At 46.3% G+C, this 57671-nt stretch carries 47 protein-coding genes (2 of these 47 running past the window's edge); 24 read left to right on the top strand and 23 right to left on the bottom strand.

Translation table 11 applies throughout. The features are described 5' to 3' along the window. On the bottom strand, positions 1-784 hold the beginning of the coding sequence (locus NFI80_RS10525; protein WP_235163108.1) for an alpha-amylase family protein. 1319 nt of this gene lie to the left of the window's left edge; only the first 784 of its 2103 coding nucleotides appear in the window; its start codon is at positions 782-784; its stop codon lies off the left edge, out of view. 149 nt (positions 785-933) lie between these two features. On the opposite strand from NFI80_RS10525, the gene NFI80_RS10520 reads away from it, so the two are divergent. Further along, a complete protein-coding gene (locus NFI80_RS10520) occupies positions 934-2067 on the top strand; it encodes a BamA/TamA family outer membrane protein (protein ID WP_233796036.1) in 1134 nt (377 codons plus the stop codon). A gap of 13 nt (positions 2068-2080) precedes the next feature. Here the strand turns inward: NFI80_RS10520 and NFI80_RS10515 are convergent, their stop codons facing one another. The 4 genes from NFI80_RS10515 to NFI80_RS10500 all read right to left on the bottom strand — a co-directional run bounded on the left by NFI80_RS10515 (position 2081) and on the right by NFI80_RS10500 (position 7143). Further along, positions 2081-3217 carry an MFS transporter gene (locus NFI80_RS10515; RefSeq protein WP_026630378.1) on the bottom strand — a complete coding sequence of 379 codons (1137 nt, stop codon included), beginning with the start codon at positions 3215-3217 and terminating at the stop codon, positions 2081-2083. Positions 3218-3390: 173 nt separating this feature from the next. After that, positions 3391-5106 carry a GMC oxidoreductase gene (locus tag NFI80_RS10510; RefSeq protein WP_235163109.1) on the bottom strand — a complete coding sequence of 572 codons (1716 nt, stop codon included), beginning with the start codon at positions 5104-5106 and terminating at the stop codon, positions 3391-3393. Positions 5107-5146: 40 nt separating this feature from the next. After that, on the bottom strand, positions 5147-5677 hold the full coding sequence (locus NFI80_RS10505) for a gluconate 2-dehydrogenase subunit 3 family protein (protein WP_026630376.1): 531 nt from the start codon (positions 5675-5677) through the stop codon (positions 5147-5149). Positions 5678-6192: 515 nt separating this feature from the next. Next, positions 6193-7143, bottom strand: coding sequence for a 3-keto-disaccharide hydrolase (locus tag NFI80_RS10500; protein ID WP_235163110.1), 951 nt, complete (start codon positions 7141-7143; stop codon positions 6193-6195). A gap of 160 nt (positions 7144-7303) precedes the next feature. Between NFI80_RS10500 and NFI80_RS10495 the strand changes: the two genes are divergently transcribed. Next, positions 7304-8551 carry a sensor histidine kinase gene (locus NFI80_RS10495; protein WP_235161396.1) on the top strand — a complete coding sequence of 416 codons (1248 nt, stop codon included), beginning with the start codon at positions 7304-7306 and terminating at the stop codon, positions 8549-8551. Between the two features lie 26 nt (positions 8552-8577). Here NFI80_RS10495 and NFI80_RS10490 read toward each other — a convergent pair whose 3' ends face one another. The 3 genes from NFI80_RS10490 to NFI80_RS10480 form a co-directional block, all read right to left on the bottom strand. After that, positions 8578-9426 carry a hypothetical protein gene (locus tag NFI80_RS10490; protein WP_235163111.1) on the bottom strand — a complete coding sequence of 283 codons (849 nt, stop codon included), beginning with the start codon at positions 9424-9426 and terminating at the stop codon, positions 8578-8580. Between the two features lie 42 nt (positions 9427-9468). Beyond that, positions 9469-12120 carry a DUF7133 domain-containing protein gene (locus NFI80_RS10485; RefSeq protein WP_235163112.1) on the bottom strand — a complete coding sequence of 884 codons (2652 nt, stop codon included), beginning with the start codon at positions 12118-12120 and terminating at the stop codon, positions 9469-9471. A gap of 121 nt (positions 12121-12241) precedes the next feature. After that, positions 12242-13135 (bottom strand): LysR substrate-binding domain-containing protein, encoded by an 894-nt coding sequence (locus NFI80_RS10480; RefSeq protein WP_235163113.1) that lies wholly within the window; start codon positions 13133-13135, stop codon positions 12242-12244. A gap of 155 nt (positions 13136-13290) precedes the next feature. Here NFI80_RS10480 and NFI80_RS10475 point away from each other — a divergent pair, with 155 nt between their 5' ends. Continuing rightward, on the top strand, positions 13291-13692 hold the full coding sequence (locus NFI80_RS10475; protein WP_235163114.1) for a DUF1801 domain-containing protein: 402 nt from the start codon (positions 13291-13293) through the stop codon (positions 13690-13692). Positions 13693-13766: 74 nt separating this feature from the next. Here the strand turns inward: NFI80_RS10475 and NFI80_RS10470 are convergent, their stop codons facing one another. Continuing rightward, on the bottom strand, positions 13767-14141 hold the full coding sequence (locus tag NFI80_RS10470) for a hypothetical protein (RefSeq protein WP_233796041.1): 375 nt from the start codon (positions 14139-14141) through the stop codon (positions 13767-13769). Positions 14142-14315: 174 nt separating this feature from the next. On the opposite strand from NFI80_RS10470, the gene NFI80_RS10465 reads away from it, so the two are divergent. Together NFI80_RS10465 and NFI80_RS10460 are read left to right on the top strand one after the other, a co-directional pair. Beyond that, positions 14316-15113, top strand: a complete 798-nt coding sequence (locus NFI80_RS10465; RefSeq protein ID WP_235161391.1) for a HipA family kinase — start codon at positions 14316-14318, stop codon at positions 15111-15113. Then, the gene (locus tag NFI80_RS10460) at positions 15091-15474 is read left to right on the top strand and encodes a DUF3037 domain-containing protein (protein WP_235163115.1); all 384 of its coding nucleotides are present in this window, start codon (positions 15091-15093) and stop codon (positions 15472-15474) included. The genes NFI80_RS10465 and NFI80_RS10460 overlap by 23 nt, the downstream gene beginning before the upstream one ends. Before the next feature lies 1 nt (position 15475). Here the strand turns inward: NFI80_RS10460 and NFI80_RS10455 are convergent, their stop codons facing one another. The 5 genes from NFI80_RS10455 to NFI80_RS10435 all read right to left on the bottom strand — a co-directional run bounded on the left by NFI80_RS10455 (position 15476) and on the right by NFI80_RS10435 (position 24588). Continuing rightward, positions 15476-16231: a LytR/AlgR family response regulator transcription factor gene (locus NFI80_RS10455; RefSeq protein WP_233796043.1), complete on the bottom strand. Its 756-nt coding sequence runs from the start codon at positions 16229-16231 to the stop codon at positions 15476-15478. 252 nt (positions 16232-16483) lie between these two features. Beyond that, the gene (locus NFI80_RS10450) at positions 16484-17281 is read right to left on the bottom strand and encodes an SDR family NAD(P)-dependent oxidoreductase (protein ID WP_235163116.1); all 798 of its coding nucleotides are present in this window, start codon (positions 17279-17281) and stop codon (positions 16484-16486) included. Between the two features lie 30 nt (positions 17282-17311). After that, positions 17312-19243 carry a 1,4-alpha-glucan branching protein GlgB gene (glgB, locus tag NFI80_RS10445; RefSeq protein WP_235163117.1) on the bottom strand — a complete coding sequence of 644 codons (1932 nt, stop codon included), beginning with the start codon at positions 19241-19243 and terminating at the stop codon, positions 17312-17314. 10 nt (positions 19244-19253) lie between these two features. Next, complete coding sequence (gene treS / locus NFI80_RS10440; RefSeq protein ID WP_374759640.1) at positions 19254-22607, bottom strand: maltose alpha-D-glucosyltransferase; 3354 nt, start codon at positions 22605-22607, stop codon at positions 19254-19256. Next, positions 22600-24588 (bottom strand): alpha-1,4-glucan--maltose-1-phosphate maltosyltransferase, encoded by a 1989-nt coding sequence (locus NFI80_RS10435; RefSeq protein ID WP_235163118.1) that lies wholly within the window; start codon positions 24586-24588, stop codon positions 22600-22602. The genes treS and NFI80_RS10435 overlap by 8 nt, the downstream gene beginning before the upstream one ends. A gap of 294 nt (positions 24589-24882) precedes the next feature. On the opposite strand from NFI80_RS10435, the gene NFI80_RS10430 reads away from it, so the two are divergent. The 4 genes from NFI80_RS10430 to NFI80_RS10415 all read left to right on the top strand — a co-directional run bounded on the left by NFI80_RS10430 (position 24883) and on the right by NFI80_RS10415 (position 30701). Next, complete coding sequence (locus NFI80_RS10430) at positions 24883-25260, top strand: response regulator (protein WP_233796047.1); 378 nt, start codon at positions 24883-24885, stop codon at positions 25258-25260. Between the two features lie 74 nt (positions 25261-25334). Next, the gene (gene treY / locus NFI80_RS10425; RefSeq protein ID WP_235161387.1) at positions 25335-29546 is read left to right on the top strand and encodes a malto-oligosyltrehalose synthase; all 4212 of its coding nucleotides are present in this window, start codon (positions 25335-25337) and stop codon (positions 29544-29546) included. 68 nt (positions 29547-29614) lie between these two features. Further along, a complete protein-coding gene (locus NFI80_RS10420) occupies positions 29615-30088 on the top strand; it encodes a hypothetical protein (RefSeq protein WP_235161386.1) in 474 nt (157 codons plus the stop codon). Positions 30089-30116: 28 nt separating this feature from the next. Beyond that, positions 30117-30701: a DUF4202 domain-containing protein gene (locus NFI80_RS10415; protein WP_235161385.1), complete on the top strand. Its 585-nt coding sequence runs from the start codon at positions 30117-30119 to the stop codon at positions 30699-30701. 13 nt (positions 30702-30714) lie between these two features. Here the strand turns inward: NFI80_RS10415 and NFI80_RS10410 are convergent, their stop codons facing one another. Then, positions 30715-32568, bottom strand: a complete 1854-nt coding sequence (locus NFI80_RS10410) for a YfbK domain-containing protein (protein ID WP_235161384.1) — start codon at positions 32566-32568, stop codon at positions 30715-30717. A gap of 136 nt (positions 32569-32704) precedes the next feature. On the opposite strand from NFI80_RS10410, the gene NFI80_RS10405 reads away from it, so the two are divergent. The 4 genes from NFI80_RS10405 (at position 32705) to NFI80_RS10390 (ending at position 36333) form a co-directional block, all read left to right on the top strand. Beyond that, complete coding sequence (locus NFI80_RS10405; protein ID WP_235161383.1) at positions 32705-33295, top strand: RNA polymerase sigma factor; 591 nt, start codon at positions 32705-32707, stop codon at positions 33293-33295. Beyond that, complete coding sequence (locus tag NFI80_RS10400; RefSeq protein WP_235161382.1) at positions 33282-34292, top strand: energy transducer TonB; 1011 nt, start codon at positions 33282-33284, stop codon at positions 34290-34292. Before NFI80_RS10405 ends, NFI80_RS10400 begins: the two co-directional genes overlap by 14 nt. 420 nt (positions 34293-34712) lie before the next feature. Beyond that, positions 34713-35102 carry a response regulator transcription factor gene (locus NFI80_RS10395; protein ID WP_026630356.1) on the top strand — a complete coding sequence of 130 codons (390 nt, stop codon included), beginning with the start codon at positions 34713-34715 and terminating at the stop codon, positions 35100-35102. 13 nt (positions 35103-35115) lie between these two features. After that, positions 35116-36333, top strand: coding sequence for a sugar transferase (locus tag NFI80_RS10390; RefSeq protein ID WP_235176576.1), 1218 nt, complete (start codon positions 35116-35118; stop codon positions 36331-36333). A 45-nt stretch (positions 36334-36378) separates the two neighbouring features. On the opposite strand, the gene NFI80_RS10385 is transcribed toward NFI80_RS10390, so the two are convergent. Continuing rightward, positions 36379-36786 carry an acyltransferase gene (locus NFI80_RS10385; RefSeq protein WP_275978149.1) on the bottom strand — a complete coding sequence of 136 codons (408 nt, stop codon included), beginning with the start codon at positions 36784-36786 and terminating at the stop codon, positions 36379-36381. A gap of 319 nt (positions 36787-37105) precedes the next feature. Here NFI80_RS10385 and NFI80_RS10380 point away from each other — a divergent pair, with 319 nt between their 5' ends. The 5 genes from NFI80_RS10380 (at position 37106) to NFI80_RS10360 (ending at position 43976) form a co-directional block, all read left to right on the top strand. Further along, the gene (locus NFI80_RS10380) at positions 37106-37774 is read left to right on the top strand and encodes a TolC family protein (protein WP_235161380.1); all 669 of its coding nucleotides are present in this window, start codon (positions 37106-37108) and stop codon (positions 37772-37774) included. Beyond that, positions 37771-39951 carry a lipopolysaccharide biosynthesis protein gene (locus NFI80_RS10375; RefSeq protein WP_235161379.1) on the top strand — a complete coding sequence of 727 codons (2181 nt, stop codon included), beginning with the start codon at positions 37771-37773 and terminating at the stop codon, positions 39949-39951. Before NFI80_RS10380 ends, NFI80_RS10375 begins: the two co-directional genes overlap by 4 nt. Then, on the top strand, positions 39948-41129 hold the full coding sequence (locus NFI80_RS10370) for a glycosyltransferase (protein WP_235163119.1): 1182 nt from the start codon (positions 39948-39950) through the stop codon (positions 41127-41129). Before NFI80_RS10375 ends, NFI80_RS10370 begins: the two co-directional genes overlap by 4 nt. A gap of 142 nt (positions 41130-41271) precedes the next feature. After that, a complete protein-coding gene (locus NFI80_RS10365; RefSeq protein WP_235163120.1) occupies positions 41272-42771 on the top strand; it encodes an O-antigen ligase family protein in 1500 nt (499 codons plus the stop codon). A gap of 29 nt (positions 42772-42800) precedes the next feature. Beyond that, positions 42801-43976 (top strand): glycosyltransferase, encoded by a 1176-nt coding sequence (locus NFI80_RS10360; RefSeq protein ID WP_235163121.1) that lies wholly within the window; start codon positions 42801-42803, stop codon positions 43974-43976. Here NFI80_RS10360 and NFI80_RS10355 read toward each other — a convergent pair. Both NFI80_RS10355 and NFI80_RS10350 read right to left on the bottom strand, forming a co-directional pair. Continuing rightward, the gene (locus tag NFI80_RS10355) at positions 43971-46577 is read right to left on the bottom strand and encodes an ATP-binding protein (RefSeq protein WP_235163122.1); all 2607 of its coding nucleotides are present in this window, start codon (positions 46575-46577) and stop codon (positions 43971-43973) included. The genes NFI80_RS10360 and NFI80_RS10355 overlap by 6 nt on opposite strands. Before the next feature lie 35 nt (positions 46578-46612). Continuing rightward, positions 46613-47389, bottom strand: coding sequence for a glycosyltransferase (locus tag NFI80_RS10350; RefSeq protein ID WP_233796061.1), 777 nt, complete (start codon positions 47387-47389; stop codon positions 46613-46615). Positions 47390-47549: 160 nt separating this feature from the next. On the opposite strand from NFI80_RS10350, the gene NFI80_RS10345 reads away from it, so the two are divergent. Together NFI80_RS10345 and NFI80_RS10340 are read left to right on the top strand one after the other, a co-directional pair. Next, positions 47550-48890, top strand: a complete 1341-nt coding sequence (locus NFI80_RS10345; RefSeq protein ID WP_235161373.1) for a lipopolysaccharide biosynthesis protein — start codon at positions 47550-47552, stop codon at positions 48888-48890. Positions 48891-48908: 18 nt separating this feature from the next. After that, positions 48909-49772, top strand: coding sequence for a glycosyltransferase family 2 protein (locus NFI80_RS10340; protein WP_233796063.1), 864 nt, complete (start codon positions 48909-48911; stop codon positions 49770-49772). A 5-nt stretch (positions 49773-49777) separates the two neighbouring features. Here the strand turns inward: NFI80_RS10340 and NFI80_RS10335 are convergent, their stop codons facing one another. Then, positions 49778-50584, bottom strand: a complete 807-nt coding sequence (locus tag NFI80_RS10335) for a glycosyltransferase family 2 protein (RefSeq protein ID WP_233796064.1) — start codon at positions 50582-50584, stop codon at positions 49778-49780. A 177-nt stretch (positions 50585-50761) separates the two neighbouring features. Here NFI80_RS10335 and NFI80_RS10330 point away from each other — a divergent pair, with 177 nt between their 5' ends. The 4 genes from NFI80_RS10330 (at position 50762) to NFI80_RS10315 (ending at position 55211) form a co-directional block, all read left to right on the top strand. After that, the gene (locus NFI80_RS10330) at positions 50762-51718 is read left to right on the top strand and encodes a hypothetical protein (RefSeq protein ID WP_235163123.1); all 957 of its coding nucleotides are present in this window, start codon (positions 50762-50764) and stop codon (positions 51716-51718) included. Continuing rightward, on the top strand, positions 51718-53070 hold the full coding sequence (locus tag NFI80_RS10325; RefSeq protein ID WP_235163124.1) for a flippase: 1353 nt from the start codon (positions 51718-51720) through the stop codon (positions 53068-53070). Before NFI80_RS10330 ends, NFI80_RS10325 begins: the two co-directional genes overlap by 1 nt. A gap of 27 nt (positions 53071-53097) precedes the next feature. Further along, complete coding sequence (locus NFI80_RS10320; RefSeq protein WP_235163125.1) at positions 53098-53913, top strand: alpha-1,2-fucosyltransferase; 816 nt, start codon at positions 53098-53100, stop codon at positions 53911-53913. 92 nt (positions 53914-54005) lie between these two features. Then, a complete protein-coding gene (locus tag NFI80_RS10315) occupies positions 54006-55211 on the top strand; it encodes a glycosyltransferase (protein ID WP_235163126.1) in 1206 nt (401 codons plus the stop codon). Here NFI80_RS10315 and NFI80_RS10310 read toward each other — a convergent pair. The 4 genes in view from NFI80_RS10310 to NFI80_RS10295 are tightly spaced (at most 6 nt apart) and all read right to left on the bottom strand, a layout consistent with a single transcriptional unit that may run on beyond the window. Next, positions 55208-55780 carry a sensor histidine kinase gene (locus NFI80_RS10310; protein ID WP_235163127.1) on the bottom strand — a complete coding sequence of 191 codons (573 nt, stop codon included), beginning with the start codon at positions 55778-55780 and terminating at the stop codon, positions 55208-55210. The two genes, NFI80_RS10315 and NFI80_RS10310, sit on opposite strands and share 4 nt — an antisense overlap. A 3-nt stretch (positions 55781-55783) precedes the next feature. Next, positions 55784-56122, bottom strand: coding sequence for an STAS domain-containing protein (locus NFI80_RS10305; protein WP_026630339.1), 339 nt, complete (start codon positions 56120-56122; stop codon positions 55784-55786). Between the two features lie 6 nt (positions 56123-56128). Further along, the gene (locus NFI80_RS10300; protein ID WP_235161366.1) at positions 56129-57286 is read right to left on the bottom strand and encodes a SpoIIE family protein phosphatase; all 1158 of its coding nucleotides are present in this window, start codon (positions 57284-57286) and stop codon (positions 56129-56131) included. Next, positions 57283-57671, bottom strand: the 3' portion of a protein-coding gene (locus NFI80_RS10295) for a hypothetical protein (RefSeq protein ID WP_235163128.1). It continues 85 nt past the right edge of the window; only the last 389 of its 474 coding nucleotides appear in the window; its start codon lies beyond the right edge, outside the window; the stop codon is at positions 57283-57285. Before NFI80_RS10295 ends, NFI80_RS10300 begins: the two co-directional genes overlap by 4 nt.

The following is a 57671-nucleotide window of genomic DNA, read 5'->3' as shown; positions in this document are numbered from 1 at the left end:
CAACGAACTTATCCGAGTAAGTGCAAATGGCGATCTGCTCATTTTTGGATTTCACCAGCCTATGAAGCCTTTCCGACCAATCTTCCACTGTGTGTTTTTTAAACGCAAGATATTTCTGATAAAGTGAATCGGCTTTATTTTCTTCGGTAGGAAGTACTTTTCCGTTCGAGTAAGCGGCAAATGCTTTTTTATCAAACTCATTCTGATCGATGCCGTGGTATTTTCCTTCGTATGGATTGTTAACCTGGTAACCCGGCATATTTAGGAAAATACCGTCGATCGCGAACATGTCTATCACTTCCTCAATGATCTTAAAGGCCTTTTCCTGCACGTAGGGCGCATTAATGGAAACCACATACATGTCGGTGTTGATGATCCGCTCACCTTTTGGAGAAATGTAGCACCATTCGGGATGCGCTTTGTAAATGCTTTCGTGGACGCGGCTGAAATCAAAGCGGACGATGACCTTAATGTTGTTTTGATGACATTTTTTGATAACATCCCTCAGCACATATTCCTTCATAAAAGGATTGGTATAATGGAAGTCCAGCTTCGTGGGATAAAAAGCCATGATGCCGCCTGCATTGATCAGCAATGTGTTAGCAGAATAGGTTATCAAATCTGCAACGATAGAATCAGCATTTATCGTGGCGGCTTCGTAGGAAGGCAGGTTCATCTGGATCACCCTCAGATTGTTCCTTTTCCACCAAAGATCTTTTGTATTTTGTGCGTAAAGCGTATTGGTCAAAAAAAGAAATAAGATAAGCGCCGTTAATTTTTTCATCAGGAGTTTATGTCGTTTACAGGGAAAGCAATGATGTAATTGTGATCTACTAACGGTTTTCGATCGTTTTGGAAAATGGGTTCCCGGCATTTGGCGCAATTTTTATATCTCTTGTTATATAAAATCTTTCTCATCAAAAGTTACCGGAATTGGATAAGGTTAAAGTCGCGGCGCTGCTCATTATTCTTTATGTGGCGGCGGGCCATCGTGCTGAGGCACAGGAGGGCTGGTTTAAAAGATTTGTACAAAAAACCGTTTCTGATACAACCGCTCCCGGCGAATCCAGCTTTCGGATCTATCCTACATTGGGCTACTCGCCCGAAACCAGTTTTGAATTCGGATTGTCCTCCTTGCTGATCTTTCAGGCTAAAAAAGACACACTCAACCGGTTAAGTGAAGTGCAGGCTTTCACTTTTGTCACGTTGGAAGCACAATACGGCATCTGGCTTGATAATGCCATTTATGGAGACAAAGACAACTGGTTTTTCCTTGGCAGAACGCGTTTCCAGCGTTTCCCGCTGCTTTATTACGGCATAGGACCCGAAACGGTGGGTAAGGACCCGGCGCTGATCGACGCGAATTACATTCTTTTTAAACAAAGAGTGCTAAGAAAAATTAAGCCCAACTTCTTCGCCGGGCCTGAAATTGATTACCAGCAACTATACAACACAGATTTTGAACAACCTGATAATCACACCTATGACAAGCCGCTGGGCAGTGACGGGACGCGAAATATAGGGCTGGGCGGCGCCTTGGTTTACGACAATCGGCATAATGTGCTCAATGTCCGCAAAGGATTTTTCGGGGAAATATCATTTTTGAAATACAGCCCGGCACTGGGAAGTAACTTTAATTTTCAGGGCGTTAATTTGGATGTGCGTTCATCACACCCCGTGAGCGCGCGCAATGTGCTGGCTTGGCAGGTTTTGGGCAATTTTTATTCGGGTAATGTTCCGTTCAACCAGCTTGCGTTAATGGGCGGCGAAATGATCATGCGGGGTTACTACTATGGCCGTTACCGGGATAAAAATATGATTGCAGGCCAGGTGGAGCACCGTTGGCTGCCATTTGGGTTTAGCAAGCGTTTCGGTGCAGTGGCTTTTGCCGGCACTGCCGTTGTAGCACCGAAGCTCAATGCATTCACATTCAAACACGTGAGAGCCTCTGGTGGTGTAGGCTTGCGTTATTTGCTTTTTCCCAAAAAGGACATTTTCCTCCGGCTGGACGTTGGTTTTACCAAAGACGGGCCAGGATTTTATTTGTTTACGGGAGAAGCATTTTAATGTTATTTCAAAATCAATCCCTGTGCTTGTAAGTGAACGCTACAATGAACAGAAGCACGCCCACAAAGCCCAATGCAATGGATAGGGAGGTGAATTCGGCTATAAAACCGATCAATGCGGGACCAGCCAATTGTCCTGCGTAGCCTAATGTTGTCACAGCAGGAAGCGAAACGGACGGTGGTACATTGGGAAAACGACCCGCGGCTGTAAAGAAAATCGGGACGACATTAGCGGCACCCAGACCAACCAAAACAAAGCCGGCCAATGCAGCTGGCGCCCAGGGCACTGCTACTGCGAGCAGGAAGCCGGCTCCCGCCAGAAATGTTCCGTAAAACACAACCTTGGAAGGTCCGAGCTTGTGGATCAGGTTATCGCCGGTTAAGCGCATAATGGCCATGGCAACAGAAAATACGGCATAACCAACGCCGGAGAGTGAAGGGTCAAAGTCCCGGGAAAACTGTAAAAATACCGCGCTCCAGTCCAGCAACGAGCCTTCCGCCAGGAACAGGATAAAGCACATAAGTCCCAGCACAAGCACAGGGCCTTTTGGAAGAATAAAACTCGCTTTGTCGATTTTTGCTTCTTCGGAATGGGGGAGTAGATATTTGAACTGTGTGGCTGCGATAATAACCAGTAATGCGGATATGCTCACCGCCGCAACCGTGGGAGAAAGTCCGGCCTTGATAAGGAAACCGAGCCCGATGGAACCCAGCAAGCCACCTACGCTGAACATTCCGTGAAAAGATGACATAATGTGGCTTCCGTGTTTTTCCTGGACCAAAACGGCCTGCGCGTTCATAGCCACATCAACCGAGCCGATACCCGCTCCAAAGACAAATAATGCTGCCGCAAGTTCGTAAGGTGTGCTGGCCAGTAAGAGCAAGGGCAAGAATATAGCGATAATAAGCGCAGAGAGAAGAGAGATCCGGCGGCTACCATATTTATTGATTAAAATTCCGGTTATAGGCATTGTCAGAATCGCACCTGCTCCCAATGCTAACAGTACGACGCCCAAATCAGCCTCACTGAGCCCTAATGCAAGTTTAGCGAAAGGCACCATCGGGGCCCAGCTGGATAACCCGATGCCGCAGACCAGGAAAATGAGTAATACCGCTTTTCTTGCAGCGCTTATTTTTGCTTTTTCTTGCATAAAAGGACTAATACAAAGGATTATGATGCAATAATATGCAACATTAATGAGATAACTAAATTAAATGTTGCAAAAAACTGCAAAATGTTTGCGTTATAGCATTTGGGTTAAAAAAAAACTATCCGGCTTTGTTGAGCCCGGATAGTTTTTGATATGCTAATGTAAGTGACTTGTCAGATATTTTTCTTCTTCGACTCTTTCACAGCGAAATCAACCGCGCGGGCCGTTAATGCCATGTAAGTCAGCGATGGGTTCACACAGGAAGCCGAAGTCATGGCTGCGCCGTCGGTAACAAACACGTTTTTAACGGAATGCAATTGGTTGTTTCCATTCAAAACCGAAGTTTTAGGGTCACGGCCCATTCTGGCTGTTCCCATTTCGTGAATGGCCATGCCCAGATACGAACCGTTATCATGCGTCTTCACATTTTTCAGACCTGATTTTTCGAGCATTTCGGCTGCGTCATTCATCATGTCCACGCGCATTTTCTTCTCGTTTTCACGAAGTTCTGCATCGAATACGACCGCAGGCATGCCGAATTTATCCTTATTGTCTTTGTTCAGATACATGTAGTTTTCGTGGTAAGGCAATGTTTCGCCAAAACCGCCGAAGCCCATTGTCCAGTTGCCCGGAGTTGTCAGTTCTTCTTTGAAGTCAGCACCGAAAGCAAGTTCGGCCACATTGCGCTGCCATCCCTGACGGCCACCGCCACCCTGGTAACCAAATCCGCGCAGATAATCCCTTTTATCAGAACCAATGTTGCGGTAACGGGGAACGTAGATGCCATTGGCACGGCGTCCGAAATAATATTTATCCAAATCACCCTCCCAAACGCCACTGGCGCCTGTTCTGAAATGGTGATCCATCAAGTTATGTCCCAGCTCGCCCGAATCATTGCCCATTCCGTTCGGGAAACGGTCCGAGGTTGAGTTGAGCAACACAGCTGTTGAACCCAGCGCGCTGGCGCAAACGAAGATCAGTCCTGCGAAATACTCCTTTTCCTGCAATGTTACCGAATCCACTACTTTTACACCTGTGGCTTTACTCGATTTTGCGTCATAAGTAATTTCCCGCACCACCGAATCCGGGCGCAAGGTTAGCAAGCCGGTTTTTACTGCTGGCGGAAGCGTGCTGGACTGCGTACTAAAATAAGCGCCGTAAGGACAGCCCAGTGAGCATTTGTTACGATACTGGCATGGAGAACGGCCTCCTTCAAGCTGGATTTTGGTAGGCTGTGAAAGGTTCGCAACGCGGCCAATGGTCATTGTGCGGCCGGGAAATTGCTTTTCAAGTCTTTTTCTGACTTCTTTTTCAACGAAATACATGTCCATAGGCGGAATGAAATCGCTGTCCGGCAACTGAGGAAGCCCCAGTTTTTCGCCTGAAATCCCAACATGCTTTTCAACATAAGAGTACCAGGGCGCTATATCTTTATAACGGATCGGCCAGTCGACTGCGATGCCGTCCTTTAAATTTGCTTCAAAATCAATGTCGCTTAACCTGTACGACTGCCTTCCCCACATGATCGATTTCCCGCCAACAATGTTGGGACGGAACCAGTCGAACCTTTTCTTTTCCTCATAAGGCGAGTCCATATCATTCATCCAGTAATTTTCCGTCATTTCATTATACGGATAATCGCGGGAGAGGAATGGGTGCGTTTCTTTTTGCTTTACCGTCAACCGGCCGTTGTATTGCGTTTCCCAGGGCGCTTTCAGGGCGTTTTCGTAGCCGGTAACGTGTTCCAGGTTTTTGCCTTTTTCGAGCATCAGCACTTTCAGCCCTTTTTCTGTCAGCTCTTTTGCTGCCCAGCCACCGGATACGCCGGAACCGATCACGATTGCGTCGTAGGTAATTTCTTTTACTGCGTCAATATTTAAATTCGCCATTATAAGGGATATTATTAATGATTTGGTCAGGGATAGTCATTTATAGCGCCCAGCTTTTCTGGCCTTTTGGCATCGGCCAGCTGCCGTCAAAGCGTCCCGGGATCGGCAAATAATCCAGTGCCTGCGTTGCACCGATTTCCGAAGTGAAATAACCGGTTACGGTCAAACCTTTCATTTGTAGGAAAAATGGCTTATCCGAAACCGTTGTGCGTTTGATAATGTCATTTTTCTGCGTTGCATCCAGGGCCGAAAACCCTTTGCTGTACACTTCTTTGCTTTGCGCATCTATTTTATCCAGTCCGGAATAGAATTTCTTCTGATCCGCCATTTCGTAGCAGTCGCGCATGATCCTGGTGATAAACTTGTCTGCGCCCGCAGCCTTGGCCCCCGGCGTTCCGGTAGTTGGGATGATTGTATCTGCAACATCGGCCAAAAGTGCTTCCTGTTCGGCAGATATATCCAGTGAAGGGCCAAAGTTCAGTTTTTCACCCATGATACCTGCCATTAAAGGGGCGGAGAGTGTGCCTCCAAGCAGGAAGGTTATTTTTTGAACAGCTTCTCTACGGTTCATTAGTCAAGGATTTAAGTCGGGAATGGAATTAATTAAAATTAACCTTTAAATATAACAACCTGTCCAGAATTTTTGCCATTTAAGGCCAAAATTTTCCGTAAATTAACTCAGGTCCACCGATTAATCATCGCATTTGTCTTGGTCGCCTCCAACCTGCCATATTTGATCAATATTCTGAACCAAAGCTTAGGCATTCGTCAGATTCTTCGATCTGGCGGATAAGTTTAAAGGTTAAGTAATAGAGGAACGTTGAGTAAATAATGCGGATAACTTTCCTGATTTTCAGGAAAGTTATTTTTTTCTAAAGTAGACGGCAAGCCTGAACGGCATATTCAATGTATCAACCATGTTTTCAAACCTAGCTAATAATCGACTTGCCAGATGCCTTAAAATGCATCTGTTTTTTTAAGAGGTGACCCAAGGGTCATGACAGTGTGTGTATAGTGAAAGTGGCAGGGAATTTCCCTGCCACTTTTTTGTTTGATCCAATAAAAATCCGCTCTGAATGATTGAAATTATTTGGCGGGAGTAATCACAATATTTCTGTATTCCACCGGGCCATGATCGCCCTGGATGTAAAGTGGCCCTGGCTCGCCTTCGTTGCTGTCCAGCGCCCCACCTGTGATGCCGGGAATTTCCTGATTGGTGATCACGGTTTTGCCGTTGGTAACCAGTGTCAGCATGCGGCCAACCAGTGTAATGTCAAAAGACTGCCATTCGCCCGGATCTTTGGCCATCATTTCGCTTGGAACCAGGAAGCCGTAAACTGCGCCCAGCTGATCCAGAGATGGCTCCATGCCTTTGCTGTCGGTAACCTGCACCTCATAACGGCCTCTCAGATACACGCCGCTATTGCTTCCTTTTGGAATGCGGAATTCCACATGCAGTTTAAAATCATTGAATTTCTGATCTGTAATAAGGTTAGCGCCGGATTTCGGGCTGCGTAAAATGCCGTTTTCAGCGATCCACTGATTCTCACCTGCAGCATGCCATCCTTTTATCTCATTTCCGCCGGTCAGCTTGATCGGCGTGCCCCACACGGGTGCCGCTGTCCTGCGTAATGACGGTGCGCGAACGCCGGTGTAATTGTATTTTTTACCATCGGGTGTGCTTACACTTCCTGCGATCTTTTCTCCTGTCAGCGTTCCTTCGAGCTTCAAATTGCCATCGCCTTTTTCCCATTGAGGTGGGATTTCAAAGCTAAACTGGCCGTCCTTAAAGATGACTTCTGAAATAGGGCGGGCACTTCCCGAGACGCTTGTAAACTGGCCAATCAATGTATGGTTGCCTGAATGGCGCACTTCCAGCCATGATGGGGCCTTTTTGCCGTCCATATCTACGGTAATGTCCCAGCGGCCTTCGATAGGCGCGGGGGCAGGGGCTGAGGGGTTCGGATTTGCTTGGTTTGCGAAAGCGCCTGGCAATAATGCGAATGCAAAAAGACAGGTTTGTATTAATTTTTTCATGTTTTTGATAAAAAGTTAAGGGTGACAATTTAAATATAAAATTCGACAAAAGACTCCGCTAACGCACAGCCTGTGACCATCGCTGCCGCATGGATTAAAAACTTTGCAAAATAGCGGATATGTTGGCTAACTTTGAAAGGATACGAAATGTAAAATAAGGATGGATAATACCGAGGCGGCCCTGCTATCAGACATTGAAAATGTAAAAAATATCCCGATCGTATCTACCATGCTTGAAGTGATCTGTAAATCAACGGGAATGGGCTTTGCTGCCATCGCCAGGGTCACCGAGGACAGGTGGATTGCGTGCAGCGTACGGGATGAGATTTCTTTCGGATTGGTGCCGGGAGGGGAATTGAAGATAGAAACCACCATATGCAATGAGATCCGTGACAACCGACAGGCCGTTATCATCGACCATGTACAGATAAGTGAAATCTTTGCCGATCACCACACGCCAAAGATGTATGGTTTTCAAAGCTATATTTCCATCCCCATTATCCTTCGCAATGGTGACTTTTTCGGAACATTATGCGCCATTGATCCCAAACCTGCGTTGCTGAACAATGCTAAAACCGTTGGCATGTTCAATCTTTTTGCTGAACTGATCGCCTTTCATCTTGAAACGTTGCAGGTCGCGGAGCAGAGCAAAACGGCATTGAACGAGATGAACCATAAGCTGGTGGATTCTGTGATTGAAAACCGCCAGTTCAAGTATATTTCAAATCATAATTTGCAGGAACCGTTGCGGAAGATGCGTGTTTTCAGCAGCATGCTGGTGCAGGCAGGCGAAGCGGGCGATGTGGAGAAGATCAAGTTTCTTGCGGGTAAAATTGATGATTGTGCCCGGAAGTTTTCAGAGCTTGTGAAGGAGTTGTCTGAATTTTCGGAACTATATAGCGATACTGATTTTGAGCTGGTTGACCTAAGGAAATTGGTGGCCGAGGTGTGTGGGGAGCTGAGTAAGGAGCTGGATGAGAAGAATGTCAGGGTGCAAATCAACGAGTTGCCTGTCATCAATGCGAGTTTTTCACAGATGAAACAGCTTTTTTATAGCCTGATCACCAACTCTTTCCAACATTCGAAAAGAGACGGACAGCATGAGATTACGATCGGCTCGAAGGAAATCACGCAAAAAAATACGCCCCAGCTGCCGGTGCAGAATGATGCTGAATTGATCGAAATTATGATCCAGGACAACGGAGCTGGTTTTTCGAAACAACAATTGGAAAAAATCTTCGACATTTTCCCTAATCTGATCAACGAGGAACTTGAAAAAAGCGATGGCTCGGGGCTGGTTTACTGCCGCAAAATTGTCCGCAATCATGGCGGCAGCATTGCAGCAGAATCCGAGCCTGGCCAAGGCACCGCATTTTCCATCATCTTACCTATCCGTGCCCGCAGTTAAGCAATTAGGGCAATGTTCTCGCTTTGTTAATAGTTAAATTCCATCGTATAGGGAGTGAAAGCCGGGCTTTTGGATCCGACGCTGACTTTGCCTGGATAACCATTTGCAGCGTATTCATATTTGTAATCAATAGAATAAATCGGGCCATTGGCATCGCTTACGGTCTCTTTCACCACATTGTTCGGGTTCATTGCATGTGCAGCCAGCTGCCCGGTACGGTCCAGGCCAAGCTTAAAGAACGGGTTCGGATGATTATCAAATTCGTATTCGACATAGGTGCCGGGAGCAGTTTGTTCGGCATATTTGACCCAGCTTTTGGCGATATTATGCTGCCCGTTCCGGACGTAGAATATTGAAAAATCGTTGGCTGTGTTGGTCTTCTCGGTAAATTCCTGGCGCGTGATAAAACCTTCTTTATCAATTGCATAGGTTCTGTAAAAAATTTCCAGGAAGATCAGGTTCTCTTCCGTTACTTCCCGCAATGAATCATTATCAGGCTTATTGAAGCGGATCGAATACGCAGGTTTGAAAACATCGGAAACGGTTTGCGCTTCGCCGTTCCAAGCCGCGGAGACTACATCGTAAGACTCTGTAACCCCCGCGTTCCTTACGAAATTGCCGCTTTGATAATGCCCCGGAACATTAAAAAACAGGAACTTTTTTTGTTCGCGAAGCAAATCTCCCTCATAAATGTATTCCGCGGCCAGCTTGCCGTTATACAGCAGCTTTTTCAATTTTACATCTACGGGCGGCGAACCAAAAGGCGCCTGCTGCTTCGCCAGCACCGCAGGGTCCGGGTAGGGCGTGGGCTGGTTTTTATCGTCGTTACAGGATCCCAGTGCAAGCAAGAAAAGAAACGCCAGATGTTTTTTCATGAATGGAATGTTTAAGATTGAACCGGGCTGCAACGACTGCCGCTATTTCCGTTGCTGAGATAAAAATGTGATCAGCGAAGCAAATTCCTCGTAAGAAAGCTCATTAGCAAGCCCCGGAGGCATCATTGACGTCTCCATTTCTTTCCGCGAAATGATATCGGATGCCTTTATAACAGTTACCTGTCCGGTAATGTCACGGATCACGACCTTCTCCGCAGATTCTTCGGAAACGAATCCCATGTAAGTCTTGTCCCCTTTTGCATTGATCAACACCGAGGCAAATCCCTGAGAAATAGATGCATTGGGTTTCAAAATGGATTCGGCGATCTGTTCGCGGTTCATAATGGAGCCGATCTGGCCCATAAATGGTCCTTTCATGACTTCGCCTTTGCTGAGGCTGTGGCATGCAATGCATCCCTGCTTGGTGAAAAGCTGTTTTCCCAACGCAGGATTACCTTCGATTTTGGCAATCGCCAGCATGACGTCTTCAATGGAAGATTCGCCCACCTGCCCTTTTTTATTTCGGATTTTATTTAAATCGATTTTCACTTCTTCTTTGGCAGCAACCACTTCTTCACCGCCGAATTCGGTGATTCCCATGCGCAGTTTACCATTCAGGTCGGCAAAGCGCTGCTTTCCGTTTTCATCCGTTTTTTTCCATTCCTCCATCAAAAATCCTTTGATCGAATCCGACGATTCCCATGTAACGGCCTTATAGTAAGGGCCGTGCGTGTCTGGGCGGGTGCTCCACCACCAGGAGCCGTCATAAGGTGCCTCTTTCTTGTAAAGCCTTGCTAATGTGGACATTATCTGGTTTTTAGATGCATCGTCTTTCGCTTGTCCGTAAGCAGAAATCAGCCCTGATACTGCTTTGGGATCATGCATGTATCGCAGTGCCCATAGCGCGAGCGTGGCATTTTCTGTTCCGATGGCTTTCACGCATGCATCCACAGCATTGAGCGCAACAAGTGCTCTTACGGCAATGTGCGGGGCAATAATGGGTGAGTTTGGCGTTGCGTGCGGTCCTTCTGTTCCTTTGGCAGGCGATACGAATGATGCAGGCACCTTTACTTTGAGCAATGCGTCTGCCGTTTCAGGGCGGCCCAACCGGCCTAATCCTACCGTCGATACTAGCTGGACGCGTGGAGATCCGTCTTGCAAACCTTTCAGAAACGGCTCAACAGGGACATTGGAAACATTTTTCAGGCGATCGGCCAATGCGCGGAGCGCAAATTCCCTCACATCATTATCTTCGGTGAGCTTAACGAGGTTATCCTGGCCGGAAGTGCCTGCAACCTGGGCGTATGTAAAAATCCCGGCAACACGTGCGTAAAGCGGAAGTTTCTTGTTCGTGGCAATGGCTAAGGACGCTTTTCCGGCATCTTTTGCTTTCCGGGTAAGCAGCTCCTGCTGCGCAGCGAGGCGTTGCACAGCGCTTGCATTCGTCAGCAATGCAGCCAGGTCTTTTACAGAGGATTTTTTAAGGTCAGCAAAAGGCTTGTACTGCCAAGTTTTGGGCACCGCACGAACCACAAAACCTTTGCCCGGATTCCCTGAATAACCCGCGCCATCCCAGGCGGATAAGTAAACGCTTCCTGCCGCATCGATATCAATATCTGTAATCTGTGCAAGCTTGATGAACTCCTCTTCTTTCTGCGTGAACGTGGGCCCGTCGGGTGTCACCCTGTGAATGTAAAGCTGATTTCTGCCCCAGTCGGCCATCATAGGCACCTGATTGTATTTTGCGGGCCAGTTGGGATCATCCATAAACAAGGACCCCGTTCCCGAGCCACCGCCTACATCGACGAGTGCAGGAATAATCTCTTCTGTAAAATGCTTGAAGAGAACAGGATAGCCATATTCACCTGATTGTATCTGATGGCTGAACCGAATGTTCCAGCCGCCTCCGTCATTGGTGTTGTCTCTTGTGAAAATATTCATATAAGGGTCAATCGCCACATCGTAAATGTTACGCATGCCGTGAGTAAAAACCTCCATCTCAGTCCCGTCGGGTCTGACACGTACGATTCCGCCACCCAGTTGGGTCAGCTTTTTGCCCGACCTGTCGACGGCGTCATGAAAACCAAAATCACCTACAGCAATGTAAATCCAGCCATCGATCCCCATCCGGATCCCGTTTGTTGAATGATCCGTTCCGCGGCTTTGGAGGAATTTTGGTGAGCTTATGCTTTGGATCAAAGGCGAAGGGCCTCCGTCGGCCACGCCATCCCGGTTTTTATCTTCAAAAACGACCAGGTCCATCCCCGATGCCTTTTGAGTTTCTTTTGAAAAAGTGGTGTGCAAAACATACACGCGATCACCCATAGCAATGATCCCACGCGGATTGTCGACCTCTGCGAATGTGGTATTTTTATCAACTTTCCCATCATGATCCGTATCGACCAAGCGCACAATGCGTCCTTTTCCGGGCGTTTTCCCCAGTGATCCGATCATGTCAACGCCCACAAAAACTTCTCCGCTGGCTGCAACAGCAAGGCAGGCCGGACTTGGCGTAAGGTCTGACCCCGCAAAATGGGTAACATTCAGCTCGGCAGGCCAGGCAGCTGCATTGGGAAGAGAATCCGCTGTTACAGAGCGGGTTGAACTGTTAACGGATGCAGAACGGTCGATCGCTGCATTATTCCAGTACAGGATCAGGAAGGCAGTTACGAGACTCAGAGTAATCTTTAACATAATTGGATTTCAGAAAAACAATTCACCTTGTTTCAGATGAAAAAAATGGATACAAACTCAACTTAATAAATGGGATATTCGGAAATAACTACTCAAAAAAGCCTCAATTCATTTGGGACGTCTACTTCGCAACAAAGCGGGCGAATTTCATAAAAAGGTCGGGTAATGCCTCGTGCTGTCCGTGCAGGATCGTAAAATAGAAATAGCGCTCAATGTTCAGCCCTTCCACATCCACAATGCGGCATTCCTTGCTTTGCAGCTCTTTCAGCACGGCATGAACAGATAGTAACGCCATGGAATCCGAATGCAGCATATATAGTTTCATGCTTTCGCTGCTGCCCAGCTGCATTTCAATGTTCAGCTCGGCAATGCTGACGCCAATCGTCTTTAACGCATGGGCGATCACTTCCAATGTCCCCGAACCGGGTTCACGCATGAGCAACGGGATGGTTTTTAGCTTTTCGGGTGAAACGGTGCCGGTCATGGCCGTCGGATTTTTACTGGCGGCCACGAGAACAATTTCGTCCTTTAAAAACTCGATATACTTTATAGCAGCGTTTTTGGAAAAACCTTCAATCACGCCCAGGTCAATCTCTTTGTTTTGCAGGGCTTGCTCAATCTCTTCGGTATTTTTAATGGTGAGCGTTACCTGAATTTTGTGAAACTTCCTGTGAAAAGCCGCCAGGATAGGAGGAAGAATGTATTGCGCGGCCGTGGTGCTGGCGCCGAGCCGCAGCTTTCCGCCCTGGCGCTGTGCCAGGTTGTTGATCTCAAACTCAATGTTCCGGTAAATCTCAAAGATCTGTTCGCTATGGTGCAGGAGAATTTCACCGGCCTGGGTAAGCTTCACACGTGAGCCGTTACGCTCAAAAAGCTTGGTATTCAGCTGATTTTCAAGCTCGTGAATGTGCTTTGTTACGGCTGGTTGTGTGATATAAAGCTCCGCAGCCGCTTTTGTAAAGTTGAGCCGGCGGGCGACCGTGTTAAAAACCTGTAACCGAAAATCGAAGACCATGCTGCAAGGTCGCTGTTAAAATTACAAATTCAAAGACAGCAAAGATGCCTCATTCGAGGCATGTGCCGCACTGGAAGGTGTTGATTGTTTGGATAAAGCATTGCAAAAAATAAGCAATTGCCGTAATTGCAGTAACCTTAATCTAACCTGCGACCATGGCCAAAAAAACAGATCAAGAACCAAAAGCGAAGCCTGTAAAATTAAGCGACGCGGCACAGGTGGAGGCGTATATGGAGCAGTTGGAGCATCCGTTGAAAGCGGAAATCGAAGTGGTCCGCAACATTATAAAAAACGCTGATCCTGAAATCAAAGAAAGGATTAAATGGAATGCGCCCAGCTATTATACATCGGCCGATCTGCTTACATTTAACCATAGACTGCAAACAAAAGTCCATTTGATCTTTCATCACATTGCCATTGTACAAATTAAGTCAGCACTTTTGGAAGGGGATTACAAAGACCGGAGAATGATGTACTTTACTGATATGGCCGATGTGGAGGCTAAAAAAGGTGATTTGGAGGAAATTTTGAAAACCTATACGAAGCTTGTCGGCTAGCAATGTTTTTGCGGTTTCTTGATACGAAGGCAAAAAATAACCCCGACGCTGGATCGGGGTTATGGTCAACTTTTTTAAGGTCTGCTTCTTCTCTTGGTCGTGTCGGGCATTGCGGCGCCACCGCTTCGGATCGTTTTCTTATTGCGTTTTACTGAATAAGATGTCGTGGTGTCGGCATCGGGGCGACCGGTGCTGCTTCTCCCGTTGATCGTCCCGTTTGTGCTCACGGTTCCGTTGTCATTAAGGATAGGCCCGCTCTCGGCGTTGGACGAATCCTTGACGATTGCGGAGACATCGGATGTGTCTGTCGAAGAGCTCAGCCTCGAAGATTTTTTCTGGAATGTTCGCTCAGAGCGTTTTGACTCCGTTTTGTTATCCCGCGATTGTGAAAAAGCAATCGTTGGTGCAGTTAACACCATCAAAATCATTAATATTTTTAACCGTCTCATGCGCTTGGTCGTTTGGGTTGCCAGTTTTTTTAATATTAAGGTAAGTATCAAATACCGTTCCAACCTGAGCGGATGTGAGTAAAGCCTCCTTCTGATGGCGCAGGTGATGGCTGAAATGGACTTGTTTAATGAAAAATCTCTATATTGACAGCTTTGAACCGTTAGTATAATGTAATGAATGGTCAACAACTTCAACCCAGAACTGTAAATGTTACCCGATATGTTACCCCGCTGCGGGAAGGCGGATCGCTGCCTGCTATTGCCGAGGCCGACGACGATTTTTTATATGTCCTGAAATTCCGCGGGGCCGGGCAAGGAACAAAAGCGCTGATTGCAGAGCTGATAGGAGGGGAAATTGCGCGATTGCTGGGTTTGAAAGTTCCTGAAATCGTTTTTGCCAATCTCGACGAGGCGTTCGGAAGGACAGAGCCCGACGAAGAAATTCAGGATCTGCTTCGCGCCAGCACGGGGTTGAATCTGGCCATCCATTATTTATCCGGCGCCATTACTTTTGATCCCGTGGTAACCGACGTGGAGTCACGGCTTGCATCCGCAATCGTATGGCTCGACAGCCTCATTACCAATGTAGACCGCACGGCCAGGAACACCAATATGCTCATGTGGCACAAAGAGTTATGGCTTATAGACCATGGCGCAGCATTGTATTTTCATCATTCGTGGGATAATTGGGAAGAGCAGGCTAAGCGGCCGTTTGCACAAGTAAAAGATCATGTGCTGCTTCGTTACGCTGCTGATATCGAGTCTGTTGATGCCGAATTCAAGTCCATTTTAGATGTTGAGAAAATTGAGGCCGTTGTATCGCTGATCCCGGATGACTGGCTGCTGCGCGATGCGCCTTTTGAAACTGACGAAGAACATCGGCAGGCTTATGTGAAATTTTTAGCGTCGCGGCTCTCCGTGTCGGATGTATTTGTTAAAGGAGCTAATGATGCAAGAGCAGCACTTATTTGAGTACGCCGTAATTCGCGTCGTGCCCAGGGTCGAGCGCGAAGAATTTGTGAATGTGGGTGTTATTTTATTTTGTCCGTCAAAGCGTTTTCTGGAATGCACCATTGAGCTGAATGCTGCCAAGTTGCGCGTGCTTTCCGAAAGCCTGGATCTCGATGAGGTAAGTGCTTACCTGAATGCATTGAAGTTGATTTGTTTGGGCAAAAAAGAAGGCGGCACCATTGCTGCGCTGCCGCCTGCATCGCGTTTCCGCTGGCTTACCGCCACGCGAAGCACTGTTGTACAATCATCAAAAGTGCATCCGGGCTTTTGCCAGGAACCGGAAGTGAGTTTGGGTAAATTGTTTGATCAAATGGTCCGATAACTTAGCGCAGGTTCAGCTGCTGTTGGACTTCTTCCTTTTTTCTTCTGGATACTTCCACCTGCGATCCGTCGGAAAGGAGCACATACTGACTGTTGTGCGACACTTGCTTAATGTACCGGGAGTTAACGAGGTGTGATTTGTGCGTGCGGATGAAATTAAAGTCGGCCAGCATTTCGTCAAAGTGCTTTAACGTTTTGCTGGAAACGAACGGTCTTTTACCAACCAAATGTATGGATGTGTAATTTTTGTCTGCTTCGAGCCTCAGGATTTCGTCCAGCATAAAGAAGAAAACGCCTTCGCTGGAAGGGACGGCCAGACGAAAATCTTTAATTTCCTTCTTCTTAATGTTGTCCATCAGGTTGTCCAGAAGCACCTGACTCGGGCGGGCATTCTTCTCCTTCACTTTTTCGATATGCCGTTCAATGGCAGATCTCAATTCTTCCACACAAATGGGTTTTAGTAAGTAATCCAGCGCACTGAACCGGATTGCCTGAATGGCGTATTTATTGAATGCGGTTATAAAAATGATATCGAAGTCAGGATTCTTTCGGCCGGCCAGCAATTCAAAACCAAACTTTCCCGGCATCTCCACATCCAGGAATATGAGTCCGGGCTTGAATGTTTTCATCACTTCCAATGCTTGATCCACCGATCGTGCCTGCCTGATGGTCATTTCCTCCGGGATCATTGTTTCCAGATAATTGGCAAGAATGTGACGGGCTTTAATTTCATCATCGATAATCAGCGCGTTTATCATAATGTCTTTAATGTTGTAAAAGGTGACGTGGGACACATAAACTGATCGACGCTTGGCCAGGCATTACCCGGTGAGGCCGGGTGATTATCATGGAAACGCTGATCTGTTTTTAACCGGAAGTATAATTAAAAGAAAAGAAGAAGAATGTGCTTTTTCAACCAGTAAAAGGCCGGTGAGATTTATTTAAAGGCTAAACGCAAAAAGGCCATATCACCCTGCGATGATATGGCCGTAACGTCGAAATATTGGAAATTAATCCTCAGTAACAGGCTTTTGCATTTCGTTCATGTTATGCGCGACCATGCTGTCGGGCGTCACATTGCTCATACCCATTTGTAACTTATTTTTAAGCCCGGATATCACCTTATCCTTGCCCGACATCAATGCGTCGTAACCATCTTTGGCCACGCCCGCAGGATCAGCTTTGGAATCTTCGTCCTGCACAGCTTTGCTGCTGTTCATATCTGCTTTGTTAAAGAAATCGGTGTCGGTAACGCCTGGTAACAATGCGGTTACGGTTATATCCGTCTCGCTCAATTCTTCACGCAGCCCCTGGCTGAACGACAACACAAATGCTTTTGTCCCGTGATAAACCGCTTGCCATGGGCCCGGGGTTTTACTGGCAATAGAGGCCAGGTTAAGGATTTTGCCGGAATTCGCTGCCAGCATATCTTTCAGGAAAAGCTTGGTAAGGATCACTACAGCTGAAATGTTCAGCTCAATAATGTCCAGTTCGCGGTTCAGCTCATTATCCTGGAATAATCCGTAAACGCCCTGGCCGGCATCATTCACCAGCACATCAATGGTAATCCCTTTGCTTTTCACTTCGTCATAGACTGACAAGGTTTCCTCCCGGTTGAAAAAGTCCTTCGCAATTGTGATCACTTCCACACCGTGCTGCCTGAACTCCTGCGCCTTCACTTCCAGCTGCTGCTCGTCGCGCGATACGATCACCAGGTTATACTGGTCTTTTGCAAACAGCAGGGCCAGCTCGTAGCCTATGCCGCTTGTTGCGCCTGTGATTAGCGCATATTTTCCATTAGATGACATAATTAAAGTAGTTTATTGATGAAGATTAAATTACAACCAGTCAAAACCCCGCACATATTTTAATACAACAATGCCCAGGGGAGGTAAAACGAGCGCTAGTGAGTGAATTCTTCCGTGTTTCGGAACAGGATAACTTTCCTGTTCTTCCCGCTTAACCACATCAGATCCGCCATATTTCAGATCATCCGTATTAAAGATTTCCTGATAGTATCCAGGCTTCGAAACTCCAATCCGGTAATTGCTCTTAACAATCGGCGTGAAGTTTCCGACAAAAATCAGATCGTCCTCTTCATTTTTTCCTTTCCGGATCCAGCTCATGATGCTGTTTACACCATCCTGGTTATCGATCCACTCGAAACCCTCTTGTGAAAAATTATTTTCGTAAAGAGCGGGTTGCGATTTATAGAAACCATTGAGATCTTTTAGCAAGAGCTGGATGCCTGTATGGGACGGATTGTTGTTTTCGTTCCAATCCAGGCTGAAATCGTGGCGCCATTCGTGCCGTTGTGCAAAATCCGCGCCCATGAAAAGCAGCTTTGCACCCGGATGACCGAACATGTAGCCATAAAGCAAACGCAGGTTGGCAAACTGCTGCCAATGGTCGCCAGGCATTTTATTGATCATCGAATTTTTACCATAAACCACCTCATCGTGTGAAAGCGGCAAAGTAAATTTCTCAGAAAACGCATAATGAATGCTGAATGCAAGCTGTCCCTGATGATGGGAGCGGTAAACCGGGTCCAGTTGGAAATACGACAATGTATCGTGCATCCAGCCCATCATCCACTTCATGTCAAAGCCCAGGCCGCCATTGTTTGTGGGGCTGGTAACGCCCGGCCAGGCGGTGGATTCTTCGGCAATGGTGAGAACATCGGGGAAATTGGTATGCACCGCATTGTTGAATTCCCTTAAAAAATCCAGCGCTTCCAGGTTCTCGCGTCCGCCATACTGGTTAGGGATCCATTCCCCTTCATTTCTGGAATAATCCAGGTAAAGCATAGATGCAACGGCATCAACCCGTAAGGCATCGATGTGGAATTTGTCCAGCCAGTAAATAGCATTTGAAATCAGGAATGCCTTCACTTCATTCCGGCCGTAGTTGAAGATGAAACTCTTCCAGTCCGGATGAAAGCCCTTTTTAGGATCGGCATGCTCGTAAAGATGCGTTCCGTCAAAATAGCCCAGCCCGTGCTCGTCGGTCGGGAAGTGGGAAGGCACCCAGTCCAGGATCACGCCGATGCCAGCCTGGTGCAGCGAGTCAACAAGGAACATGAAATCCTGAGGTGTTCCAAAACGACTGCTGGGAGCGAAGTAGCCAGTGAGCTGGTAACCCCACGATCCGTAAAACGGGTGTTCCATCACCGGCATAAATTCCACGTGTGTGAAATTCATGTAATTGCAATATTCCGGTAACTCTGCGGCCAGCTCGCGGTAGGTTAAGAAACGGCCCTCTTCTTCATCTACCCTCCGCCAGGAGCCAATATGCATTTCGTAAACGGAAATAGGTTTGCTGAGCGGAGGTGCGCTACGGCGTTTTTCCAGCCATTGCGCATCATTCCATTGGTAATCAAGGTTCCATACCACGGTTGCAGTGTGAGGTGGTGTCTCCCAGTGAAATGCGTAAGGGTCTCCTTTTTCTACTTCGTAACCATTATTGGAGCGGATAAAATATTTGTAATATTCTCCGCGGCCAATTCCCGGCAAAAAGCCCTCCCAAATGCCGGAACCGTCCGTTCTGCCATTTAAGGGATGTGATTCCCTGTTCCAGCCATTGAAATTTCCAACCACTGAAACCTGCTGCGCATTAGGTGCCCAAACGGCAAAATGCGTCCCCTTGACCCCGTCCCGTTCGATAATGTGGGAGCCAAGTTTATTATAAATATGATAATGTGTTCCGGACTTGAACAAGTCAATGTCAAATCCGGAAAGCATCGGCAATGCATCGCTGCGCTGATCTGTCATGGTCAAAATTTTAAGCTGTTACCTGAGGTTCGGATTTGTGCATGAGTGACTTTATGCCACTTAACGGCACCATCACCCATGTAGGCCTGTTATTGACCTCATAATTCAGTTCATAAATGGCCTTCTGCAGCAAAAATGTCTGCAACAGCACTTCCAGGTCCTCCTTTTTCTGCGGGATGATCGGGCTGTCCTTGACCGTTTCCAGATATGCTTTCATGAAAAATCCACTCATGTAATGATACCATTGTTCCACAAAAGGCAGCAGTTTCGTAATGTCTTCCTTACGTACCTGATTGTCGAGATGCAAACTGCCATAAGCCGCATAATGGAACGAACGCAACATGCCCGCAACGTCTCTCAATGCGGAGCGTTTCAGCCTTCTTTCACTGTAACTGCGCGCTGGTTCGCCCTCAAAGTCAAGAATAATGAACTCTTTTCCTGTGAATAAGACCTGGCCTAAGTGATAATCGCCGTGGATCCGGATCTTGTCCGTGTCAATTTTGCGGCTATATACTTTTTTCAGTTCCGTCAGGATTTCGTCTTTCATTTGTAATACGTCCGCAGCTTCCTGCTGTGCTTCCGGCGTAAGTTTCTTGGTGTTGCGGTTAAGACTCTGGAATGCAACGCGGACAAGTGATTGCAGCGACGAATAAACCGAGCGCTGGTAATGCAGCGAAAATTCTTCTGGTTTGAAATCCGGATTGTTTTTGCCTGATGCCAGCGCCAGGTGCATTTCAGCTGTTCTGGTTCCAAGTAATGCAACCTGTTCCGCTACGGGAACATCCAGCAAGTCCTTCAATGCCTCCGGAATGTCCTCGTAACCTACCGGGTTTGTCAATGTGCCCACAAGTTCGGTAGGCAGCTGTATTTCGCTGGTCGAAAGGATTTTTTCGTTGAAGCTATCCAGTCTGTCCAGCATGTTGGCCCAGGCGTCGGTGCTGTTGACAACCATTTCCTGCATCATACCCAGCACCATGCTGTCGTTCTTATGTTTCCACTCCACCGCGCCCACAAAAGCCGGGATATTTTTGAACTGCGCCTCATGCGTAAGGAAATGCGTGATTTCCATATCGGGATTGATCGCCCGGTCCACTTTTCTGTACAGTTTGAAGAAATACTTGCCGTCGAAGGTGATGGAAGTATTGCTCTGCTCTCCTGAAAGCACACGTGGTTTGAACTTGTCATTTTCCTTAATGTGCGCAGCCAGATCTGCATTTCCTGTGAAATGGATCTCACTGTTTTTGGCTTTCAGCTTTACATTTTCACCCATATTAACAAGCAGGGCCTGCTGCATTTCCAGTCCGTAAATGGCGTCGAACAACACGCCTTCCTCCTCGCCACCGATCTTGATCCTGGCGATTACAGCTTGCGGACAGTCTTCCTTCACACGGTTTGAGAATTGCTCTTTGCCATATGCCACAGGAAGCTGATACATTTCAGGCAGATCATTTTGATAAGCCATTTCAAGCAACAGGATGTAAGCCGGCGGGTTTTGTCCCAACGGGATTGTAGCCTGCGAAACCACCTTAATGCTGTCCAAGCCTTTTCCTTTTCCGCCAAACCACCTCATTTTCATCAGGTAGGAAGGCAGGAATTTGTTTTCCAGCTTTTCAAGAACCTCCGGTTTAAGCAAATCGCTCCAGTCTTTCAGTTCAAGCAGCGGAAGCTCCTCGTTCTGATCAATTTCCGGATGCGTTTTTTGCATTACAAAGGATTGACAAGCATATGCCTCCAATGTGAAGAAATAGGGTGTGTTATCCTTAACCGAAGGGAATTTGTTCTTACTGTATATTTCCACCGGCTGGAAACCTTTATATGCGTCCAGATCCAGCTCCACGGGTTGCGGGAAGCGCGACAGGTTCGCGATCACCAGCATGGTTTCGTCTTTGAAAGTTCTGGTGAAAGCCAGCACTTTTGAGTTCTCTGAATTGAGAAACTTAATATCCCCGCGGCTGAATGCATCGTACTTCTTCCGGGTAGCGATAGCCCTTTTCATCCACCACAATAATGAGGATGAATTACGCTCCTGCAACTCCACATTCACCGATTCATAATGATATTGCGGATCCAGGATCAATGGTAAGTAAAGCCGCTGCGGGTTGGCCTGCGAAAAGCCTGCATTACGGTCGGGGTTCCATTGCATAGGCGTTCTTACTCCATCGCGGTCGCCGAGATAGAAGTTATCGCCCATACCAATTTCATCACCATAGTAAATGATAGGTGTGCCGGGGAATGTGAAAAGCAGCGAGTTAAGCAGCTCAATCTTCTTCCGGCTGTTCTCCATCAAAGGAGCAAGTCTGTGCCTGATTCCCAGGTTGATTCTTGCCTTCGGATCTTTGACATATACTTTATACATATAGTCACGTTCCTCATCGGTTACCATTTCCAGCGTCAGCTCGTCATGGTTCCGCAGGAATATTCCCCACTGGCAGTTTTCAGGAATCTCAGGCGTTTGGTCAAAGATATCAGTGATAGGATAGCGGTCTTCCATTTGCAGCGACATAAACATGCGCGGCATAATTGGAAAATGATAGTTCATCTGACATTCATCACCGTCGCCGAAATACGCAGCAGAATCTTCCGGCCACATATTCGCTTCCGCCAACAGCAATGTGCCCGGATAGCGCTCGTCTACATAAGATCTCAGTTTTTTAAGATACTCATGCGTTTCAGGAAGGTTTTCACAGTTTGTTCCATCCCGTTCAAACAGGTAAGGAACAGCATCCAGACGGAAACCGTCCACACCCATCTCACACCAGAATTCCAGTATTTTCAGGATTTCTTCCTGTACCAGAGGACTGTCGTAGTTCAAATCCGGTTGGTGATGGAAGAAGCGGTGCCAGTAATATTGTTCTGCTTCGCTATCCCACGTCCAGTTGGATTTTTCATAATCCTGGAAAATGATCCGGGCATCTTTAAACTGTTTCGGATCGTCTGTCCAGACATAAAACTCGCGTTCCGGCGATCCCTTCGGTGCTTTTCTTGCACGCTGAAACCAGGGATGCTGATCAGAAGTGTGGTTGATAACCAACTCGGTAATCACCTTCAAGCCGCGCTGATGAGCTTCTTTCAGGAAATCCTGGAACTCCGTCAGATCGCCATAAGATGGGTTGATCGAGTAATAATCCGCGATATCGTAACCATCATCGCGGAGCGGTGATGGATAAAAAGGCAATAACCAGATGGCCGTTACGCCAAGGTCCTGCAAATAGTCAAGTTGCTCCATAAGCCCCTTGAAATCTCCGATCCCGTCGCAGTTGCCGTCTTTAAATGCTTTAATGTGCAATTCATATATAATGGCATCTTTATACCAATGCAGGTTCTTATCAAATATTCCGTTTTTGTCTTCCATTATTTTATCCATTGAGCGTTTCAATTTTAAATATGTGTGCAGGCATTTCATATGGGTTCAGTTGAACAAAATTGTATTCACCCCGCCAGTAATATTTTTCACCGCTAAGCATATCGCTGACCAGGTAAGTCTGATCGGGATGAATGCCGAAGCGATGAATAGGCACCTTAACGTGGGCGCCTTGCGTGTTGAAGACGTCCAGATTCACGGATATCAGCAATGCATTGTTCGACTCTTCGTCCTGCTTGATATAGCTGATCACCATATCATTAGTGGTCTCCGCAAAATCAATGTTCCAGGTGGATTGCAATGCCGGATTTTCCTTGCGGATCCTATTAACACGCGTTATGATCTCGCGCGTGCGGCTGTATTGTTTCCAGTCCCACTGCTTGATCTCGTACTTTTCATTGTCAGTATATTCCTCCTTTCCCGGATGCGGCTTATTAACCCCATACTCATACACAGGTCCGTATAATCCGTAATTGGATGATAATGTAGCAGCCAGAATCAGACGCATAATGTGCGCATTCTCGCCACCTTCTGCCAGATGATGCGGCAGAATGTCCGGTGTATTCGGCCAGAAATTCGGACGGAAATAGTATTGTTGGTCGGTTTTGGTAAGCTCTTCCATATACTTTTCTATTTCCCATTTGCTGTTACGCCATGTGAAATAGGTGTATGACTGGTTAAAACCAATTTTTGCCAACCGTTCCATCACACGCGGTCTGGTGAATGCCTCAGCAAGGAAAATGATTTCGGGGTTTACTTTCCGCACTTCCCCGATCATCCATTCCCAGAATGCAAATGCTTTTGTATGCGGATTATCGATCCTGAAAACCTTAACCCCCTTACCGATCCAGAAGTCGATGACACTTTTCAATTCTAGCCAAAGGTTCTGCCAATCCTGTGTTTCAAAGTCGAAAGGCAGGATATCTTCATATCGCTTGGGGGGATTTTCGGCATACTGGACCGTCCCGTCCGGGCGCCATTTGAACCATTGGGGATGTTCTTTCACATAAGGATGATCCGGGGCACATTGATAAGCAATGTCCATAGCAACCTCGATGCCCAGGTTTTTTGCCTCCGAGACCAGCTCCACAAAATCTTCGATTGTGCCCAGCTCCGGATGGATCGCTTTGTGCCCGCCGAGCCGGTTACCGATTGCCCAGGGCGAACCCGGATCCGTTTCGGATGGTGTAAGTGAATTGTTCTTTCCTTTCCTTTTCATTTCACCGATCGGGTGAACCGGCGGGAAATAAAGTGTATCAAAACCCATCTTCGAAACCAGCGGCAACAGGTTGATTACGTCTTTGAATGTTCCGTGGGTGTCCGGCAATGCGGAGGCAGATCTTGGGAAAAGCTCATACCAGCTGCTGAAAGCGGCTTTTTTGCGCTCCACTTCCAATCGGTAAGTATGCTCGTACACCGTGATCCGATCCGTATAGCGGATCTTTTTCATGGCATCGGCCACCTCATCACTCACCGACAAATTTACCGCAGCTTCGGGGTCCTGGCCTGTTTTGAGCGCTTCGATCCATTTAGTGAATGCAGGTTTGTCGGTTTCGTCAGCGAGTTGCATCGCTTCTTCAAGCAGTTCTGCGCCTATCAGTATTTCAACCGAAATGTCCTGGTTTGCATCGTATTTTTTAACGAGGCCATTTTTCCATGTTGTAAAGTGGTCGATCCAGCCAGTAAAACGATATTCGTAGAAACCCGTTTTTTCTGGTTTCCAGGTCGCTTCCCATTGATCGTTGATCATGTATTTCATGGGAACTTCGTCCCACATTGTTGCTGATTCGTGTTTGTAAATTACGCTTGCCGCTACCACGTCATGGCCATCCCCGATAATGTCTGCCGTCAGAACCACTTTTTCTCCTATGGCTCTTTTAGCAGGAAATCTGCCACTTTCAATCTGGGGAGTAACGTTGGAAATCACGACCCGCTTTCTGCCGTCCTGAATATGCATCGATCCGATTTTTAGTTTTCCGTTCATGAATGCCTGTTGAATCAATCAAAACCATGCCTGGAGAAATGTCCAGAAGCTTATAATTGAGGTCAATAGCCGCTAATATTGCAGTTATTTTCTAGTTTCCGGTTTGGATTAATTTTTGTAATCGCGTAAATTTCAGCGACTTCTCAATTTATACCGCCACAATTTCATCAATTCAAGTTCCGGCCCGACGCAATCTGGCCGTAGATGCTGATTGTATTTGGTTATTTTTTTTTGAGTTTTACACGAATTAGTGTTTATAGCTTATTCAGATCCATAATTTTCCCAGCCGGACCGATGGAGTTTATTTTGATAGACGACAGTGCTTTTGACTTGTTTACGCAAGAAAAACTGCTTTTAAAGAGTGGTCTTGCGCATGCCGTCAAAGCATTCAGTTCTGCCCAATCTGCCATGGATTTTCTTGAAAATCAAACAGAACATTTTCCCGAAACCATCATTCTGCTCGATATTCAGATGCCGGGCCTGAATGGATTCGAGTTTACCCGGCAATATGCACATCTCCCCGAAAGCCTGAGACGCCGGATCAGGATCTACATGATTTCTTCAACCGTGGACACAGACGACATTGCCAGAGTCCGTTCGAATCCCTACGTAATGCACCTGCTTTCCAAACCGCTGGAAATTCCTGTTTTGAGGGCACTGCTGGGGCAGTAAATTGGGTTGATAGCCCGTAAGTAAATTGGGTGGCACAATATTTAATGCGGATGGAAAAATAACATTCAGCCATTATGAAGAATCCAACAGCTACTTATCGGTTACAATTTCATAAAGATTTTTCCTTTTCAGACTTCGAGAACCAGATATCTTATTTACAGAAACTGGGCGTCCGGACGATTTACGCTTCTCCTATTTTGGCTGCGACAAAGGGCAGCACGCACGGTTACGACGGCATCAGCCCCGAAATCATCAATCCGGAAATAGGAACTATCGAGCAATTAAAAAAAATAAGCGAAACATTGAAGCAACTGGATATAGACTGGTTGCAGGACATTGTTCCCAATCACATGGCATTCCATTCAGAAAATGAGTGGTTAATGGATGTGCTCGAAAAAGGGCAGCAGTCGGAATATGCTTCGTTTTTTGATATTGCCTGGAATAGTAAGTTGTTTCAGGGTAAGTTAATGGTCCCATTTCTGGGCGCTACGCTCGAAGAAGTGATTGAAAATGAGCAGCTAAAACTGGAATATGCCGGAAACAAGCTGGTTATCAATTACGAAGGGGCGACATTTCCATTGAATATCCGTTCTTACATGAACCTGCTCGGCACAGATCAGGAGAATGCTCCTGAGACGATCCAGCAATTGGTCACCCAGCTGAACGAAATTCACGAGGCCGAGGATGCCAAAGTATTTTCGCAGCGTTGGAGTGAGTTTTTGCTTCAACTTTCTTCTCTGATGAAAAACGAAAAGATCAAAGGCTGGATCGATCAGGTCATAGCCTCGGTCAATGCGGATAAGGAGAAACTGACTTCGATTGCCAAAGGGCAGGAATACTTACTTTGCTTCTGGCAGGAAACCGATTCGAAAATTAATTTCCGTAGATTTTTTACTGTAAACGGCCTGATATGCCTTAATATGCAGCGGGATGACGTTTTCGAAAAGTATCACCAATTTATCAGGCAACTTGTAGACGAAGGTATTTTCCAGGGCTTGCGCGTAGACCATATCGACGGGCTTTACGACCCCGCGGGCTATATGGATAAGCTTCGCGAACTCGCAGGCCAGGACACCTATCTTATTGTTGAAAAAATTCTTGAAAAAGATGAGTCCATGCCTGTGCAATGGCCGATTCAAGGCACTTCGGGCTATGAGTTTCTGGCCGATGTGAACAATGTTCTTACCAATGCCGGGGCGGAAGAGCTCTTCTCTGATTTTTACCACGAACTTACCGAAACGGATGACACCATCAGGGAGCAGTTATTGGAAAAAAAGTCTGGAATCCTGAACAACCACATGGGCGGGGAGCTGGATAATCTCTACCAACTGTTTACGGATCTGGAATTGGTCGATCTGCACGAACTGGAAACTGTTGGTAAAGACAATGTTAAAGCAGCCATTGGCGAATTTCTGATCCATTGCCCTATTTACCGTTATTATGGTAAGGAAATGCCTTTGTCACAGACTGAAATCGAAGCAGTAAGGGCTGTGTTGACCGAGGTTAAGGAGCATCATCCCGATCTGGCGGACGCAGCAGAAATGCTTGATGAGGCTATTTTGAAGAAAACGGTTGACAATGATGATGCGTATAATGCCAAAGCGCTGGAATTTTATCAGCGCTGGATGCAGTTCTCCGGGCCGCTGATGGCCAAAGGGGGAGAGGATACATTAATGTATACTTATAACCGCTTCATCGGACATAATGATGTGGGAGATTTTCCAGACCGCTTTGGGATGTCGGTAAAGGATTTCCATCACAAAATGCGGGTGCGCCGGAAGGAATGGCCATTATCAATGAACACCACTTCCACGCATGATACGAAGCGGGGTGAGGATGTAAGAGCGAGGCTCAATGTGCTCACCGACCTGCCCGAAGAGTGGATCGCCAAAGTCAACGAATGGCGGAAACTAAATGCCCCGCTGAAAAAGGCGGACGGACCAACGGATAATGACGAGTATCTGATCTATCAGACATTGGTGGGAGCTTATCCGATGCCAGGCGAGGATGCAAGCGACTTTGCCGAACGGTTGGGCGATTATCTAAAAAAAGCACTTCGCGAAGCCAAAACAGATACAACCTGGGCTGAGCCCAATGAGGCCTATGAGAAAAGTACGGAGGAGTTTGCACTTGCCCTGCTCGATCCGCAGTCGCCGTTCTTTCAGGATTTCCAGGAGTATTTAAAAACGATTACCGATGCAGGAATAGTGAATTCCTTGTCGCAGGTGCTGCTGAAATTTACATGTCCGGGCATTCCGGATGTTTACCAGGGAACCGAACTCTGGGATTTGAGTCTTGTGGATCCTGACAATCGCAGGCCGTTTGACTATGAAATCCGCAAAACCTGGTTAAAGGAATTTGAGGATTATGATACCGAAAGACTGCTGGAAAAGTTGTGGGAAACAAGAAATTCGGGGCAGATCAAACTATGGCTTACACACCAGCTTTACAATCTCAGAAAAACCAATCCTGTCCTTTTCTCAGAAGGGGAGTATGTGCCGCTGAAAATCCGCGGTGCCTATAAAGATCATATTCTGGCTTTTGCCCGGAAACATAAAAAAGAATTCCTGGTTGTAGCCATTCCGCTGCACAGTGCAATGCTATGCAAAGAGCAGGGAAAGGCGTTTTTTGACCTCGACTGGAAGGATACGTCCATAGTGCTGCCGGATAATATGGAGGCCGCCTGGACAGAAATGCTCACCGGAAAGGAAGCCAACTATGAAGGGAAACTAACCCCAGCAGAAATATTCAATGGTCTGCCTATTGCGGTTTTGAAAGGGAAGAAGCCCGATAATGAGCGTAAGGCAGGTGTTTTGCTGCATATTACATCCCTTGCTTCCCCATTCGGGATCGGAGACCTTGGATCTGAGGCATATGCATTCGCCGATTTCCTTGCGAAAAGCGGACAGAAATTATGGCAGATTTTGCCTCTTAATCCGGTAGAAGCGGCGCAATCCAATTCGCCATACAGCGCACTTTCCAGCCGCGCGGGAAATCCGCTACTGGTCAGCCCGGAAATGCTGGCGAATGAAGGACTTCTGGAACTGGATAGTCTGACTGAATTTGTGCTTCCGCAGAATGGCAAAGCCGATTACGAGCAGGCAGGGAAATTAAAACATGACTTCCTGTCAAAAGCTTATGAGAAATTCCTTTCGCTGGACATTGCTGAGGCGAAGGAAGCATTTCAGGCTTTTTGTGAAAAAAATGAAGAGTGGCTGGAAGATTTTGCCATTTATATTGCCCTCAAACAAAAGCACGATGGCAAGCCCTGGTATACGTGGCCGGAAGAGTTCAGAAAGCGTGACGCAAATGCGCTGGCCGGAATTGACCGGGATAAAATTGAATTTATCAAGTGGCAGCAATACATTTTTGATAAGCAGTGGAAAGAGCTGAAATCCTATTGTAATGAACAGGATATCAAACTCCTGGGTGACATTCCTTTCTATGTAAGCTATGATTCGGCGGACGTTTGGGCCAACCCTGAGCTTTTCTGCGTGGACGAAGAGGGCAAGATCACCGGCATTGCAGGCGTGCCGCCTGACGCATTCTCGGATGACGGGCAGCTGTGGGGAATGCCTGTATTCAACTGGGGTGCGGTGAAAAAGCAAGATTACAAATGGTGGGTGGACCGCCTGGCCAAAAACATTGAAATGTTTGACATTGTGCGACTGGATCATTTCCGTGCATTTGCCGACTATTGGGAAGTTCCGGGTGATGAAAAAACAGCCGTAAATGGAGAATGGAAGCTGGGCCCTGACGAGGAATTTTTCAAAAAGATAGAATCCGCACTAGGGGATTTGCCTTTTGTCGCGGAGGATCTGGGAGAAATTAGTCCGGAGGTTTATAAACTGCGGGACAAATTCAAGCTGCCGGGGATGAAAGTGCTGCAATTTGCTTTTGGTGAAAACTTGGCGCAGTCGGATCACATTCCGCACAATTTCAACGCTAATTTTTATGCCTACACGGGCACGCATGATAACAACACCACATTAGGCTGGTTTAAGGCGGCGAAGGACGATGATATCAAAGAGCTGATCGGGCAATACGTTGGTTATGAGGTAACAGAAGAAAACATTTGTGATGTATTGGCGCGTCTTACTTATTCCTCAGTGGCAAAAGCGGCCATACTGCCTTTGCAGGACGTGCTGCGGCTGGATGAGACTGCAATTATGAACATTCCCGGCTCCAACGAGAATAACTGGTCATGGCGGCTTACACCAGGCCAGATCACAGACGAGCACCAACAGTATTTGCTGAACCTGACAACCATGTATAACCGGGACTAGGTTCAGGAAAATGATTGTGAATGTTGTGTTGTGGCTATATTTGTGAAATACAGCAATCAGGTGTTTCTATGTATTTAAAAAAAGCGGTTTTCTCAATCCTTGTTGGGTTTTGTTTGATCAATTTCAGCAGCTGCAAAAGCGGAGCGGATAGTCCTGCGGATGCGGCTGCATTGCTCACGGAGGTGAAACAGTGGCAAATCGATGAGATCGCGGTCAATGACGCGGTTACTTTCAAGGACGGAAAAATGACCAAGCAATTTGGCGGAATTGATTTCGAGCGCTATATGGAAATGGTTGAGCTTCGTAAGGACGGCACATTTTCGGGTGTATTTAAGGGTGATACCAAACCATTTATCCTGAAATGGAGGCAAACTGACAAAAACCTGACAGTAGGAGCCGCTGATGGAAATGTGAAGGGTGGTGAATGGACCATTGATCCAAAAGACGCAAGCAATGAGTTTTTTACCATGAAAACGCAGAGCACCGCTTACGATTACCCAAGAATGACCCGGATTTCACTGAAATTTAAAGCTGTAAAGTAGACCCACCACCTCTGAAACACATTTTGAAATGACAAACCTGGAAAAAGCATTCACGCTTTTTGACGATTATAACCGTAATGCCCCCGAACATCTGACCTATGACGGAACTGGTTATCCGTCAGAATATTTTTATGCGCTGAAATTGCATGAATGGGTTACGAAACTGGACCCCGAAGCGAGCGAAAGCCTGTTACTCGCATCCCGCGCACAGCATATCGGGCGCTGGGAAATCGCACGCAGCAGTTATCCGGAGGGTAGGGTAGGTTATCTCAAATGGCGCACTGACTTATCTAAATTTCACGCTGCAAAGGCAGCAGAAATACTGGAATCCGTCGGTTATGAGGATGAAATCATCCAGCGCGTGAAGCAGATCATCCGCAAGCAGCGCATCAAAGACGATGAGGAAGTGCAAACCATGGAGAATGCACTGTGCCTTGTTTTCCTGCAATTCCAATACGACGACCTGATCGCGAAAACCAGCGAGGAAAAAATGGTCAATATTTTACAGAAAACCTGGGCAAAAATGAGTGATCAGGGAAGAAATATGGCGCTTTCTCTCCATTATAGTGATGAAGGAAAGCGCCTTATAGGCCTTGCATTAGGCGCCGCCTGATGCAAGGTCATAATTAATCCCGCCTGACAACCTCTTTCCTGCCGTCCAGTGCTTCTGCAGTTTTTACCAGTTGGATAAATTCCGCGCGATAGCCTTCCTCATCCTTTCCAAGTGCCGTTTTCGCACGGGCAAGCACATCTTTATAATCAGCCTTCCCCTTAAATTCAGAGTTGCGCAGTAACAAGCCAAACTCCGCCACTGCGCTGGCAAACCGGAGATTTTCAGAACAGGAAGCAAAGGGTTTGGAAGCATTTTTGACAGGCAGGTCGAACAGTGTGCTTACTTCCGAATCGGGCTTTTTGTAGCGGATCTTCAATGTTAGCATTTCATCCGTCTTGCCTATCTCCGAAGCATCCGTTTTCTGATATTTCAGCGGGTCGTTTTTAGCGAGATAATGGCTTTCGGAGCCTGCTGGAACGATTTCATACAATGCTGTTACCGTGTGTCCCGAGCCCATTTCGCCTGCGTCCTTTTTGTCGTCATGAAACTCTTCGTTTTTAAGCGCGCGATTTTCGTAACCAATCAGCCGGTAAGCTTTTACATGCCTTGGATTAAATTCTATCTGGATTTTAACATCCTTAGCAACCGTGAACAACGTCCCACCGAATTCCTGGATAAATTCTTTCCTGGCTTCCTGAATGTTGTCGATGTAAGCGTAGTTTCCGTTGCCCTTATCAGCCAGGGTTTCAATGTGGCTGTCTTTGTAATTTCCCATTCCAAATCCCATAATGCTTAGAAAAATGCCCTCTTTGCGTTTTTCTTCGATAAGCCGCTGCAATGCTGCTTCACTGGAAACACCCACATTAAAATCGCCATCCGTTGCCAGGATAACCCGGTTATTGCCATTTTTCAGGAAGTTATCTTTTGCAAGTTTGTAGGCCAGTTCAATGCCTTCGCCGCCAGCCGTTGATCCTCCCGCTTCAAGTCCGTCGAGCGCTTCCTTGATGGTCATTTTCTCGCTTCCGGATGTAGGTTTCAAAATCTCACCGGCCGCGCCAGCGTATACTACAATCGAAACTTTATCCTGCGGCCGCAGCTGGTCAACGAGTAGCTTGAAAGCTTGTTTCAAAAGGGGAAGCTTGTTCTGGTCCGACATGGAACCGGACACGTCGATAAGAAAAACGAGGTTGGAGGCAGGCAGCTCTTTCATGGGAATATGCTTCGCCTGCAAGCCGATATGCAGCAGTTTAAGACCCGGATTCCATGGCGACTCGGTCATTTCGGTCGAAACAGCGATGGGATGAGCCCCGGATGGACCCACATACTCGTAATCAAAATAGTTGATCATTTCTTCGATCCGCACCGCGTCTACGGGAGGCATCTGGCCTGAATTCAGGAACCGGCGTGTGTTACTATATGAAGCCCTGTCCACATCAACCGAGAATGCGGTGACGGGCGTTTGGGATGCAATCTGGAAGCCGTTTTCATTAACCGGATTATAATTTTCCGTTTCCAGGGGCTGGTGGCGCTGGGCAGGCACTGCGAAGGTGGCCGTGCTCATTTCCATATTGGCAACAATGCCGGTAACCTTATGCTTAGGATAACGGCTTTTGGTCAAAACATCCGTCAAGTCCGTTTTGCCGGTTGCAAAGGTTATGTTCACAACATTTGAAGTCCCTAATGTTACTTTTTTGGATGTATAGCCGGGTATTACAAACGTAAGCGAGGCAGCATAAGCCGGAACCTGAATTTCATATCTTCCTAGCGAATCGGTTTTAGTGTGCGGCAATGTTTTTTCCACCATAACCATGACATCTGCCAGTGGTATTCCGTTTTCATTCGTTACAACTCCGGAAATCTTCCTGGTCTGGAGCATTGAAAATGCACTCAGGGCGGCAATGAGGAGCAATACAATTTTGATTTTCATGGCTAATAGATTTTGTTTATCAGCTGGATGCACGCACCAGGACGATTCCATAAAAGTTTTTCAGTTTTTTTTATGGAATTTTAAAAAAGCTGCATCTAAGGGTTAACAAACGGAGGTCATTCTATTTTCGACTCATGTGAAGTTTTTAAAGATATTCAAAAGAGACATCGTAGCACCGCTTTCAGAAGCTCAGCAACTCGCTGCTTACCGCAGCTCGGGGGACGCTGGCTTATTGGGCAAGCTTTACGAGCCTTATATGGATATGGTTTTTGCATTGTGTTACAAGTATTTGCAGGACGAAGATGCGAGCAAGGATGCGGTTATGCAGATATTTGAAAAGTTGCTGGTTGAATTAAAAAGTCATGAAGTGGAAAATTTCAAAAGCTGGCTTCACAGCGTATCCCGGAATTTCTGCCTGATGCAGCTGCGGGCTAGAAGGACATTTGTGACGGCAGATCAGGCTGACAGTGAGGATGTTGAATCCATAATGGTTTCATATGAAGAGGACGAGCCACTTTTTGGAGAAAGGAAATTCGAGGCACTGGAAACGTGTCTGGGCACATTGCCGGCCGCTCAGCGGAAGGCAATCCAGCTGTTTTATATAGAGGAAAAATGTTACAGAGAAATCAGCGAAGAGACTGGTTTCGAAGCCAGCAAGGTGAAGAGTTATATTCAGAATGGTAAGCGTAACCTGAAAATTTGCATTGAAAAAAATGAAAGCAAATAGGTCCGATACATCAGGATTCGAAGATTTTCGCCGCTATCAGAACGGCGAGATGTCTTCCCGTGAGCGGCATTTGCTGGAAAAGGAAATGCTTGAAAATCGCTTGCTTGCAGATGCCTATGAGGGATTTCTCTTACTGCAAAATAATCAGATCGATTTTGCCAACATTAACAAAGAGCTCCGTGAAAGATTAGAAAACAGAACTTCTGCCAGCCGTAAAAGAACGGTGCCGCTCTGGGCTTATGGCGCTGCAGCATCGCTGATCATTACATTGGGCGCCTGCTGGCTTGTATTTGTTTCAGACCTAAAACAAGAAATAATCCGTGAAATCAGTCAAAAGCCAGTGGAAAAGCCGTTGACCAAGCCCACTCCGGAAGCTCAACCGAGTTTGTCCAATACACCCGAGGTTGCTGTTTCAGCTTCAAAATCCACACCGAAGGCTGAGTCCAAACCGAGACGTGCCAAAGAATTGGAACCGGCTGTTGCTGAGGTTGAAGTTAATCTTAATGAGGAAGTAAGGATTGCAGAGCATTCTGATCAGGTGAGCGTTCCCGCATCGGCTGCGCCGGAGGAACAGGCATTCAGCTATTCGGCCCGCGACCCGCTCAGGTCATCTGCGGCCAACAGCCTGAGTGACAAACCCAAGTATAAAAAGAGCAATCATGTTGTGCCCGAAACTGCATCCACGCTGCGAACGGCACCATCAGTTGCAGCATTCAAATCAATTTATCCGGTAAAGGCCCGTCCGCTAATGGGCTGGGATGCTTACAATGCTTACCTGGACGAGCAAACCCGCGCTGCCCGGCGCAATGGTGAGGTGATCGTCAGTTTTAAAATAAATGCGGATGGCTCATTAACCGACTTCACAGCCCAAGGGAAAAAACCTTTACAACCTGAGGCTATCCGCATCATCAGCGGAGGGCCGCTATGGTTTCCTGCCCAACAAAATGATTCCGCCGTCAGCACGGCTGCAACGCTCCGGTTGCAGTTTAGAAAATAGGTAAAATTTCAAAATTTGACTTGTAAATCCCTGGCGATATAGCGGTTACAAGCCTGTCGTAGAACTACTTTGCAATATTTTCTAATTTAGAACCTTTATCTTTTGTGAATTCGATTGTAGTACTTAATTTTACTATCAGCATCATCACGCCCCTTCATACATTTACCCTTTATAATAATTTCTGGAAATCGATTGATAACACCAAAATTTGATGCTTTTAATATGATCTGATGCGCAGAAATAAGGGTCTCCTGATAATATTTCCGGATAGATTTTGCAATGGAAAGTATTATTATTAATTCTACGGAATAATTAGCTATTATTTTATAGGTTTAGGAGGCAACCATCCCAACCCAGGCGAAAGCCATAATCCGAAACACCTTAACAGGCCTTGATAATTTGAATAATTTGTACCCACCTATGAGCAGTAGAAGAAATCTTTTGATTTTAGATGACGAACCCAGTATTACCAAGATATTGGAGCATTTTTTGAAAAAGGACTTTAATGTTGTAATTAAAAATGACGGGTCCGAAGGGATGCTGTGGCTGGAAGAGGGAAACCAGGCCGACCTCATCATCGCGGACCTGCATATGCCGAATCTGAGCGGGAAAGAGTTTTTAAAGGTCGCGAAAGCCAGCAATTTGTATGCTGATATCCCTGTGATCATCCTTTCGGGATCTGATGAAAGCAGCGAACGTATCCAGTGCCTCAACCTGGGTGCCGACGACTTTATGTTAAAGCCATTCAATCCTATGGAGGTTCATGCCAAGATCAACGCGATCCTCCGCCGAAGTAAACGCTACTCTTAATCAATAATATTATATGGAATTGGCAAGCACGTCCGGAGGAATGGTTGTTGAGTCAAAATCCTATGTTGCTTTGTTCAGGGTAATTTATCTGAACAAGGATCTGGAACAGTATCTGAAATTTTCCGAACAATATTCGGATACGCTGCAGGTTGAATATTTCGATTCAAAAGAGGGCGTTCTGCATGCCCTCGAAGAAAATTATCCTGCGGATATCATTCTCGCGCACAGCGAGAGCGGCGGCCTTGAACTGCTGGACACGATCCGGAACACGGCTGGTTTCGGTAACATTCCTTTCGTGCTGATGGTGGATAAGCTCAGCAGCGAGGCGATCGAAACGGCCCGCAAGCATCACGCCGACGACGTTTTCTCGGTCCGGTTCGATGATGGCGACCTCATTACCCGCATCCGTTATTTCAAAAAACGGCAATGGTATGTGGCCAGCAAAGCTTCGCAAAAAATCAGCGCGGAAAACACGCGCACGCCGTTGTGGAAAAGGTCGATCGACGTTATTTCGACCGGTGGTGCGGTGCTCCTGCTGCTTCCCGTGTTCCTGTTAATTGCACTTCTGATTCGTTTGGATTCAAAAGGCCCTGTTTTCTACAAATCAAAAAGAGTAGGGAGCGGCTACAAAATCTTTGACCTTTACAAATTCCGCACCATGCGTACAGATGCCGACCAGCTCATCCGGAAGATGGCTGCATTAAGTATGTACAATAAGGTCGCCGAGCCAGCGGCCAATCAGATAGAAAGCAACGGTTTATGCGACGAATGCGTAGCAGGAAATCAATGCAAAAGCTTATTGTTCCATGACGGGAGAGAAATTTGTGAAAAGCTTTATCACTTTCAGAAAGATCAGAAAGCAGCATTTATGAAGTTCCAGAATGATCCGCGGATCACGCGTTTCGGACAGTTTCTAAGAAACAGCAGTCTGGATGAGCTTCCGCAGTTGATCAACATTCTGAAAGGCGATATGTCGCTGGTGGGTAACCGGCCGCTTCCGCTTTACGAAGCCGAAAAAATGACGACCGACGATAAAATCCTCCGCTTCGCCGGCCCGGCAGGTCTTACCGGCTTATGGCAGGTGACCAAGCGCGGAAAAGGGAAGGCGGACATGTCGGAAGAAGAAAGGACGCAGCTGGACATTACCTATGCCAAGGAATTTTCCTTTAAAATGGATATGCAGATTATCTTGAAAACATTCCCGGCCCTCTTGCAATCAGAAAACGTATAACCCTCCTTATCATAACATTATCGAAATTACTTTTACACGCTTATGTTAAATGGTCTTGATCCATTCATCGCTGGACGCGTCGTACTGCTTGATAACCCGCGCAGGGTTGCCCACAGCCACAGAGTAGGGAGGGATATTTTTAGTGACAACGGCCCCGGCGGCAATTACGCAATGTTTTCCTATCCTTACCCCGGCCGTGATAACGGTGTTGGCGCCGATCCAGCAATCGTCTTCAATCACAATTGGCGCTACGCTAACGCCTTGCTGGTGAATAGGTTGTCTGATATCGGCGTAGTTGTGGTTCAATCCGCTGGCGACAATGTTCTGCGCGAGGATCACATTGTTCCCAACCGTAATCGGGCCGATGATCACATTACCCAGCCCAATCAGCGAGTTATTGCCGATCCTAACTTCTCCCACACCATTATTGATCGTCGTAAAGTCTTCAACCATAGAATTGTCTCCGATTGAGAAGGGATTGAATGGCAATACATCCATTCTTACCCAGCTCCTGATGATGACATTTTTACCTTTTCGATGATAAAACCGGTTCAGTATCACTCTCACCCAAAGCCTCGGACGAGCCTGATTAGTAGGGATAAGAAGCCAGTGAAAGAACTTTTTTAGACGGGGGTTACTCTTGATTCGGTCAGAAAAGGCCATTTGTTAAGGCAGGAAAAGTAGAAGTAATTTTAGTCAAATGTATTTTTTATAACTACATAATCAAGCAATATTCATTTTAAATAAGTTATTTTTTTAAAAATTGATGTCAATGAGATACGCAGTGTTTTTAATTCCTTTGTTTTTGATTACCCTCACAACGCACGCACAGGAGTCTTTGAGCAAAGATGTGGACTATGCTTATCTCGAAAAGTTAATCGCCGCCTGCAAGACAAATTATCCGCGGGTCAAAATGTACGAAGCGCGGGTCAACATTGCTGAAAACGGCATCAAGAAGGCCAAGCTTTCTTATTTTGACATCTTTTCATTTTCATATCTGTACAGTCCTAACAATAATAACCGCTCTGTTTCGCCTGATTTACTGAGCGGTTACCAGTTTGGTTTTTTTGCCAACATTGGTTCTATCCTGCAAAAGCCTAATCAGGTAAAACAAGCCAAGAGTGAATTCAAAGCGGCCGAATACGACAAACAGGCTTTTGATCTCAACATGGAGGCAGAAGTAAAAAAGCGCTATTTCACTTATATGCAGAAGGTTGCCGTGCTGCGGATAAGGTCGTCGTCTATTTTGGATATCAATGATGCGGTTACCAACGCCAGACACCGGTTTGAAAAAGGTGAAGAAACATTACAGAACTACAACCAGGCATTGATCGTACAATCGGATTACAGTCAGAACATTGTGAATGCGGAGGGCGAGGTCCTGGTGGCGAAAAGTAGTTTGGAAGAAATCATTGGACAAAAACTGGAAGATATCAAATGAGCGAAGTGCTGCAATTTTTAAGATTACTACAACGGAATAAGATCACCCTCATCCTGGTTCCGCTGATTACGGTTATTATTTGTTATTTCCTGGTCCAGAAGCTGCCCGACACTTTCGAGTCGCGTGCACGGATTGCAACGGGCCTTATTGATAAAACCGATCAGGTCGTTACGAAGGAAAAGGACGAGCAGGAGTCTCAGATCAACCGCAAGTTTGAGAGCCTTATCCAGATGATGACATTGAAACGCAATCTCGATCTGGTATCTTACCGGCTGATGATCAACGATTTGAAAGATTTGAAAGACTCGACATGGCGGGAGCCTGTGGACCAGCTTGAAAGCATGAGTAAGGCGGATAAGGCGAAGGCCATCAACTTCCTGACCAAAAAATACAAAGCGCGCGAAGGCCTTGATCTCTCAAAAGCTTATGAAAACAGCCTTAACAACATCATCACAGACATGGGCTATGATGCTGCCGCAATCCGCGAGAAGCTGGTCGTTTACCGCGCAGGGAACAGTGACTATATCGATATTGAATACGAAGCAGAACATCCGGATCTTGCTGCTTATGTGGTGAACGCAGTGAGCCAGGAGTCCATTGGTTTCAATTCGTCACGCGTGGTTGAAAACAACAAGAAAACGATTGATTTCCTACAAAGCTTTATGCTTGCAAAGCAGGTCGCTCTGAATGAAAGGATGAACAAGCTCCGGGATTTTAAGATCAAGAACCGGGTGATGAACCTGAATGAGCAGGCCAGAAGCATTTACGGTCAAATGGCAGATTATGAAACCAGAAGGGAAGTTGCCCAGAAGGAAATTATCGCATACGATGCTGCTATCAAGAACATTGACAACAAATTTAATCCTGCGGACAGAAAATACTTTGAAAGTGCGTTAACGAGCATTAATCAAAGCATTGTGAGCGATAAACGGGCGCTGAGAGACCTGAATGAACGCTATATCGCGAGCAATTTCAACCCGAAGTTGAAAGCCAGCATGGACTCGGTCAGGAACATTCTTTCGGCTGAGATAGATGCGGCCTCGGATAAATACATTTACAATCCGATGGTGACTAAGCAGGATCTTGTAGGGAAGAAGCTGACTATGGAAATTTCGCTGGAAATGGCTAAAAACAGTGTGGCTTCCATCCAGGGCGAGCTGAACCGGCTGAACAAAAAATTTGACGGACTTGTGCCAAATGAAGCCACGATCCAGGAATACGAAACCAGTATCGACATTGCGAGCAAAGAATACATTGAAGCTTTGCAGCGATATAATGATGCGAGTCTGGAATTCAGTTTTCCGGTTTATTTAAGGCTTATCGAGAAAGCGATGCCGGGAACGGTTCAGGCTTCTAAAAAGATGGTGCTGATCGTGCTTTCGGGTGTTATCAGCTTCACATTCTGTGTGTTTGTGTTCTTCATCCTTTTTTATCTCGACAAATCCATCAGATATCCGCTCCAACTGGCGAACACGACGGACCGGCCTGTATTGGGTTATCTCAATTCGCTGGGTAAGGACTCCGGCCTGAGCTTTTCGGGCATGAATTCCTCCGACGGCAAGGCGATCCGGTTGTATAAAAACCTCGTTCGTTCTATCCGCTACGAACTGGACAGCGAGCTGAGTGATCCGAAAATCATTGCAGTAACAAGCCTTTCTAATGATGTTGGTAAAACGTCCTTGGTGGTCGCACTGGCCTGGGCGTTTTCCAAGATCAACAAAACGGTCCTGATCATTGACGGCAATTTTAACCAGCCCGACATTACCAAGCTGAATCCGGAATCGAGGCTTTTTGAAAATTATCTGAAACAAAACGACTTGCTGGAAGCGGTCCCGGGACAAATCAGCATTCTGGGAAATAAAGGCGGAGATGTCTCATTACTTGAACTTTCGGATGAGAAGATGATCGCGCAGCGCATCCAGGTTTTGAAAACCCAATTTGACATTGTCCTCATCGAAACCGATGCGCTTACTTCTATGAACAAGGCGAAGGAGTGGATCAGCTTTACGGATCGCGTGGTTGCTGTATTCTCCGCCGGGGAAACGATTTCAGGCGAGGATCAATCCAAGATCCAGTATCTGAACAGCCTGGAAGAAAAGTTCTCAGGATGGGTTTTGACCAACACAGAAGACATTCCGGAGCAGGCAGGCAAAATTGACAAACCCGTAGAAGTATGATGATCATTGGATACATATGGCTGCTTATCCAATGCGTTATTGGCTTCAACCTGATCTTTCCGGTTACATTGCTGCTGATTTACACGGTGCGCAGGTCGGTTAAAGGGCGTTCGAAAAACACGGTGACCACGAGCCCCGACTACGCTGTGATTGTGACGGCTTATGAGCAAACGCAACAGCTGCCGGCAGTTGTGAGCGCATTTTTAAAGGTCCGTTATCCCAATTTCCATATTTATGTGGTTGCAGATAAATGCGATATCAGCAATCTGCATTTTGGCTCGGACAAGGTTTCGTTGCTCCGGCCGGAAACGGTCCTCGGCAGCAACACCCGTTCCCATTTTTACGCGATCAGGAACTTCATCCGGCCGCATTCTCACCTGACCATTATCGACAGCGACAACCTGACCGATCCGGGTTATCTCGACGAATTGAATGTTTATTTCAGTCGGGGTTTCCATGCAGTGCAGGGTGTTCGGGATGCTAAGAACCTGGATAGCACTTATGCTTGTCTGGATGCTGCCAGGGACATTTACTATCATTTTTATGATGGAAAAGTTCTTTTTGGGGCTGGCTCTTCAGCAACGCTTGCAGGTTCGGGAATGGCATTTACGGTTCCGCTTTACAGGGAATGTCTGGAACATCTGGATGTTACCGGGGCCGGTTTTGATAAAGTGCTGCAGGAGGCGATTGTACGAAGGAAATACCGGATTGCATTTGCTGAACGGGCCGTTGTATACGATGAGAAAACCACGGGTACAGACCAGTTGGTGAAGCAACGGGCAAGGTGGATCAACACCTGGTTCAAGTATTTTGCGCTGGGTTTCGGCGTGTTTTTCAGAGGATTGGCGAATTTCAACTGGAACCAGACGCTGTTTGGCCTGGTGCTGTTGCGACCGCCTTTGTTTATTTTCCTGTTGCTTTCCGTGCTCTTTATGCTGATCAATTTGTTTATAGCGCCCGGCATTGCATTAGGCTGGTTTGCCGCGCTTTGCACATTTGTGATTGGGTTTTACATCTCGCTGAAAAGCTCAGCAACGGACCCGCGGATCTATCAGTCGCTCGTGAACATTCCGAAGTTTATATCTTTTCAGATACTCGCACTATTGAAAGCAGGTAAGGCCAATCAGATTTCTGTTGCCACAAAACATGGTTCAGGATCGCAAGAGCGAACATTATGAAAATCTATCCATCTAAGTTCGGCAAGAAAAGAAAGGAAAGTTTCGATGAGCTGCCCCCTTTTGAACAAAAAGTACGGCAGGCTGCATTGGTTCTGGCGTTCGTAAGCGTGTTCATTTTCTTGTTTAAAATAGTATTCTTTTAGTGGAAATTCATCAAATATCAACACCTTCCAGCCCTGATTCTGCCGGTCCTGTTAGACGATATCTGCGCCGGATCTTTTGGGACGAAAAGTTACAGAACATTCCCGGAATGCTCTTTTTGCTGCTTTTCTCTGTCGGTTTTGGTTGGGCAAATGCGGTGTTCGGACTTAAAGTTGGTGTGCTGATCATTGCCGCGCTTGTTGGCGTGCTCGTGCTGTACGGAATTGTGGCATATCCCAAATTCGGCATCATTATCCTGCTCATGCTCGCCATTTTTGTCTTTTCGATTATCCGGCTGGGCATTAACTTTCCGTGGGGAACGGCTGTCGACGGCGTCGAAATTCTGTTAATGCTTGGTTTTTTTATCTCGCAAAAGAAAAACCCTAACTGGAAGATCCTGAAAGGGCCGGTAAGCACCATCATTATCATCTGGGTGTTTTATAACTTCCTTCAGGTGGGCAATCCTACGGCCGAATCGCGCCTGGCGTGGGTGTATACGATCCGGTCGGTTGCTATTGTCATGCTTACGTATTTCGTATTCGTGTATCAGATCAATACGATCCAGTTTCTGAGGTTGATCCTGAAACTCTGGCTTGGATTGTCGGTTATAGGAGCTTTATATGGCTTCAAGCAGGAATTCATCGGCTTTTCGGATGCAGAAAATGAGTATTTATATTCTGATCCCCTGATTTCCGATCTGCTCTTTATCAACGGACATTGGCGTAAGTTCTCCATCTTCTCGGATCCGGTTGCGTTTTCCTATCACATGGTGGTGAGCACATTGCTATGCGTAGGCCTGATTTCGGGGAATCTTAAAATGTGGAAAAAAGTGGTTTTGGGTGTGATGGCTGTCATTTTCGTAATGGCTATGCTTTATTCCGGCACACGTGGTGCTTATGTGCTCCTTCCCGGAGGGCTTATCATGTTTTGTATTCTTAAATTCAGCAAGAAGATTCTCGTATTTGCGGTCTTCGCATTTTCGCTGACCGTGGTGCTTGTGCTTATGCCCACATCCGATCCGACTTTGTTTCGCTTTCAGTCGGCGTTCAAGCCTTCGGACGATGCTTCATTTAATACACGGGCAATCAATCAGAAACGCATTCAGCCCTTCATTCAATCGCATCCGTTTGGCGGCGGGCTGGGGGCGACGGGTGTTTGGGGCGTGCGGTTTGCTCCCAATTCTTATCTGGCCAAATTCCCGCCGGATAGCGGTTACGTCCGCGTTGCCGTGGAGCTGGGGTGGGTAGGACTCTTTATATTCTGTTGCCTGATGTTCACCGTCCTGAAGGTCGGGATCGATAATTATTTCCAGATCCGTAACCCGGAATTAAAAACGTACTGCTTGTGCATGCTTCTGATTGTATTTGCATATAACTTAGGGAATTACCCGCAGGAAGCGCTTGTGCAATTTCCTGCCAACATTTATTTTTCGTTAACCATTGCCATTATTTCGGTGACCAGGATTTTGGATCAGCGGGAGAGAAAAAGGCTCACATCCTAACCAGATTCTTTCACTCACTACGATCAGATATGGATATCGTTATCACGGGACAGCAGGCATGGGATGTGGAGATTGGCAGTAACTGTAAAAATATCGCACTGGAATTCAGTAAGTCGCACCGGGTTTTATATGTCAATGCGCCGCTGGACCGCATTACTGCCATGCGGCATAGTGCCGATCCGAAAATCGTCAGGCGCCTGCGCGTGCTTCATAAGCAGGAGGATGGCCTGGAAGAAGTAGAAAAAAACCTCTGGGTGCTGTATCCCGATCGCATGATCGAGTCGATAAACTGGATCTCTTTCGACGATATCTTTAAAATGTTCAATGCCCGGAACAACCGGATTTTTGTCGATTCGATTGCCAGGGCGCTCAAAAGGCTTGGATTCGAGAATGTCATACATTTTAATGACAATGATATTTTCCGGAGTTTTTACATAAAGGATTATCTGAAACCACGGCTGTCTGTATATTACTCGCGTGACTACATGATAGGGGTGGAGTATTGGGCCAAGCACGGCGCTAAGCTGGAACCGGAGCTGATCGCGAAAAGCGACATCTGTGTTGCTAACTCCACGTATCTGGCCGCTTACTGCAAACAATATAATCCCAATACTTTTTACGTAGGGCAGGGCTGTGACCTCGAACTTTTCAACTCCGGCATAGGTGCCGCAGAGCCCGCTGACATTGCATCTATTCCAGGGCCAAGGATCGGTTATGTGGGGGCTTTGCAAAATTTACGGCTAGACCTGGAACTGCTGCATTATATCGCTGTTTCACGCCCGGCGTGGCAGCTTGTGCTCGTTGGACCGGAGGATGATGTGTTTAAGGAAAGCACGCTGCACCAACTTGACAATGTAATCTTTACGGGCTCAAAAAACGCAGAAACACTTCCGGCTTATATCAATTCATTCGACGTATGCCTTAATCCCCAGCTCCTCAACCAGCTTACCATAGGCAATTATCCCAGGAAAATAGATGAGTATCTTGCTCTCGGTAAGCCTGTTGCAGCCACAAGGACTAATGCGATGGATGTTTTCAGCGACTACGTGTATCTGGCCGAAAACAAGGAAGAATATATTGTAATGATAGAAAAAGCTTTGGCCGAAGATTCAGGCGCCAAAGCGGAAGAGCGGCAGGCCTTTGCCCGTTCACATAGCTGGGAAAACAGCGTTGCTGAAATTTACAAGGCGATCAACGCATTATAACATTTTCAGTTCCGCCAGGCCTTGCGTGGAATCGGCCTCCAGTTGCAATAATTTGCGGTTGTCTTCTTCGTCCCAGATCCCCTGTTTTAACTTCGCTTCGTAATCTTTGTACTGATTGGCAGTGGTAAGCAGCCCAACAGAGAACAGTGACGACCGGAATTTGTGAATGGCCTGTCTCATTTGTTCCAGATCACGCGTTTTCGACGCCTCCCGGATAGCGCTCAGCTGTATTTTACTATCATTTTCGAACATGCTGATCAGTTCGTCGCGGAGTTCGCGGTCACCTCCGGTTATTTCAGCTAGATATTCAAGATTTAGGATACTGTTGGTCATTGTGTTATTAGTAAGAGGCTGGTCGTGAGCAGGTGCTGTTTTTTTATTATTTTCTTTATTTCCCAAATGGGCGATCGTGTACAACAGTTCGCTTTCTTTAAAAGGCTTCGAAATATAGCTGTTTGCGCCGATGCTGAGGCATTCTTCTTTTTCACCAATCATGGCATGTGCGGTCATGGTGATTATCGGAATCGTCTTCGAAATAGACTGCCGGATTTCCTTAATCGCCGTATATCCGTCCATTACAGGCATTTGAATGTCCATCAGCACAATGTCGAAACCGCCCTTTTCCAGGCTTTGGATTGCTTCCAGGCCATTGTTGACAATGGTCAGCGGGATCTTCATTCTTTCAAATATAGCGGAAAGCAATTTTTGGTTCAATAAGTTATCTTCGGCTGCGAGTATATGTAACGATGACACCGTCTTGCTAATGTCATCCACATTTTCGATCTCAGCCTCAGGAGCGGCGTGCTCGGCTATTCTAAGTGGGATTTCAATGGTAAAAACAGAGCCTTTTCCTACCTCACTTTGCAGCGTCAGTTTTCCGTCGAACAGCTCAACGAGTGATTTTACAATGCTTAGCCCAAGCCCAGTTCCTCCAAAAATCCGGGTTGTGCTTTCCGTAGCCTGCACAAACCGATTGAAAACGCTTGCCAGCTTATCCTTTTCAATCCCTATCCCTGTGTCCTCCACCTGGAACCGGATTGTCTGAACGCCATTAACCAGATCGCTTACAGGGGTTACGCGTAATTTTACACCGCCGGTTTCCGTGAACTTGATTGCATTGCCACAAACATTCAACAAGATCTGCGTAAGCCTGAGCTTATCCGTTTCAATGAATTCCGGCACATTATCGGCCAGGATAGCTTCATAGGAAATGCCCTTTTCGCCAGCCCGTTGCCTCATAATGGCTGATATGGACTTTATCAAATCCCTGATTGAGGCAGACCCTTTTTCAAGATGCACCTGTCCGGCTTCAATTTTGGAAAAGTCGAGAATATCATTGATCAGTTCCAGCAGATTTTTATTGGCATACTGAATGTAACCCAGAAATTCCAGGCTCTTGGGATCGGTAAGCTCGCTAACCAGCAGGTTGGTGAACCCGGTTATCGCATTGAGCGGCGTCCGGATCTCATGGCTCACATTGGAGAGGAATATATCCTTCACCCTTACCGACTTTTCCGCAAGTATCCGCGCTTTTTCCAGCGTAGCTTCGTAATTGGCACGTTCGGTAATATCGCGAAACACGGTAATGGCGCTTGTGATTTCACCATCAATGCCTACCACCGGCTGCACATTGCTTTCCAAATGGAAAATGGTGTTTGCTTTGATGAGGTCAATCTTGTTGCCGATCAGCTTTTCTCCGGCAAGGCCTCTTGCAACGGGCAAGGTTTCAGCCGTAAACTGAACGTGGTAATTGGTTGGGTCACGCAGCACGAGCTGCTGCACTTCCTCCTCGAGGGTCTCAATCTTGCGCGATTTGATCCCTAATATTTCCATCCCCGACTGGTTGAGCAGCACAATTTCCTTTTGCTGGTTCACCACCATTACGCCATCGGGAATCGCTTCAAGATATTGGTTCAAAAGGCGCTCCTTTTCATTCAGTTCCTTTTGCAAAAGATGCTGCTTGCGCTTGTCTCTGTTCAGGAAAAAAATGGCAAACAATGTCAGCAAAAATCCGACACCGCTGGTTGCGAAAATGAAAAATTCTGAATTCTTCTGCGTAGTGGAAACGAGCTGCCGGCGCTTGTTCAGGTTGTAATGTTCGTGCTGTTCAATCTGCCTGATTTGATTGTTCAGCAGGCTGTTAAGCCGGATTCCTTCTCCCTTTTTGATCTCGCTGAACGCAGAATCTGCGCTGACAGTCCTGTAAATTGTGATAATGTTCTGGGTATAGGCGACAATATCACCTGAAATCTTTAATAATTCCTGAACCCGTTGCGTCTGAACCGGATTGGATTTGACGAGATTAAAAAGCGTGTCGCTGATCTCTACCAGCTGCACTTTTTTATTATAATTGTCGGCCAGCAGATCCTTGTTTTCCGTGATCAGAAATCCCCGCATATTGGACTGAAAGTCCTTGGTAACCAGCCCAAAATTCGCCGTCTGGTTCAAAACGCCTATCGTGACATTGAGCCTTTCGTTGTTCAGGGACAGGTCCTTAACATTCCGGTAAGTAAAGTATTGAGAGCCGAATATCAGGGCTAATCCAAGATAAATGCCTGCGTAATACAACCTAAAATACTTTGTAGCCGGACTGGTTAACATAAATTGGATTATTGCCTCCTCAATCGATTCCTAAATTACTTTTTCAACGCAAGATCCAGGCTGTTTTTCAGCCAGCGATAACGCAGATAAAAAAAGCGCGTAAGCAGCACCAGTGGATTTTCACTTAGCTTCCAGCTTCTCCGGTCCAGCGTACTGGGCTCCTGCGCAGTGTTTTTTTGTTCAAAAATGGTCGTGAACTCGTTGTAGAACAGGCCTCTGCCTTTCTTATGCAAGAAATTGATGGCCATGGTATATTCGCTGAGGTTGATATTTACCTTGTCGGGATAGCGTCCGAATTTTTCAAGAAAATTGCTGCGTCTCAGGTGCGGGTGATCGCTGTAAATGTAAAATTTGAGGTGGCTCGGGTCCCAGTAAGAAAATATCATTTCCGAAAATCCTTTTTTGAAAGGTTTCAGTTTGGGATGGGCAAAATACGCGTAGAACCGGACAATGTCGAGCCCTTTGTCCTCATTCATAAATTGCAGCGCGTCTTTAAAAGTCTCCGGAAATTTTTCCGTCGGGTCGAAATCTTCCTGCACATAAAGGGTATAAGGCGTCTTTACTGCATCCTGACCCTTGTTAATGTTATCACCGAGGCCTTTGTTTACCGGCGTGGTCACCAGCTCAAAGGTGAAACGGTCCTTTAATGCAACAAGTTTGGTGAGATGTTCGGGCTTGCTTCCGTCATCAGACACTACTATCGAGGCGAACTGACAACCCAGGTTCTGGAATGTTGTTAACAATCGCTCTAACGAACCGCTTCTGTTGTAGTGGGTTATCAGCAAAGTAGTCTCTGGAAAATTATGTTGCATAAAAGATGTGTATTATGTTGTCACATGCGGTCCTTACAAGGTGGAAAATTAGTTAATTTATCTGTAAAATTAATTCGCTAAATCAACAATATATTATTAAATAAATTCCATATTTGTGTCTACACAACCCGGCCATACCGATTTCCTCAGTCATTATTAAATGGGATTCGAACTTTTACAAAAAGTACAAAACAAGCATTTTCTATCGTTGGCGGGAAACGGCATTATGTCCGTTCTGGGTATGCTGAATATGATTATCCTGTACAGGACGCTTTCGGTGGCCAGCATCGGAATGTGGGTTTTCTTTCTCTCTGTTTTACTGCTTGTTGACACCTTCCGTTCGGGTTTTATCACCACGGCATTTATTAAGTTTTACGCGGGCGCAACGCCGGAAAGAAAAGCCGAAGTGGTGGGTTCAACCTGGTTTATAGCCGGCGCGATCACTGCCATCCTGGTCGTCCTGAATGTTCCTGCTTATTTCTTTTCGCCTTATCTCGAAAATCCTTCGCTGATCCTGTTTGTAGAATGGTTTGGGGTTATTTATGTCGCTTCACTTCCTTACTTTATCGCCACTTGTGTGGTCCAGGCAGAGCAGCGCTTTGATCATTTGTTATATATCCGGTTTGTAAATCAGGGTGTTTTTATCCTGCTGGTCATCATTATGGCCGTTACAAAAACGGCCAGTCTGCAAAACATTATCTACGCTTACCTTACCGCAGCCATCGCCACGAGCCTGTTTTCCATCTTCATGGGCTGGTCACGCATTGCTGCATTTGGCTCCCGTACGAAAGCAGGGATCAGTGAGCTGTTTCATTTTGGAAAATACAGCGTAGGCACAACGCTCAGTTCCAACCTGTTTGGCACGTCCAACACGATGATCATTAACTTCACGCTCGGGCCTGCCGCGCTCGCAGTCTATAACCTGGGCCAGCGCCTCATGGAAATCATCGAAATTCCCCTGCGCAGCTTTGCGGCAACCGGGATGCCCGAACTTTCGGCGGCATACAACGCAGGCAACAAAGAGCGGGTGATCGAGATCATGAAAAGATATACAGGCTTGCTTACCTGCGCGCTTGTGCCGGTGTGCATTGGGGCATTGCTGCTGGCGGATGTGGCGATCGGCATTATCGGAGGCAAAAAATACATGGATACCGAAGCTGCCAACATCATGCGGCTGTTCATGACTTTCGCCCTTTTATATCCCATGGACAGATTTTTTGCACTTACCCTGGACGTAATCCATCAGCCGAAAATCAATTTTATAAAAGTGGTCGTCATGCTCATTGCGAGCGTTTGCTCGTCTTTTCTGGGCATTGCCATCACGCATAATGTGTATGGGGTTGCCATTGCAGGCATTATACCCACATTAATAGGCGTTGGCGTGGGTTACTGGGGATTGAACCGGTTTCATCCTTTCTCGATCGGCAGCGTGATCACAACGGGTTACGCGGAAGCGGCTGGCATTGTTAAAACGTATTGGCTCAAATTCGCCGCAAGGTGAATCATAACTTATAACTGTATGAATCTTAGCGAAAACCCGGAGTGGCTGACCGATTATAGCAAAAGCTATAAAAAGTTTGAAGAAATACCCCAGCATGTGTTCGATTCCATTAACAAGGACCTTAAAAAGATCATTAGCGACGAGCCGGTAGTAACCGTGCTCATTGCGGCCTGGAATGAAGAGATCAACATCCTGAACTGTATTTCAAGCCTTTCCAAAACTGTTTGTGATTATCCGTTAGAGATCATTGTCGTAAACAACAATTCCAAGGACCGGACGCAGGACACGATTGATAAACTGGCTGTTAAGGGTCTTTTTGAGCAAAAGCAGGGATGTGGCCCGGCACGGCAGCACGGCCAGCTGAATGCCAAGGGGAAATACGTGCTCCTGGCTGACGCCGATTGTTTTTACCCGTCGTGCTGGGTGCAGGAAATGATCCGTGTGCTGAGCAAACCCGATGTTGTTTGTGTTTACGGGCGTTATTCGTTCATCAGCGAGCAGGGATTTCCGAGATGGAAACTTGGGCTGCTGGAAACGGGAAAAGACATTATCTCGGAGGTAAGGCAGATCAATCGCCCTTATTACAACGCCTACGGTATCAGCATGGGCTACATTCGCGAACTGGGCCTGAAAGTGGGCTTTATCAATGACAATTTCTGGGGTGATGACGGACAGCTGTGCCTGGGTTTGATGAAATATGGCAAGATCAGGCAGGTGAGGTCCAATAAGGCCAGGGCCTGGACGGGAATCCGCACATTGCAGCGCGACGGTGACACATTTACCAAAGTGTTCATGGCGCGGATCAATAAGGAGCGGAAAAGATTTTTGGCCAATTTCAACTCCCGCTTGCCGGAAGAAGGGTCCTACAAAAAGCCGTCCTGATCGGCCTATCGGGGTCTTTTAAACCTTGTGTCGACGTGCAGGTCGTAATTGTATTTGATAACCCTGTAAACAGACCTGACCATGGCGACGAGTGGATTTGAGCTTTGACGCCAGTTTGCGCGTTTTACCGTGCTGGGTTCGGCGGATGAATTTTCCTGGCTGAGTAAGCTGCTGAAATCATTATAAAACAGCCCTTTACCATTGTTTTGAATAAACGAAACACACATTTCATATTCCGTTTTGTCAGACTTGATGCCTTCGGTATATGTGCCAAAACGCTCTGCAAATGTGCTTCTGCGCAAATGCGGATGATCGCTGTACATGTAAATTTTCTGCGTTTCGAGATACCAGGGTTGATATAACATTTCAGAAAAGCCTTTTTGGAAAGGTTTCAGATATGGAAACGAGGAGTAGGCGTAGAAACGGACAATGTCCAGTTCGGAGCGCTCACGCATGAATTGCAGGGCGTCTTTGAATGCACCGAGGAATTTAGGAAGCGGAACAAAATCTTCCTGGATATAAAGGAGATAAGGCGTTTTGACAGCCGCCTGACCTTTGTTAATGTTGTTTCCCAGGCCCTTGTTGACAGGCGTGGTGATGAGGGTAAAGTCGAACTTATTGTGCAATGATTTAATGTAATCCAAATGCAAAGGCTGGCTCGCATCATCAGAAACTATGATTTCACCAAAGCTGATCTGCTGGTCTTTCAGCGTTTGGAGCAGTCGTTCGAGGGAACTACTTCTATTGTAATGGGTAATCAACAGGGAAACATCACTGAACAGGTTGGATTCTGCCATCTTTCTATCTAACATTAAGGTCGATGCAAATTAATTATTTTGGCAAGTTATATCTCTTTGAGGCGTGAAATTAGTGCAAAATTAATTCTACATTTGAAACGGTTAAATCTTTTGTCCTGAAATACACCTTCACAAAGTGCTACTGCGCCGCTAGCATTCCGAAAGGAAGTTTCAAGTTGTTTTTGTAAACGAATGGTAAAAACACTACTTAACAAAATTCTTAGTTTTGTCGTCAGGGCCCGATATGGAGATTTAACCATTGACGTCAGATATTATTACAGGCACACCTATTATTGCCAGCTTAAACAACTGAAATATGTTGTGAAGGATTATGTAACAAAGGAAAAGTATAAACGCCTGTCCTTTCAGGGAGAGTTTGCGCCGGAGCTCCAATTTGTGCTTCCCTTCGCCTATTGGCACTATAAAAACGGAACGCTTCTCAGCACCGAATCATCCAAATATACCCGGGAGCTTTACTTTTTTTCACCGGACCATCAAGAGTCTTTTGAAACAAGGTCCAATGAAGGGAACTTCAATTTTGAAATGCCACGGATCCTGTACAGCCAGGATTACGACATTGAAAAATGGCTGCCTGTTCCCTTAAAAGAAACATACGCCAACCCGGTTTACCAGTTCGAGAAGCCGATCCTGATCATTGCCAACCGCTACAACATGGAGTGGGACGGACCACCGGTGAGCTTTTATAGCATGGAATTGCTGGAATTCATCGTTGGTAAACTTAAAAACGATTATACCATTATCTACAACCGCCCTAAGCCACACAATATCACCATGGACAACAGTGATATTTATGATATGGACGAATATGAATGGCTTGCAAGAGTGCATCCGGATGTGATCCTGATGGAAGATCTTTTCAAGGAAAACAAAGGTAAAGCCAACAATTTCAATCATTTGCAGCTGATGGTTTATGCCAATGCAAGCAAATTTATATCGATTCATGGCGGCACGGCAACATTGGCAAGTTACTTCGGCGGCACCAATCTGATCCTGTCTAAAAAAGGCCCGGAACATCACTTTCACTGTTTTGAAAACCTGTATCCGAAGTTTTCCGGTGCCAAAATCCTGCATGCAAAGACGGATGATGAGGTGAAAAATTTCGTGGAGGCATATTTTGTCAAAAAATAATGAGCGACAAGCCGAAGGATCATTACTGGATCAAGTCAGGTTTTATCAATATTCTCCAGAATTTCTCGGGGGTCTTTTTTGGCTTTGCCGGATTTTATGTGCTGGTAAGATTACTTTCCAAGCACGATTTCGGGGTGTGGACGCTGTTCCTTTCTACCACCACCATTCTGGAAGCCATTCGGAGCGGTTTGCTTCAGAACGCGCTGGTTAAGTTTATTTCTGCTTCGGATGAGCACGAGCATCCTGACATTATTACGGCTTCATTTGCCATAAGCGGGCTTGTATCCATCTTTTGCATCACCGCTATTCTGATCTTCGCGCCGTTTCTGAGCAGGCTTTGGGATTCTCCCGAGCTGGTTCAGATGCTGTATTTATACATTGCAATCTATTTTTTTTCGGGCTTGCAGGCACAATTCAACGGCATTGAACAGGCCAATCTGCGCTTCAACGGCATATTCCTGACGACCATTATCAGGCAGGGTTCCTTCTTCACATTTGTAGTTGTGTGCTACTTGTTTTCGGTAGAAGTGAAATTGATCTATCTGGTTTGGGTGCAGATCATAAGTGCCATTTTGGGCATGTCACTGGCGTTCTATTATTGCCGCAGACATTTGCAAATTTCGTACGAGGTCAGTAAAATGTGGGTTAAGAAGCTGTTTGGCTATGGCAAATACGCATTCGGAACACTGATCAGCTCACTGCTTTCGGGGACCGTTGACCAGATGATGCTGGGTGCGCTCCTGTCTCCGGCTGCTTCCGGGGCTTTCAACATCGCAGTCCGGATCACGAACCTGATCGACATTCCTGGCAATGCGGTGGCGACGATCGTTTTTCCGCAAAGTGCCAAGCGGATGGAAACGGAGGGGAAATCAGCCATTAAATATTTGTATGAAAAGTCGGTTGGGACGACGCTAGCGCTGGTTGTTCCCGTGGTAGTATTCTTATATCTGTTTTCGGACATTGTAATCCACCTGATAGCAGGAGAAAAATACAATGATTCCATTCCGTTGCTGCAAATCACGCTCTTGTATTGTTTGCTGATTCCCTATGGCCGCCAGTTCGGCACGATCCTCGATTCCATCGGCAAAACGAAGGTTACTTTCTTTGTTGTAGTCGTTACAGCCACATTGAACCTTGTCCTTAACTATTTCTTTATCCAATCTTTTGATGTAATGGGCGCGGCTTATGCAACATTATGCTCCAATGTGGTCGGCTTTATTATAGCGCAGGTGATCCTGAAAAGAGAGATTGATGTGAGCATAGGGAACACATGGATGTACATGTTCCGGTTTTATCCCGAATTCCTCGAAAAGTACATTAAGCCTTTTTTGAAAAACAGGGCCTTGAAATAAGAAGAATCACTTTAATAATGGTGCATTATGGTTGGCGTAAAGTTTTCCGGCAGACTGGGTAATCAGCTTTTTCAGTACTTTTTTTTAATGTATCTCAAAAGCAGAAACAGCAAGCTGACCTATTTTTTTCCGAATCCACACCATGCATATCTAGCCAGATATTTCGATCTCGGTGCATTTCATAATGTAACATTGCAGTCCAAACTCTATTCGGTGTTTGCCAGAATGCTGCCGAAGGTTTTTAGTTTCAAGGATATTTACGTGCAAAATTTTTTCAGTCCCAAAGAATTTACACCACAGAACGGCACGATCTACAATGGCTATTTTCAGTCAGATTATTATATCAAACATTTACCCGAAACTTCCAAGCCACGCCTTCACAGCGAATTCAAGGAACAGTTTGAAAAGCAGTTCGGAGCCGTTTTCAAAAAGCATAAGACCATTGTAGTGCACATTCGCCGCACGGATTACCTGGCTTACGGAAAAAGGGACATTTCTCTTCCCGTCGAATACTTCCAGCGAGAGCTTTACGCCATTCACGATCTGGATCAGTACCAGGTGTTTTTTGTGAGCGATGATATGGATTTTGTTAAAAAATCTTTTCCTCAAAAACCCAATTTTATCTTTTCTCAGAATTCTGAAATTATTGATTTTCAGCTGATTATGAATGCTGATATTGCGATCATATCAAACAGTACATTTGCCTGGTGGGCAGCTTACCTGTGCGAAAAAGAGAATCGTGTGATTGCCCCAAAGAACTGGTTCGGTTTCCGGATCGGCCGCGAGCATCCCAAAGGCATTATGACGGACAAATTTGAATGGAAAGAGGTTATTACCGACTGATTCACATATATTTGAATAACCAAGACGGCTACCCCCACTTTTATTAAAAAGACCTCTATCGTAACAGCAATACCCGCATTCTTATTTGATCAATGAAACTGAAAGGACACCAAATCATCGTCTTTGGCTTACCCCGATTTGATTCGACCATTGAATCTACAAATTACACTACGGCGAGGTTACTGGCCAGGGAAAATAAGGTGTACTACGTCGAAAACCCATTTACAGTAAGAGATTATTTTAAGCTGAGAAAAGGCCCTGAATTCAAAGTCCGGAAAAATCATTTGTCTGTTTGGAGCGGAAAGCTGATCGATACGGACACACCGAATCTTAAAATTGTTATCCCGCCGCTGCTGCTATCCATTAATTTTTTACCCGAAAGCGGTTTTTTCAGGTCAATATTGAAGATCAATGAATCGATGATCCGGCGAAAGTTGCGGACGATCATTGAGGCGCATAACATTAAGGACTACATTTTTATTAATTCCTTCAATTTCCATTATCCTACATTAGTCAACGGGCTGTCGCCTGCCTTAACGGTTTACCATTGTCTCGATCCGATGATCCTGCCATTTAACCAGCGGCATGGCGTTGTATCAGAGGATATTCTCGTACGGAAAAGCGATGTGGTAATTTGCAGCAGCCGTGCGCTGTATCTTGAAAAAAAGCAGTTCAATCCCAAGTCCTATTTTGTGCCGAACGCAGCTGATGTCACGCATAGCAGCAAGGCATTGAGACCGGATCTGCCTGTTTTTCCGAAATTATTGGAAATCAAAAAGCCGATTATAGGCTATCTGGGCGCCATAGAAAGGCGCATTGACTACGAACTCCTGAAAGAAGTAATTACTCATAATGCTGATAAGAGCTTCGTTTTCGTAGGGCCGGTGGCAAAGGAATTTGTTCCCGACTGGTTTTTTACGGCTCCCAATGTCTTCTTCCTGGGCGCCATCGACTATGCAGATATGCCTGCCGTTATCAAAGGATTTGACGTTGCACTGATCCCATTCAAAAAAGATGAGGTGAGCAGCAGCATTTTCCCCCTCAAATTATTCGAATATCTCGGCGCAGGCAAGCCGGTTGTTGCCATTGACTTCAATCCTGACCTCAAAGAATTCACTGAAGACATTGTGCCTTTCTGTACAGACGCACAAGGCTTTACGGCGGCGATCGAAGAAGCGCTGGCAACGGATAGCAAAGCATTACAATCGCGGCGTCTGGCCATAGCGGCCGAAAATACATGGGAAAAAAGAGTGGACACCATTGCCGACATCATTTTCCAAAACCTCAAACCCGCTTAACCGGTTTTTTCAGCGAATAGAAAAACACTGGTAAACCGGTTGGTTTGCGTTTCGGGATCATATTCGTAATAAAATTCGTGAGAAGCTTTTGTCAGGATCAGCAAACCGAAATGTTCGCTGGAATCATTCAGCAGTCGCGGCATGTCCGGGCCCGTCATTTCTTTTATATAGAATTTAGCTGAATGGGCATCGTCCGATCTCACGATCAGCGAATCGACGCCGTTATGATAGATCTGAAATTCGACCCTGTTGGTAAACCCCTTGATGGGCCAGGTAAATATTTTACCCGTGTCTTGCCTGATAAGTGACAACGGATTTCCACGATCTTCTTTTTCAAGAAAAAGGCGGTTGTTGTCTACCTTAATGTTTAATGTGCAATCTCTTGTTCCTGAATGCTTTACCGCATTGGTCAGCAACTCCGTAATCACCCATTTAATTTTTGAAAATGTATCTGGGGATGGGGATGCGTTTTTTGTGTTTTGCACGACATGGTCCAGGCAGATCCTTAATATGCCGGGAATTTCTTCCCGGTTGCTGGTAAAGTGAATTCTTATCCGATCGTGCTCCATAAATTATTGTGATGCTTCCATTGCTTCGTCGAAGTCTTTAAAGATTTTGAAAACTTTATCCATCCTGATCAGTGTAAGCAGGTCTTTTACATCAGACTTCAGGGAAACCAGGTATATATCGACGTTTCGGGGCATTGCGTATTTCAGCGCGACCACGAGGCTGCCGAGAAATGAACTATCGATATAATTTACATTTTCGAAGTTCACTACAATTAGCCGTGCGCCATTGGCTACAAGGGTAATCATCTCTTCTTTGAACATTTCGGCGTTGGCAAGGCTTGCTTCCTGCGGCAAGATCGTTGCCTGTGCTACGTGGTTGATTTCGTTTACTTTTAGTATCATGAGGGATTATGTTTTTTCAATAAAAATAATGCTTGCATCATCCATTTGATTGCTGTCATTGATGCTTTCCAGCACGTGGGTCTTGATCTTGCCAAAGCTGTCCTGCCCGCCGAGATAAGGTGTGATTTTGGAAACAAAAAATGGATAGTCGCTCTTCTTCGAGCCAGCAGACGGAATATCGATCATGCCATCGGTGAAGATGACCAGCTGATCGCCCGTTTTCATTTTAATAACCTGCTTGTCATAAAATCCTTCTTCCATCAGGCCTAGCAGCAATCCGGATGAAAGGACGGTTACGGGTTTGCCTGTTTCCGAGCTGAAACTGATCAGGGGCAGGTCGCCCGCTCCTGTGTAATGCACCTCGCCGGTCTCACTGTCCAGCAGGAGGAGCGAGAGGCTGGATAGGATATTTTGTAAACTTTCGTCCATACAGATCAGCTTGTTAATCTTCTGAACAATGTTGTCTATCGTCAGGTCATTATCAAGTACGCAAAAGCGGATGGCGGCACGGATATAGCTCAGGAAACCGAAAGTAAAGAACCACGCGGTCCACTTTTTTCCCATGATATCCCCCAGAAATGCAAAGCAAAATCGCTGATCTGCCTGTACAAAATCAATAAAATCGCCACCGGGGTAACCCAGATATCCTTTATGCCAAAAATGGACGCGGAAGCCGGGAAGGACGGGGCTGTGTGTGGGTATAGATTTGACATTGAGCGTCTCGGCTGCTACCCGCAACTCACGGACGGACCTGACGTGTTCATTCTGGAGTGATTTAATGATGTTGCCCAGCTTGGAAATAATCACCGGAATAGGCGTTTCCTTGTTGATAAAATCAATGGCATACATGCTCAAACCTTGCAGTATCAGTGAATTATCTGTAAAGGAAGTGAGGAACACGAACGGAATGTCGCTGATTTTCGGATTAAGCAAAATCGCCTGCCGGAAATCAAAACCGTTCATGACAGGCATATCATAATCGGAAAGGATCAGGTCCGGCGTTTCGACTGCCAGCAAAGCCAGTGCTTCCGTTCCCGACTCGCAAGCCACGCAGCTGTATCCTGCTTTAATGAGGGACGCTTCAAACACCCTTCGAAACATGAGATTATCCTCTACCAGCAAGATTTTTTTAACACTGGTCGGCGGCTCCGGAAACGAGATCATTTTTTATTGAAGTTTAGCACGAATAAAAGCACTCCCCCAAAAATAATGAGTAATGACACCAGATCCATGATCGTAACACCGTCATTTGCATTGAAATAATAAACTGTGAAGATTTCAAAGCTAGGTGGTGCCGGCATAATGATCATAGCGAAGCCAACAACGATCAATAAAATAGCCAGAATGAACATTACTGCTTTTTGAGCTGCATTGCTCCGCCCTTTCGAGCTGCTGATCTTGCTGTCGATTTTGTTTTCGGAAAGCAATTTTTCCAACCCTTCCAGAAGCTCTTCCCGCGAAAGATTATTATCCTGGTCCAGTGCCCGGAAAGGCGCAGCTGCTTTTGCTTTCAACGCTGAGCGCCTGAATGCTTCTTCAATTTCCTGCT

It is taken from the genome of Dyadobacter chenhuakuii (assembly GCF_023821985.2).
GTDB lineage: Bacteria > Bacteroidota > Bacteroidia > Cytophagales > Spirosomataceae > Dyadobacter > Dyadobacter chenhuakuii.
Note: the sequence above shows the minus strand (reverse complement) of the source record. Positions and strands in the feature narration are given on the sequence as shown.

Excerpts from the sequence above, each read along its gene's own strand:
- NFI80_RS10430 (WP_233796047.1), top strand. The coding sequence starts at position 24,883 with ATGGAGTTTATTTTGATAGACGACAGTGCTTTTGACTTGTTTACGCAA.
- NFI80_RS10460 (WP_235163115.1), top strand. The coding sequence starts at position 15,091 with ATGCAAGAGCAGCACTTATTTGAGTACGCCGTAATTCGCGTCGTGCCC.
- NFI80_RS10320 (WP_235163125.1), top strand. The coding sequence starts at position 53,098 with ATGGTTGGCGTAAAGTTTTCCGGCAGACTGGGTAATCAGCTTTTTCAG.
- glgB (WP_235163117.1), bottom strand. The coding sequence starts at position 19,243 with ATGACAGATCAGCGCAGCGATGCATTGCCGATGCTTTCCGGATTTGAC.
- treS (WP_374759640.1), bottom strand. The coding sequence starts at position 22,607 with ATGGATAAAATAATGGAAGACAAAAACGGAATATTTGATAAGAACCTG.
- NFI80_RS10380 (WP_235161380.1), top strand. The coding sequence starts at position 37,106 with ATGAGATACGCAGTGTTTTTAATTCCTTTGTTTTTGATTACCCTCACA.
- NFI80_RS10375 (WP_235161379.1), top strand. The coding sequence starts at position 37,771 with ATGAGCGAAGTGCTGCAATTTTTAAGATTACTACAACGGAATAAGATC.
- NFI80_RS10480 (WP_235163113.1), bottom strand. The coding sequence starts at position 13,135 with ATGGTCTTCGATTTTCGGTTACAGGTTTTTAACACGGTCGCCCGCCGG.
- NFI80_RS10340 (WP_233796063.1), top strand. The coding sequence starts at position 48,909 with ATGAATCTTAGCGAAAACCCGGAGTGGCTGACCGATTATAGCAAAAGC.
- NFI80_RS10305 (WP_026630339.1), bottom strand. The coding sequence starts at position 56,122 with ATGATACTAAAAGTAAACGAAATCAACCACGTAGCACAGGCAACGATC.
- NFI80_RS10350 (WP_233796061.1), bottom strand. The coding sequence starts at position 47,389 with ATGCAACATAATTTTCCAGAGACTACTTTGCTGATAACCCACTACAAC.
- NFI80_RS10485 (WP_235163112.1), bottom strand. The coding sequence starts at position 12,120 with ATGTTAAAGATTACTCTGAGTCTCGTAACTGCCTTCCTGATCCTGTAC.
- NFI80_RS10385 (WP_275978149.1), bottom strand. The coding sequence starts at position 36,786 with ATGGTTGAAGACTTTACGACGATCAATAATGGTGTGGGAGAAGTTAGG.
- NFI80_RS10475 (WP_235163114.1), top strand. The coding sequence starts at position 13,291 with ATGGCCAAAAAAACAGATCAAGAACCAAAAGCGAAGCCTGTAAAATTA.
- NFI80_RS10400 (WP_235161382.1), top strand. The coding sequence starts at position 33,282 with ATGAAAGCAAATAGGTCCGATACATCAGGATTCGAAGATTTTCGCCGC.
- NFI80_RS10515 (WP_026630378.1), bottom strand. The coding sequence starts at position 3,217 with ATGCAAGAAAAAGCAAAAATAAGCGCTGCAAGAAAAGCGGTATTACTC.
- NFI80_RS10345 (WP_235161373.1), top strand. The coding sequence starts at position 47,550 with ATGGGATTCGAACTTTTACAAAAAGTACAAAACAAGCATTTTCTATCG.
- NFI80_RS10415 (WP_235161385.1), top strand. The coding sequence starts at position 30,117 with ATGACAAACCTGGAAAAAGCATTCACGCTTTTTGACGATTATAACCGT.
- NFI80_RS10325 (WP_235163124.1), top strand. The coding sequence starts at position 51,718 with ATGAGCGACAAGCCGAAGGATCATTACTGGATCAAGTCAGGTTTTATC.
- NFI80_RS10420 (WP_235161386.1), top strand. The coding sequence starts at position 29,615 with ATGTATTTAAAAAAAGCGGTTTTCTCAATCCTTGTTGGGTTTTGTTTG.
- NFI80_RS10370 (WP_235163119.1), top strand. The coding sequence starts at position 39,948 with ATGATGATCATTGGATACATATGGCTGCTTATCCAATGCGTTATTGGC.
- treY (WP_235161387.1), top strand. The coding sequence starts at position 25,335 with ATGAAGAATCCAACAGCTACTTATCGGTTACAATTTCATAAAGATTTT.
- NFI80_RS10330 (WP_235163123.1), top strand. The coding sequence starts at position 50,762 with ATGGTAAAAACACTACTTAACAAAATTCTTAGTTTTGTCGTCAGGGCC.
- NFI80_RS10495 (WP_235161396.1), top strand. The coding sequence starts at position 7,304 with ATGGATAATACCGAGGCGGCCCTGCTATCAGACATTGAAAATGTAAAA.
- NFI80_RS10505 (WP_026630376.1), bottom strand. The coding sequence starts at position 5,677 with ATGAACCGTAGAGAAGCTGTTCAAAAAATAACCTTCCTGCTTGGAGGC.
- NFI80_RS10355 (WP_235163122.1), bottom strand. The coding sequence starts at position 46,577 with ATGTTAACCAGTCCGGCTACAAAGTATTTTAGGTTGTATTACGCAGGC.
- NFI80_RS10360 (WP_235163121.1), top strand. The coding sequence starts at position 42,801 with ATGGATATCGTTATCACGGGACAGCAGGCATGGGATGTGGAGATTGGC.
- NFI80_RS10410 (WP_235161384.1), bottom strand. The coding sequence starts at position 32,568 with ATGAAAATCAAAATTGTATTGCTCCTCATTGCCGCCCTGAGTGCATTT.
- NFI80_RS10435 (WP_235163118.1), bottom strand. The coding sequence starts at position 24,588 with ATGAACGGAAAACTAAAAATCGGATCGATGCATATTCAGGACGGCAGA.
- NFI80_RS10450 (WP_235163116.1), bottom strand. The coding sequence starts at position 17,281 with ATGTCATCTAATGGAAAATATGCGCTAATCACAGGCGCAACAAGCGGC.
- NFI80_RS10310 (WP_235163127.1), bottom strand. The coding sequence starts at position 55,780 with ATGGAGCACGATCGGATAAGAATTCACTTTACCAGCAACCGGGAAGAA.
- NFI80_RS10315 (WP_235163126.1), top strand. The coding sequence starts at position 54,006 with ATGAAACTGAAAGGACACCAAATCATCGTCTTTGGCTTACCCCGATTT.
- NFI80_RS10395 (WP_026630356.1), top strand. The coding sequence starts at position 34,713 with ATGAGCAGTAGAAGAAATCTTTTGATTTTAGATGACGAACCCAGTATT.
- NFI80_RS10455 (WP_233796043.1), bottom strand. The coding sequence starts at position 16,231 with ATGATAAACGCGCTGATTATCGATGATGAAATTAAAGCCCGTCACATT.
- NFI80_RS10300 (WP_235161366.1), bottom strand. The coding sequence starts at position 57,286 with ATGATCTCGTTTCCGGAGCCGCCGACCAGTGTTAAAAAAATCTTGCTG.
- NFI80_RS10465 (WP_235161391.1), top strand. The coding sequence starts at position 14,316 with ATGAATGGTCAACAACTTCAACCCAGAACTGTAAATGTTACCCGATAT.
- NFI80_RS10500 (WP_235163110.1), bottom strand. The coding sequence starts at position 7,143 with ATGAAAAAATTAATACAAACCTGTCTTTTTGCATTCGCATTATTGCCA.
- NFI80_RS10335 (WP_233796064.1), bottom strand. The coding sequence starts at position 50,584 with ATGTTAGATAGAAAGATGGCAGAATCCAACCTGTTCAGTGATGTTTCC.
- NFI80_RS10510 (WP_235163109.1), bottom strand. The coding sequence starts at position 5,106 with ATGGCGAATTTAAATATTGACGCAGTAAAAGAAATTACCTACGACGCA.
- NFI80_RS10390 (WP_235176576.1), top strand. The coding sequence starts at position 35,116 with ATGGAATTGGCAAGCACGTCCGGAGGAATGGTTGTTGAGTCAAAATCC.
- NFI80_RS10490 (WP_235163111.1), bottom strand. The coding sequence starts at position 9,426 with ATGAAAAAACATCTGGCGTTTCTTTTCTTGCTTGCACTGGGATCCTGT.
- NFI80_RS10470 (WP_233796041.1), bottom strand. The coding sequence starts at position 14,141 with ATGAGACGGTTAAAAATATTAATGATTTTGATGGTGTTAACTGCACCA.